The organism is Variovorax sp. GW823-FHT02B07 (assembly GCF_058797695.1).
The window spans coordinates 1-56343 of the sequence record NZ_JBXAJX010000006.1 but is presented as its reverse complement, the minus strand read 5'-3'; the positions used below and the strand labels follow the sequence as shown (position 1 = coordinate 56343).

Sequence of the window (56343 nt, the reverse complement as noted above, 5' to 3'; positions counted from 1 at the left end):
TAGCCGAAGCAGGGTTCGTGCACCTGCTGCTGCACGCGCATGGCCTCGGCGGTGAGGCCGACCTTCCAGCCCGTCTGCCGCTCGCCCCTGGCCAGGCGCCTTTGCAACAAGGCCAGCTGCACTTCATAGCCCTGCTGCAGGGAAAACTTCCCGGCCCATTCCGACGGCATGTGGCGTCCGTCCTCCATGGCTTGCCAAAGGGCGCCCGCAATGTCTTGGGTGTTCATCGCATCCTCATCGTGTGGTTGGGTGGTGTTCCAGGTAGGCGGCCAGGCGGCGAACGCCGTCGTCCAGGCGCGGCGTGCCGCTGGCATAGCACCAGCGCAGGTAGCCTTCGCCCTCGGGGCCGAAGGCCACGCCGGGCGCCAGCCCCAGCCCAGCCTCGGCCACGAGCTGCTTGCAGAACGCGAGGCTGTCCGTCACGCCGTCGACACGGAAGAAGGTGTACATCGCGCCGCGCGCGGGCGCGGCGAGTTCGACCCCCGGCACGCTCCCCAGGCGCGCCGCCAGGTGGTCCCTGCCCTGGCGCAGCCGCTCGACGGTGCGGGCAATGGCCTCCTCCCCGCGCGACAGGGCGACCACCCCCGCCGCCTGGACGAAGGGCGGCGCGCAGGTGCTGCTGTACTCGATCAGCTTGCCGATGTCGCCCAGCATCGCCCGCGGCACGACGATCCAGCCCAGGCGCCATCCGGTCATGCGCCAGGCCTTGGAGAAGGAATTGCAGCTGATGACCCTATCCTCGGGCGTCGCGATGTCCAGGAAGGACGGCGCGCACGGCGCATCGAAGCTGATGCGCTGGTAGACATCGTCGCTGACGATCCAGATGCCCAGGCGCCGGCAGTGCGCGAGGATGGCTTCCTGCGACTCGCGCGAAAGGGTCCAGCCCGTCGGGTTGTTGGGCGCGTTCAACAGCAGCGCGCGGGTGCCCGGCCGAAGCGCTTCCAGAAGGCGCTGCTCGTCGAGCACCCAACCGGCCGCGGTGAACTGCAATGCGACGGTCTCGACGTGCGCGCCCAGCACCTTGGGCATCTCGACCAGGTTGGGCCACAGCGGCGTCACGGCCACGACGCGGTCGCCGGGGTTCAGCAGCGCCTGCAGGGCCAGCATCAGCGCATGCGTGCCCGAACTCGTCACGGCGATCCGTTCAATACCGATCGGGCCATGCCAGCGCGACAGGTACCGAGCGATCTCCTCGCGCAACGCGGGCTCGCCCAGCGTCTGGACGTAGAAGGTGCGCCCGTTCTCGAGGGCGGTGATCGCAGCGCCGCAGATCTCGTCCGGCGTCTCCTCGTCGGGCTCGCCGAACCAGAAAGGCAGGATGTCCTTGCGGTCCATGCCCGCATTGGCGACCTCGCGGATCTTCGAGGACCGCAGGGCCTGGACTTCGGCGCGTGCGACGGTCGATGGCGGGCAGTGGGAGGCGGCGCTCTGCATGTCGTGCTTGTCTCGGTGTTCTATGGCCTGCATGCTCCGACGCCGCACGGTGCGGGACAAGGACCAATTCCGTGCGCCGAGGCGGACCAATCGCGGCGAACCGGTCGACCGCGGTCCGTGCGCCCCCCTGCTGCCACCCCGAGGTCCGCAGACAGCGTGGCCGTGCGACGCCCTGCTTCTTCGCGACGGCCGACCATCTCCGGCGATGCGCTGCTGCACGGCGCTATTCAGCAGAACGGCCGGAGCCAATGGGCTGATTGCCGCCGGGAATTGCCCCTCTGAACACAGTCATTGCCGTCGAAAAGGGGCTCCCGTCAAACGCTTCCCCTGCGCTCAACGGCCAGACGAACAAAGAGGCTGCATTTCCTTGGCAAAACAGCACTTTCCCGGGCACGACCGCCCATGGAGAGAACTCGAAATAAAAAGGGCAAAAAAAAGGCCTGCCTTCGAAAAGGCAGGCCTTCATTGAAACGCTCAAGGAGCCGGTTTCAGAACGGAATGTCGTCGTCCATGTCGTCGAAGCCCGACGACGACTTGGCCGGCGCCTGGCGCGGCGCCGGTGCCGGGGCACGCGGTGCGGCTGCGGGAGCTCGCGGGGCGTAACCGCCACCGCCGCCACCACCACCACCACCTTGCGAATAACCACCGCCACCGCCCCCGCCTTGCGAGTAGCCGCCGTCGTCGTCGCTCGGACCCGACGGACCGCCCTGGCCCTGGCGGCTGCCCAGCATCTGCATCTGGTCGGCGCGGATTTCGGTGGTGTATTTTTCGATGCCGTCCTTGTCGGTCCACTTGCGCGTGCGCAGCGAACCTTCAACGTACACCTGCGAGCCCTTGCGCAGGTACTGGCCGGCGATTTCGGCCAGGCGGCCGTTGAACACGATGCGGTGCCATTCGGTGGCTTCGCGCATCTCACCGCTTTGCTTGTCTTTCCAGCGATCGGTGGTGGCCACGGTGACGTTTGCGACCTGATCGCCGCTCGGGAATGTCCGCATTTCGGGGTCGCGCCCCAGGTTGCCGACGACGATGACTTTATTGACCGATGCCATATGCACTGCCCCTGATAAGTAGATGAAGGAGGAGGTTGAGAGGAACCCTCCATTCTGCCTGAGCCGAAATCGGCCCGGCGCCGGCCAGCCTGGGCGGGGGCGTCCGCCGCCGTCCATCCCCTGGTCATGACAGGCGGAGCCGGCGCCTCTATCATGTCCGGTTGCCCTCGGACGACCGCACCCCTTGAATTCACCCACCACTGAAGACACCCCGGAGCGTGACGCCTACCTTGGCGCCCTGCTCGCCCAGCAGCGCATCAGCATCCGCGGCGCGCGCACCCACAACCTGAAGAACGTCGATCTCGACATCCCGCGCAACAAGCTGGTGGTGATCACCGGCCTGTCGGGCTCGGGCAAGTCGAGCCTGGCGTTCGACACGCTGTATGCCGAGGGGCAGCGGCGCTACGTGGAAAGCCTCTCGGCCTATGCGCGGCAGTTCCTGCAGCTCATGGACAAGCCCGATGTCGATGTGATCGAGGGCCTGTCGCCCGCGATCAGCATCGAGCAGAAGGCCACCAGCCACAACCCGCGCTCCACCGTGGGCACGGTGACCGAGATCCACGACTACCTGCGCCTCTTGTACGCCCGCGCCGGCACGCCCTTCTGCCCCGACCACCACCTGCCGCTGCAGGCGCAGACGGTGTCGCAGATGGTCGACGCGGTGCTGGCCCTGCCCGACGAGCCGCGGCTGATGATCCTGGCGCCCGTGGCCCGCGAGAAAAAAGGCGAGTTCCTCGAGCTCTTCACCGAGATGCAGGCCGCCGGCTACGTGCGCTTTCGCGTCGACGGGCAAACGTACGAATACAACGACCTGCCCAAGCTCAAGAAGACCGAGAAGCACGACATCGACGTGGTCATCGACCGCCTGCGCGCACGCCCCGACATGCAGCAGCGCCTGGCCGAGAGCTTCGAGGCCGCGCTGCGCCTGGCGGAGGGCCGCGCCATTGCGCTGGAGCTGGGTGCAAAGCCGGAAGGCAGCGCCGATGGCGCTGCGGGCGCGCCCGACAAGGAGCACCTGTTCAACGCCAAGTTCGCCTGCCCGATCTGCCACTACTCGCTGTCGGAGCTCGAACCGCGCCTGTTCTCGTTCAATTCGCCCGTGGGTGCCTGCCCGAGCTGCGACGGCCTGGGCCACCGCGAGGTGTTCGACCCGGTGCGCGTGGTGGCGTTTCCGTCGCTGTCGATCGCCAGCGGCGCCATCAAGGGCTGGGACCGCCGCAACGGCTACTACTTCAGCATGGTCGAGAGCGTCGCCAAGCACTACAAGTTCGACGTCGACGCGCCCTTCGAATCGCTGCCGGCCTCGGTGCAGCAGACGCTGCTGCACGGCTCGGGCGGCGAAGAGATCAAGTTCAACTACACCATGGAATCGGGCAACTTCGCGGGCAAGAAGCTCACGAAGAAGCACCCCTTCGAGGGGATCATCCCGAACATGACGCGGCGCTACCGCGAGACCGATTCGGTGATGGTGCGCGAAGACCTCGCGCGCTTTCGCAACCAACAACCCTGCCCCGACTGCGGCGGCTCGCGGCTGCGGCGCGAGGCGCGCAACGTGTTCCTGGTGGACGACGCCGGGCACGTGGGCGCGAACGGTGGCGAGCCGCCGCGCATGGCGATCTTCGAATTGAGCCACCTCACGCTGCGCGACGCCTACGCCTGGTTCAGCACGCTGAAGCTGCGCGGCGCCAAGGCCGACATCGCCGACAAGGTGGTGCGCGAGATCGGCCTGCGCCTGAAATTCCTGAATGACGTGGGCCTGAACTACCTGAGCCTGGACCGCAGCGCCGAGACGCTCTCGGGCGGCGAGGCGCAGCGCATCCGCCTCGCCTCGCAGATCGGTTCGGGCCTCACGGGCGTGATGTACGTGCTCGACGAACCCAGCATCGGCCTGCACCAGCGCGACAACGATCGCCTCATCGGCACGCTCAAACACCTGCGCGACATCGGCAACAGCGTGATCGTGGTCGAGCACGACGAGGACATGATCCACGCCGCCGACCACGTCATCGACATGGGCCCCGGCGCCGGCGTGCACGGCGGACGCGTGATGGCCCAGGGCACGTATGCCCAGGTGTCGGCCAACCCCGAGTCGCTCACCGGCCAGTACCTCTCGGGCGTGAAGAAGATCGAGGTGCCCAAGCACCGCACCGCGTGGCTGCCGGCCGTGAAGAAGCCGGCCTTCAACGAAGGCAAGAAGCCCTCGCGCTTTCCACAAAGCCCCGCGGCCGAACGCCGCGCCGCGCGCGAAGCGGCGCACCTGGCCTCGCAGACCGACCTGCAGGAGATCCGCGTGGTCGGCGCCACCGGCAACAACCTGAAGAACGTGAGCGTGGCCTTCCCCGTGGGCCTCCTGACCTGCGTGACCGGCGTCTCGGGCTCGGGCAAGTCGACGCTGGTGAACGACACGCTCTACACCGCCGTGGCGCGCACGCTGTACCGCGCGCACGAAGAGCCGGCCGCGCACGAATCGGTCGAAGGCATCGAGTATTTCGACAAGGTCATCAACGTCGACCAGTCGCCCATCGGCCGCACGCCGCGCAGCAACCCGGCCACCTACACGGGCCTGTTCACGCCCATCCGCGAGCTGATGGCCGAGACCAACACCGCGCGCGAGCGCGGCTACGGACCGGGCCGCTTCAGCTTCAACGTGGCCGGTGGCCGCTGCGAGGCCTGCCAGGGCGACGGCGTGGTGAAGGTCGAGATGCACTTTTTGCCCGACGTGTACGTGCCCTGCGAGGTCTGCCACGGCCAGCGCTACAACCGCGAGACGCTCGAGGTCCAGTACAAGGGCCGAAACATCGCGCAGATCCTCGAGATGACGGTCGAGACCGCGCACGAGTTCCTGAAGGCCGTGCCGACCATCGAGCGCAAGCTGCGCACGCTGCTGGACGTGGGCCTCAGCTACATCAAGCTCGGCCAATCGGCCACCACGCTGTCGGGCGGCGAGGCGCAACGCGTGAAGCTCGCGCTCGAACTCAGCAAGCGCGACACGGGCCGCACGCTGTACATCCTCGACGAACCGACAACCGGCCTGCACTTCGCCGACATCGAGCTGCTGCTGAAGGTGCTCCACCAGCTGCGCGACGCAGGCAACACGATCGTCGTCATCGAGCACAACCTGGACGTCATCAAGACCGCGGACTGGCTCATCGACATGGGCCCCGAGGGCGGCGCCGGCGGCGGCACGGTGGTGGGCGAAGGCACGCCGGAAGCCATCGCGGCGAACGAGGCGAGCCACACGGGGCGCTACCTGAAGCGCCTGCTGTAGCCGCCCCGCCAGCACGAATGCACGGGCCGCGCCACAATCGCGGCCCATGCCTTCCTTCACGCCGCGCCAGTTCGTTCTTCTCGTGCTCCTCACCCTCGCGTGGGGCTTCAACTGGCCGGTGATGAAACTCGGCGTGGCCGACTACCCGCCGCTGGCCTTCCGCGCGATTTCGATCTGGCTGGGCGTGCCCGTGCTGGCGATCGCGCTGGTGGTGATGAAGGTGCCGTTCCGCGTGCCGCGCAGCGCCTGGCCCGAGCTGGTGTGGCTGGGCGCGACCAACATGTTCGTCTGGCACGCCTGCATCATCCTCGCGGTGAAGGCGCTGTCAGGCGGGCGCGCCGCGATCCTGGGCTACACGATGCCGGTGTTCTCCGCCGTCATCGGCGCGCTGCTGTTCTCGGCCGTGCTCACGCGCCGCGCCTGGACCGGCGTGGGCGCCTGCGCCATCGGCGTCGGGCTGCTGCTGTGGCACGAGCTCACCGACTTCGCGGGCCGCCCCGGCTACGTGGCGCTGGCGCTGGTGGCCGCCGCCACCTGGGCGCTGGGTACGCAGCTGCTGCGCCACACGCGCATCGGCCTGCCCACGCTCACGCTCTCGTTCTGGATGACGGCCATGACGGCCGTGGTGATGACGGTGCTGTCGCTGCTGTTCGAGCGCGACCAGTGGCGTTCGCCGGGCGCCGTGACCTGGGGATCGATCGCCTACAACGCCGTGCTGATCTTCGGCTTCGCGCACGCGGCCTGGTTCTACCTGGCGCGCGGCCTGCCGCCGGTGGCCTCGACCCTGAGCGTGATGTTCATCCCCGTGCTCGGCGTGTTCAGCGGCGCCGTGTGGCTCGGCGAGGTCGTGCACTGGCAGGACTGGGTGGCGGTGGCGCTGATGATGGTCGCCATCGCCTCGGTGCTCTTGCCTTCACGCAGCAGCAGCGCGAAGGCCTGACCTCAGGTCGTCGTCTGCACGTGCAGGCGGCTGGTCTTGCAGCGGTGCAGCGCGCGGTAGTGCTCCAGCGGCCGGCCGTTGGCGCCGTAGGCGATCGACTCGATGCGCAGCAGCGGCTCGGGCTGCGGCAGGTCGAGCAGGCGGCAGGTTTCCGCGTCGGGCAGCACGGCATCGATCCAGCGTTCGGCGCGCACCAGCCGCACGCCGTACTGGCGGCGCAGCACGTCGTACAGCGAGCGGTCGTCCAGCCGCGTGCGGTGCAGGCCCGGTGCGAGGTCGGCCGGCACGGCCGTCTCGACCAGGAGGCGCAGTTCGCCGTCGACGCTGCGCAGGCGCTTGAGGCCGACCACCTGCGCGTCTTCGGTGAGGCCCAGCGCGGCGGCTTCCTGCGCGGTGGCTGCGCGCAGCTCCTGCACGAGGATCTGCGTGCGCACCGAGCGGCCCTTGCGTTCCATCTCGTCGGAAAAGCCCAGCACGGTGGAGACGAAATCTTCGTCGCGCTCGCGCGCCGACACGAAGGCGCCGCGGCCCTTGATCTTGTAGATGAGGTTGTTGCGCACCAGGTCGGCCAGCGCCTCGCGCACCACGATGCGCGAGATGCCGAACTGCTCGCCCAGCTCGGCCTCGGACGGCAGCTTGGCGCCGATGGGCAGCACGCCCTGCAGGATCTGCAGCCGGATGGCGTCGCGGAACTGCGCCCACAGCGGCGATTCGGAGTTGCGGTCGAGCGAGGTCGTCGACACGGTGTCGGGGGCGGTGGAAAGGGTCACGTTAGGTCGGGCCGAGGACGGGGCTGGCCATCAATGATGCATCGAAAGCGGAAGGTGCCGGCTCGTTGGCCGCCACCGGCTGCAGGCGCACACCGTGCCGCTCGCGCAGGGCGGCGGCGCAGGCGCTGAGTTCCTGGTGCGCGCGGGCTGCGTCCCAGCCGAGGGCTTCGGCGGCCACGGCGGCGATCTCGGCGAGCGCGTCGTCGGTGACCAGCCCGCGGATGGCCAGCAGCGTGCGGCGGATCACGAGGTCGTCCAGGTGCACGACGCCGGTCTCCATGCACAGGTACGAGAGCTCGGCCGCCGAGTACTCGGGCGCGTGGCGCAGCGGCGTATCGCCCGAGGCCGCGAGGCGCTGCGCCAGCGGCAGCGCCTTCGAGCCGTAGCGGCGCAGCAGGCCCAGCGCGCGCGCGCGGCCCAGGCCCGAGCCGGCCGTCATCTTGTCGATGAAGCGCTCGGTGGCTGCCGCGTCGGCCGGCAGCTCGGCGCCGCCGCCGATGGGCAGCGACTCGGTCGAGGCGGTGCGCGAGCGGCCCAGGTGGCGCAACACGTGGTCGGTGGCTTCTTCGGCCAGGGCGCGGAAGGTGGTCCACTTGCCGCCCACGAGGCCGACGATGGGCACGTCGCGCGTGGCGCTCGGCGGGTCGACCACCACCGAGTGGTCGCGCGAGATCTGGCCCGGCTTGTCGGCGTCGGAGCGCGCGAGCGGGCGCACGCCGACGTAGGTGTAGATCACGTGCTGGCGGTCGAAGGCCATGTTGGGGAACACCTCGCGCAGCACGTCGATGAGGTAGTCGATCTCGGCCGGTTCGGTGACGATCTGGTCGGGGTCTTCCACCGGGATGTCGGTGGAGCCCACCAGCACGCGATCGAGGAAGGGATAGACGATGCACACGCGCCCGTCCACCGCCTCGAAGTAGGCCATGCGGCCTTCGAGCGCGTCGCGCAGCGCCGGGTGGTCGAGCACGAGGTGCGAGCCCTTGGTGCCCATCACGCGCGGGCCGGCGCCGCCGAGCACGGCCGCGCTGCGGTCGAGCCAGGCGCCGGTGGCGTTCACCACGGTGTCGGCCGTGACGCGCACCAGCGCGCCGGTGATCTCGTCGCGCAGCGTGAGGATGTTGCCCGCGCAGCCCGTCACGCGGCAGTAGTTGGCGGCGGCCGAGCGCGGCTGGTCGCGGCAGGCGTCGCCGATGAGCTCGAGGATCAGCCACTCGGGATGGCTGATCCAGGCGTCGAAGAAGGTGGCGGTCCAGCGGATCGCGGCGCGGAACAGGCGGCGGTCGTTGGTGGGCACGCGGCTGATGCGGTGGCCCGGCATCACGCGCTGGCGGCGGCCCAGCAGGTCGTACAGGCGCAGGCCCGCGGCCACGGCCAGCAGGCCGCGCGTGCGCTGCGGCGGCGTGCGCCCGAAGAACTTGAGCGCGCTGCTCAGCAGCCCGCCGAAGAAGCTCGACAGCGGCACCACGGTCTTCAGCGGCTGCACCAGGTGCGGCGCGTTGCGCAGCAGCAGGTTGCGCTCGCGCGTGGCCTCTGCCACCAGCGAGAAGCTGCCGTTTTCCAGGTAGCGCAGGCCGCCGTGGATCATGCGCGAGGGCGCGCTGCTGGCGCCGGCGCCGAAGTCGCCCTTGTCGACGATGAGGCAATCGACGCGCTGCAGCGACAGGTCGCGGAACACGCCCACGCCGTTGATGCCGGCGCCGACGATCACCGTCGAAAAGTGGCGGCCCTCAAGAGAGGCTGGGCGGACAAAAGGCAGTTGCCACGCGCTCATGACGCACCGCCCGCGAGATGGTTGAAGACAGGAGACATGCGATCGATCAGTTCGTTGAATTCGGCGTTGAAATCGGCATGGGCCCGCGCGTCGCGCGCGTCGGGTTCGATGAGTTCGCAGGGCGCGCGCAGCGGGCTGGCAGGGCCCGCGTCGTCGAGGTCCTGCGACATCGCGGCATAGAGGGCAGCGCCGCGCGCGCCGGTTTCGTCGTCGGCGCAGCGCTCGACCGGATGGCCCAGCAGCGCCGCGAGCAGACGCACGAGGCGTGCATCGCTGGCACCGCCGCCCAGCACGCTGGAGGCCGACACCGGCAGGCCCTGCGACGCCAGGCGCGCGGTGTGGCGCGCATGCAGCGCGGCCACGGCATCGACCACGGCGCGCGCCATGTCGGCCGGCGTGTGGTGGCTCTTGAGCCCGACGAAGCCGGCCGTGATGCCGCCCCCGCCGTTGATGAAAGGCAAATAGCGCAGCCCGTTCGCACCGAGCGGCACACCCATGGCCAGGTCGACCACGGTGCGCGCATCGGGCAGCCCGAGCGCGCCGGCCAGCCACGCGATGTTGGCCATCGACGAGGGGCTGTTCTCCATGTACAGGCGCTCGCGCGTGCGGCCGAAGTTGACGAGCGCGGCGACCTCGGGCTGCGGCGCGATCACCGGGCCGATGACGGCATTGACGCACCACGTGCCCAGCACCGACACGGCGCGGCCGCGGTCTTCGGCGCCGATGGCGGTCATCGAGGCGAGCAGGTCGATGGCGCCCATCGCCACCGGAATGCCCGCCGGCAGGCCGCACAGCGCCGCCTCGGCCGCGCGCAGCCGGCCCATCGTCTGGCCGCTGGGCACCAGCGGGCCGAAGGCGCGCGGCCCGAGACCGTCGATGCCCGCGACCTCGAAGGCGAGGTTCGACCAGTCGCCGGTGGCCAGCGAGAGCAGGCCGGCGGTGCTGGCATCGCTCGCGTCGGTGGCGATCTCGCCGGTCAGCAGGAAGCCGAGGTAGTCCTTGGCGAACAGCAGGCGACGCAGTTCGCCGCGCTGCACGGCGTCGGCGCCGAGCAGCTCGGCCGCGATCACCGTGGGCTGCCCGGGCCAGGGGCGGCAGCCCACGTCGGCGAACAGCCGGTCGCCGTGGCGTGCCGAGAGGGCGAGCGCGCGCGCATCGGCGCGCTGGTCGGTGGAGGCGACGGCGCGGCCGCCCACGAGTTCGTTGTGTGCATCGAGGGCGTACAGGCCCGCGCCGTGGCCGGTGCAGCCGATGGCGCACACGTCCGCCGCGCGCGGGCCGAGCTGGCGCGCCACGTCGCCGAGCACGTGGGTCAGCCCCGCGCGAATCGCCGCCGCGCCCACCTCGCACCCGCCGCCGGGCAGCCGCGCATGCCGCAGGGGCAGGCGCGACACGGCCAGGCTGCGCCCGCTCCCCGCGTCCAGGGCCAGCGCCTTCAGGCTGCTCGAGCCCATGTCGATGCCGATCAGTATTTTGGTCTTCATGTCATAACAGCTTCGGCGGAAAAAAAGGCTGTCACCAGTAGCGTTTCCCCTAGTTATCGGGAGAAACGGCCCGCCATTACATTCTAGCCTGTCATAACAACTGTCGTGACACCACGGTCCACAGGTCCGCCACGCAACGGCGGGCCGAAAGCTCTGCCAGTCAACGTGAGGAGACAAAGAATGAGGCGTAATTTCCTGAAGTCCGCGGCCGCTGCCGGTATCGGCCTGGCCGGTGCGAGCGCGTTCGCGCAACAGCAAGCCGCAGCCCCCGCGGCGGGTGCCGGCCTGCGCGGCAATGCCAGCGACGTCTACGTGATGAACGTGATGGTCTCGGGCGTCGAGTACTGGTTCCCGGTCTACGAAATGATGAAGCAGCTCGGCCGCACGCTGGGCGTTCGCACCCGCTACACCGGCACGCCGGAGTACGACGTGAACAAGCAGCTCGCTTCGTTCGAGCAGGAACTGGCGCGCAAGCCCGCCGGCATCCTGCTGCACCCGATGAACCCCGACCCGTTCATCGAACCCATCAACCGCGCCGCCGCGATGGGCATCCCGGTCGTGACCTTCGCGGCCGATTCGCCCAACTCCAAGCGCACCTCGTTCATCACCTCCGACAACGACCGCGAAGGCAACCAGGCGGCCGACGCCATCGCCGCTTCGCTCAACGGCAAGGGCGAGTACGCCGTGCTCGAGAACCCGGGCCAGGACAACCACGACCGCCGCATCGCCGCGTTCGTGAACCGCATGAAGGCCAAGCACCCCGGCATGAAGCTGGTCGGCCGCGCCGCCAGCAACCAGGACCCGAACAAGGCCTACCAGGCCGTGCTGAGCCTGGCGCAGGCCAACCCGAACCTGGGCGCCCTCTTCATGCCCGAGGCCAATTCGGCGCTCGGCGCGGCGCAGGCCAAGGTCGAGACCAAGAAGAACATCAAGGTGATGTGCTGCGACGTCAACGCCAAGATCCTGGACATGATCAAGTCGGGCGACGTGTTCGGCGCCATCAACCCGAACCAGGGCATGCAGGGCTACATGGGCATGATGATGCTGTTCCTGGCCAAGAACCCCGGCCTCATCGACCCGATGAACGACGCCAAGCGCAACGGCACCAACCCGATGTCGGTGCCCTTCCTGGACAACGGCCTGGCCGTGGTGAGCAAGGCCAACGCCGACGACTTCTACTGGGACAAGTACCTCGCCCGCCGTGGCACCAAGGGAATCGGCGAGTGAGCACCCCTGCCGCATTGCTTGAACTGCGCGGCATCGCGAAGCGCTTCGGCGCTTCGCGCGCGCTCTCGGGCGTGGACTTCTCGCTGCAGGCCGGCGAGATCCACGCCCTGTGCGGCGAGAACGGCGCGGGGAAGTCGACGCTGATGAACATCATCGACGGCATCCACCAGCCCGACGAAGGCGAGATCGTGCTGTGCGGCCAGAAGGTCGTCATCGACGGCCCCGCCCACGCCATGCGCCTGGGCATCGGCCTCGTGCACCAGGAAATCGCCCTGTGCGCCGACGCCACCGTGGCCGAGAACATCTTCATGCCGGAAATCAACGCCGGCAAACAGGCGTGGATGAACTTCTCCGCGCTGAACACGCGCGCCGCGACAGTGCTGGCGCGCCTGGGCCAGGACATCGACCCGGCCGCGCTGGTGCGCGACCTGAGCATTTCGAACCAGCAGCTGGTGGAGATCGCCAAGGCGCTCACGCTGGACTGCAAGGTGCTCATCCTCGACGAGCCCACCGCCGCCCTGACCGACAACGAATCGGCCGCGCTCTTCCGGGTGCTGCACGACCTCAAGGCGCAGGGCATCGGCATCATCTACATCAGCCATCGCATGGCCGAGATCTTCACGCACTGCGACCGCGCCACCGTGCTGCGCGACGGGCGCAACGTGCACAGCGGCCCGCTCGAAGGCATGACGCCCGACGAGTTGGTGCGCCGCATGGTCGGGCGCGACCTGGGCAACTACTACCCGCCCAAGCAAGCCGCCGCCGCTGATGCGAACGCCGGCCCCGTGCTGGAAGTCGATGGCATCGCCGACGACGAGCGCGTGCACGGCATCTCCTTCACGCTGCAGCGTGGCGAGATCCTCGGCATCGCCGGCCTCATGGGCGCCGGACGCAGCGAGCTGGCCGAGACCGTGTGCGGCCTGCGCCCCGCGCGACGCGGCGCCGTGCGGCTCAACGGCAAGACGCTGTCGATCCGCAAGTACAGCGACGCGCTGCGCGAAGGCATCGCCTACTTGAGCGAAGACCGCAAGGCGGCCGGCGTGTTCCTCGACCTGCCGATTGCCCAGAACATCTCGTCGATGGCGCTGCGCCGCGTGAGCTCGGCCCTGGGCCTGCTGCAGCGCGCCACCGAACACCGCCTCGCGGTGCAGCTGGGCGCCAAGCTCAACCTGAAGTCGGACGGCGTGGCGATCGAGGTGTCGAGCCTGTCGGGCGGCAACCAGCAGAAGGTGGCGATCGCCAAGCTGCTGGCCACGCAGCCCGCGGTGCTGCTGATGGACGAGCCCACGCGCGGCGTGGACGTGGGCGCGAAATCCGAGATTCACCACATCCTGCGCGACCTGGCCGACCAGGGCGTGGGCGTGGTGGTGATCTCTTCCGAACTGCCCGAGATCATCGGCCTGTGCGACCGCGCACTGGTGATCCGCGAAGGGCGATTGGCGGGCGAACTGGCCCATGACGAGATGACGGAGGAAGCCCTGCTGCGGCTGGCCTCCGGACTTTGCGAACCCGAAGAGGCAATGGCATGAACTTTCCGACCAGAATCGACGCAGGCGCCGCGGCCACGGCCACGGCCGGCTCCCTGCAACCCCGCCGAACAGGAGACCCCGTGAAGCAGGCCAACAAGCTCACGAGCATGCGCGAGGCCGGGCTGGTGCTCATCATCGTGGCGCTGTGCGTCGCGATGAGCTTCGCATCGCCCTACTTCCTCACCTGGGACAACGTGCGCGCGATGCTGCTGTCCTTCTCCATCGAAGGCATCGTGGTGGTGGGCATGACCATCCTGCTCATCGTCGGCGGCATCGACCTGTCGGTGGGCTCGGTGGTGTGCTTTGCGATGGTGGTGACCGGCAAGCTCTTTCTCATGGGCATGGACCCGTGGCTCGCGAGCCTGGTGGCCATTGGCGCGAGCGGTCTCATCGGCGCCATGATCGGCGGCTGCGTCACGCGCATCGGGCTGAACCACTTCATCGCCTCGCTGGCCTTCATGGTGATCGTGCGCGGCCTGTGCCTGGCGCTCACGCAGGGCACGCCGCAGTCGCTGTTCTCGCTGCCGGCCGAGTTCAAGTTCATCGGCCAGGGCACGCTGTTCGGCGTGCCGGCCGTGATCCTGATCTTCCTGGCCATCGTGATCGTGAGCGACTTCGTGCTGCGCCGCTCCACCCTGCTGCGCCGCGTGTTCTACACCGGCAGCAACGAGAAGGCCGCGCTGTACGCCGGCATCCGCGTGGGCCGCGTGAAGTTCTGGGTCACGGTGCTGTGCTCCGCCTCGGCGGGCCTGGCCGGCGTGATCTACACGGCGCGCTTCGGCGCCGCCACGCCGACCTTCGGCATGGGCATGGAACTCAACGTGATTGCCGCGGCCGTGATCGGCGGCGCCAGCCTCAAGGGCGGCTCGGGCACCGTGCTCGGCGCCGTGCTCGGCCTGGCGCTGCTGTCGGTGGTGACCAGCTCGCTGATCCTGCTCGACGTGTCGCCTTACTGGCAGGACGTGATCAAGGGCTTGATCCTGCTCGCGGCCGTGACCATCGACCACATCCTGAACACGAGAAAGACCAAGCGATGAGCAGCGCAACGCAGATGAAGATGACCACCCTGGGCCCCTCGGGCATCGAAAGCTCGGCCATCGGCCTGGGCACCTGGGCCATGGGCGGATGGATGTGGGGCGGCGGCGACAACGCAGCCGCCGTGATCGCCATCCAGGCCTCGCTCGATGCGGGCGTGAACCTGATCGACACCGCACCGGCCTACGGCCTGGGCCGCTCCGAGAGCATCGTCGGCACCGCGCTCAGGGGCCGTCGCCACGAGGCCGTGATCGCCACCAAGTGCGGCCTGGTGTGGCACACGCAGCAGGGCACGCACTTCTTCGAGGAAGACGGCCACCCGGTGTACCGCTACCTCGGACGCGACTCGATCTTCCACGAATGTGAAGAGAGCCTGAAGCGCCTGCAGACCGACTACATCGACCTGTACATCACGCACTGGCAGGACCACACGACGCCCGTGGCCGAGACCATGGACGCGCTGCTCTCGCTCAAGAAGCAGGGAAAGATCCGCGCCATCGGCGTGAGCAACGCGACGCCCGAAATTCTTTCGGAGTACCTGAAGCACGGCCCGGTCGATGCGGCGCAGGAGCTCTACAGCCTGATCGACCGCGGCATCGAGACCACGCTGGCGCCGCTGTGCGCCGAGCACAACGTGGCGGTGCTGGGCTACTCGTCGCTGGCGCTGGGCCTGCTGGCCGGGCCCATCGACCCCGCGCGCGAGTTCAAGGGCGACGACCAGCGCGCCACCAACCCGCGTTTCAGCGAAGCCAACCGCGCGAAGCTGAAGGCCTTCTTCGACACGCTGGAGCCGCTGCGCACGCACCTGGGCTGCTCCTTCGGCCAGATGATGATCGCCTGGACCGTGGCCCGCGGCACCGTCTCGGTGGCGTTGTGCGGTGCGCGCGTGCGCCAGCAGGCGATCGAGAACGCCGGCGCCGGCGCGGTCGTGCTCGACAGCGAAGCCCTGCAGCTCATCGACGCTGCGGCCAAGCGCCACCTGGACGCGCTCGCCTGAGCGCGCCTTTTTCCTCCCTTCCTTTTTCCTCAACACGGAGTTCTTCCTTCATGTCGAAAGACAAGACCGCGCGGCTCAACCGCCTGCTGCACAACGGCCGCTGCCTGGACATCGCCCTGGACCACGGCGTGTGCAACGAACCCACCTTCCTGGACGGCCTGGAGGACATGCCCGGCGTGATCGACAAGCTCGTGGCTGCCAAGCCCGACGCGATCCAGCTGAACTACGGGCAGTCCGACCTGCTGCAGGACCGGCCCGGGCGCGATCGCCCCGCGCTGGTGATGCGCCTGGACATGGGCAACCCCTACAACGCCGTGCACCACCGCGTGATGTGGGCCGTGCTGCAGAACCAGGACGACCCGGTGCTGCCCGCCGTGCAGAGGGACGCGGCCTGCGTGGTCGTCAACCTGTTCATGCTGCCCGACGAGCCCGACCTGTTCCGCCAGTGCGTGCAGAACATCGCCCGCGTGCGCGCCGACTGCGACCGCTACGGCATGCCGCTCATGATCGAGCCGCTGGTGATGCAGGCACCCACCGCCACCAGCCGCTACATGGTCGATGGCGACGCCGAAAAGATCGTCACGCTCACGCGCCTGGCGCGCGAGATGGGCGCCGACATCGTCAAGGCCGACCCCACCACCGACGCCACCGACTTCCACCGCGTGGTGCAGGCCGCGCGCTGCCCCGTGCTCGTGCGCGGCGGCGGACGCGAAGACCTGCAGCAGGTGTTCGCGCGTTCGCGCGTGCTCCTGGACCAGGGCGCCGTCGGCATGGTGTACGGCCGCAACGTCTACCAGCACGCCAACCCCTCGGCGGTGGTGAGCGCACTGATGGCCATGATCCACGACGGTGCCAGCGCCGAAGCGGCCTGGGCTATCTACGAATCGGGCGGCGTGAAGTAACAGCGCCCAGGCGCCGGTGCCTTCCACGCGGAAGGCGCCGGCGCCAACCAGCGGGAGAGCAAGACAGAAGAAGAAGTGGACGGCGGACAACGCATGCGTTGCCCGCCGGGGGCGCGCCTGCGCGTGCGCTTTCCCTGCAAGCGACCGAGTGACTCGAGAGAACCAAGGACAAGAGGGTTCCCTGCGAACTTCAAACAACCTGGAGGCGACGATGAAGATCCGGTATTTCCTGATGGCGTTCCTGGTGCCGTGCGTCACATTGCTGACGCATGCGGCAATCACCGGGGTCAGTCCGATGACGACCCTCAACAAGATGGCCACGGCGGCTGCCGCTGTCGTGGCCGACCCGCTCCCGCTGCAGGGGCCGGGCCTGGGCAACCTCACCTACACCTCGGCGGAACTGTTCAAGCCGGTGTCGATGATCACCAGCGCCGCGCACCCGCTCGACCCGGCGCACAGCGACGCCTACGAGGCGCGCGACGTGCCCGCCACGTACCCGGGCCGCAAGGACTACGGCATGAACGCCGGCATCATGGTCAACGGCTACTTCCTCACCTCCTTCGCGCCGGACAGCGGCCTCGGCCCGGGCGGCTTCCTGCTGTACGACGTGTCGAACCCGCGCCAGATCAGGCTCGTCAAGAAGATCTACGAGCCCGATGACGCGACAGGCGGCCGCACCAAGGAGTTCCGCGAGACGCATTCCTTCGGCACCGCGAAGATCGGCGGCAAGACCTACGTCGTGCTGCCCAGCATCAACGGCGTCGAGTTCTGGGACTTCACCGACATCAACGACATCAAGCAGGTGAAGAAGCTGGCGCTGCCCGGCGTCAACTCGGGCGACTACGAGAACGTGTCCTGGCAGCTGTGGTGGCAGGCGCCCTACCTGTACGTGGCCTCGGCCGGCCGGGGCATGTTCATCGTCGACGCGACGGACCCCGCGAACGCGGTGGTCGCCAACCGCGGCGCCGGCAAGCCCAACCCGGTGCCCACCGGCGAGCTCGGCGGCTTCCGCCTTGGCCCGATCTTCACGATGGGCAACCACATGGTGCTGACCGCGATGGAAAGCAACGGCGGTTTCGCGAGCCTGGACATCTCCGACCCGCTCAACCCCAAGGTGCTCGATTCCATCGCCGGCGCCACGCCGTTCTATTACGCGACCTGCTTCGACGGCAAGAGCGTGCACGCCTCCGCGCGCGGCAGCGGCGCCAAGATGTACAGCTACGACCTGAGCGACCGCTCGCGCTTCGTGGCCGAGGACAACCGGCTCGTCATCGACGAACAGCTCTACTGCGCCACGCAGGACAACTACGTCATCCAGGGCGCGCAGACCCGCATCCACAAGGTCGACGTGAGCAACCCGCTCAACCACGTGGAAGTGGGCCGCGGCAGCATCCTGCGCGAGGACGACCCGAACTTCTCGCACTCGGACAACGGCCAGGTCGCGATGTTCGGCAACCTCGTCTTCGTGGGCAACGACCACGGCTCGGGCAGCGGCTTCGTCGTGCACGCGGTGGACCCCGACACCACCAAGCCCGAAGTGAAGCAGGTCTCGCCCGCCAACGGTGCGAAGCAGCAGGCCCTCAGCTCGCGCATCGGCCTGGGCATGACCGACAACATCCTGCCGGAGAGCGTGAACAGCAACACCTTCATCGTGCGTCCGGTGGGCGGCAACACGCTGGCGGGCACCTACAGCGTGCAGCTGGGCATCGTCAACTTCCATCCCGCGCAGCCGCTGCTGCCGGGCACCAGCTATGAGGTGTTCCTGCCGGCCAACGGCGTGAAGGACTATGCGGGCAACGCCATCGGCGCCGACTACCGCTCCACCTTCAACACCGGCAACGCCAGCGACATCAACCTGATGCACCACTGGCCGCTGACGGGCAACCTGGGCGACCAGATCGGCGCCAACAACGGCACGCCCGCCACCGGCGATGCGTTCGAGAGCATCGGCCTGAACTTCGCGAACCGCACCGCCGGCGTGCCGCTGAAGAACGACACCGTGGCCAGCGCGCTGGGCGGCACGGCCTCGCTGAGCTTCTACATGAAGACCACGCAGGCCGGCGCCGCCAACTCGTGGACCGCGCCCGGCATCTTCGGTCGCGACCAGTCGGGCGGCACCGACGACGTGTTCTGGGGCTGGCTGGACACCGGCGGGCGCATCAAGCTCTCGGTGGGCAACGACGGCGGCACCACCTCCACCGCGGCCGTGAACGACGGCAACTGGCACCACGTCGTGCTCACGCGCGACGCGGCCTCGGGCGCGCAGGCGGTGTACGTCGACGGCGTGAAGACCACCTCGACCGGGCCGACCGGCACCAAGGGCCTGTCGACCAAGTTCCAGGTCATGGGCCAGATCCAGGGCAACACGGCGCTCTTCAAGGGCACGCTGGCCGAGGTGCGCGTGTACGGCCGCGTGCTCGGCCAGGCCGAGGTGGACACGCTGCGCGGCCAGGCCATCATCGGCGACCCGGGCCTGGGCGGCGGGCCCAAGCTGGTCAACGGCCAGCTGAGCTTCAACCCCGCGACGCTCGGCGCCAGCGGCGTGCAGTTCCGCTGGAACTTCGGCAACGGCACGCAGACGGCGTTCTCGAACCAGCCGAACACGAGCTACACCTACACCACCCCCGGCCACTACACGGTGACCCTGACGGTGAAGGACAGCAGCGGCCGCGAGACCTACTACACCTACAACGTGACCGTGATCGCGCCGGTCACCGCGACCGCGCCCACGCACACGACCAACATCGTGGGCGATGCGAGCCGGGTGTACTCGGTGAACCCCGACAGCGGCACGGTGGCCGCCATCGATGCGCAGACCCTCGCCAAGCTGTGGGAAGTGCGCGTCGGCGACGAGGCCAAGACGCTGGCCGTCGGCCCCGACGGCCGCATCTGGGTCGCGGTGCAGGGCGAGGACAAGCTGGTGGCGCTCAACGCCGCCGACGGCTCGCAGTCGGTGTCGGTGCCGCTGGCCTACGGCAGCGGCCCGTACGGCGTGACCTTCACGCCCAACGGCGCCAAGGGTCTGCTCACGCTGGAAAGCAAGTCGGTGCTCATGAGCTTCGACCCCAGCAACGGCGCCACCACCGGTGCGCTGGCGCTCGAGGGCGGCGTGCGCGGCATCGCCGTGAGCGCCGACTCGCAGGTGGCCTACGTCACGCGCTTCAAGTCGAAGATGACGGGCGGCCAGCTGCACAAGGTGAACCTGCAGTCGCTGACCGCGCTGCAGACCATCCCGCTGCCGGTGGACACCACGACCGTCGACACCGAGAGCCGCGCGCGCGGCGTGGCCAACTACCTGAGCCAGGTGGTGATCTCGCCCGACGGCTCGCGCGCCGTGCTGCCTTCGAAGAAGGACAACATCGTGCGCGGCCGCTTCCGCGACGGCAAGGACCTGCCGCACGACCAGACGGTGCGCTCCATCCTGTCGCAGGTGAACCTGCAAAGCGCCGCCGAGGTGTTCTCCGAGCAGATCGACTTCGACGACCGCGCCCCCGCGCGCGCCGCGCTGTACTCGCCCGCCGGCGACTACCTGTTCGTGGCGCAGATGGAAGGCAACCGCGTCGCCATCGTCGACAGTTACACCCGCGCGATTCGCGGCGAGATCAACGCCAGCAGCGCCCCGCACGGCCTGTACCTGGACGCGGCGCGCAAGCGGTTGTTCGTGAACAACTTCCTGGCGCGCTCGGTGTCGGTGCACGACGTGGCGAAGGTGCTGTCGGCCGAGACCAACGCGGCGATCTTCCTGCAGAACGTGTCCACCGTGGCGCAGGAGCCGATGGCGGCCGCGGCGCTGCGCGGCAAGCAGGTGTTCTACAACGCGGCCGACCGGCGCATGAGCAAGGACAACTACATCTCCTGCGCCAGCTGCCACGCGGACGGCGGCGACGACGGCATGGTGTGGGACTTCACCCAGCGCGGCGAGGGTCTGCGTCGCACCATCAGCCTGCAGGGCCGGCGCGGCACCAGCCACGGCAAGCTGCACTGGACCGCCAACTTCGACGAAGTGCAGGACTTCGAGAACGACATCCGCAACGAGTTCGGCGGCACCGGCTTCCTGAGCAACGCCGACTGGACCGCCACGCAGGCCCCGCTGGGCGCCCCGAAGGCCGGCAAGAGCGCGCAGCTGGACGACCTGGCCGTGTACCTGGGTTCGCTCAACAAGTACATGCGCAGCCCGGCGCGCGCCGCGGACGGCAGCCTGAGCGTGGACGCGGTGCGCGGACAGACCGTGTTCAACACGGCCCAGTGCGCCACCTGCCACACGGGCGCCACCTTCCGCGACGGCCTGCGGCACGACGTGGGCACCATCCAGGCCTCGTCGGGCAAGGGCAGCAACCAGCCGCTGGCGGGCGTGGGCTTCGACACGCCGACCCTGTCGGGCACCTGGAACACCACCGCGTTCTTCCACAACGGCCAGGCGGCCACGCTGCAGGACCTGCTCGCGGGCGGCCACGGCAACGCCTCCAGCCTGCCGGCGAACGACGTGGTGGCGCTGCGCGAGTACGTGCGCTCGCAGGACACCGCCCCGGCGGTGGTCACGCGGCTGCGCTCCGACCTCAACCCGACGATGTGCGTGAACATCAAGGGCGCCTCGACCACCAGCGGCGCGACGGCGGTGCAATGGCCGTGCGGCAACGCGGGCAACGAGAAGTTCACGATGACGCCCGTCACCGGCGGCTACGTGCAGTTCATCGCCGAGCACAGCGGCCTGTGCCTGGCGCAGAACGGCACGGCGACCACGAACGCGGCCGTCGTGCAGGTGGCCTGCTCGGCGGGCAACACGGCGCAGTGGAGCCTGGTGGGCGGCACGGTGCGCAACCGCGCCTCGGGCTCGTGCCTGGACGTGCCGAACGGCTCGACCACGCAGGACACGGCGCTGATCACCTGGACTTGCAACGGCGGCAACAACCAGAACTGGACGCAGCTGCCCTAAGCCCTGCGCTTCGCGCCTGAGCTCAGGCCGGCCGTTTCGACGGCCGGCCTTTTTTTCGTCTGGCGCATGACCTCCCGCGTCATGGATTCGATGCACCCGTTCTGGAACAGTGGGTCCATCGATTCATCAACCAGGAGAAAAAACCATGACCGGCTTCAACATCCTCCCGCTCGCCGTTGCCCTGCTGATCGGCATTGCCGCACTGGGTTCGTGCATCGGCATCGCGCTGGTGGGCCAGAAGTTTCTCGAAGGGACGACGCGCCAGCCCGAGCTGGTCGACACGCTGCAGACCAAGTTCTTCCTGGTCGCGGGCGTGACCGACGGCGCCTTCATCATCGCAACGGGCATCGGCCTCTGGTTCGCGACGGCCAGCCCCTTCGGTTGACGTTTGCGTAACCTTTGGCGAGGGGTCGGCGTGCCGGAAGTCACGGGGTTCACTGGCACCATTCGTGCTAGTACCGTTGACACCGAATTGTTTACGGCTAAAGTATTTAACTATCAACAGTTCAGTTGTCTCAACCCTTCCCTAGCCGGAGAACCCGATGCGCCCCACGTTCCTGAAATCGCCCGCGCTGCCGCGCACCCTGATCTCGCTGCTGCTGTGCGGCGCCGCCCTCGGGGCCTCGGTGTCGGCCGTGGCCGCGCCGGTCAAGGTGGGTTTGGCCCTTGACATCTCGGGGCCTTTCGCAGCCCTGGGCGCCGAGGCGCGTGACGGCTTCGCGCTGGGCATCAAGCAGCTGAACGGCAAGCTCGGCGGGCAGGACGTGGAGTTCGTGCAGGCCGACATGGCCGGCAGCCCCGACCAGGCCAAGCAGCTGGTCGACCGCATGATCCAGCGCGACAAGATCGACATCTTCAGCGGCCCCATCGGCTCCAACGTGGCGCTGGCCGTGGGCCCGACGCTGTTCAACGCCAAGGTGCCGTACCTCTCGGCCAACGCCGGCCCGAGCCAGTTCGCCGGTGCGCAATGCAGCCCCTACTTCTTCGGCACCGCCTACCAGAACGACCAGTTCCACGAGGCCGCCGGCAAGTTCGCGCAGGACCGCGCCTTCAAGAAGATCGTGCTCATCGCCCCCAACTACCCGGCCGGCAAGGATGCGCTGGGCGGCTTCAAGCGCCAGTTCAAGGGCCAGGTGGCCGACGAGCTGTACACCAAGCTGGGCCAGATCGACTACGCCGCCGAACTCGCGCAGCTGCGCGCGGCCAAGCCCGACTCGATCTACTTCTTCCTGCCCGGCGCGATGGGCATCAACTTCATCAAGCAGTTCGTGGGCGCGGGCCTTTCGAAGGACATCACGCTCGTGACCAGCGGCTTCTCGGCCGACGAGGACGTGATCGGCGCCGTGGGCGAGCCGATGCTCGGCCTGTTCAACACCTCGCACTGGGCGCACGACCTGGACAACGCCGCCAACAAGGCCTTCGTGGCCGCCTTCCGCAAGGAATACAACGGCCGCTACCCGTCGGTGTACGCCGCGCAGGCCTACGACGCGATCCTCGCGATGGACGCCGCCGTGAAGCAATCGGGCGGCAACGCGCAGAACCGCGACGCCGTGGTGGCCGCCCTGAAGAAGGCCAACTACGCCTCGACGCGCGGCACCTTCAAGTACGCGAACAACCACTTCCCCATCGAGAACTTCTACCTGCGCGTGATCGGCAAGGACGCGCAAGGCAAGGTGACGAACAAGCTGATCAACACCGTGCTGACAAGCTACGGCGACAGCTACGCCAGCAAGTGCTCCATGAAATAAATAGGCTCTCCCCCAGCCTTCGCGCACTTCGTGTCGCTTCGCCAACCCCCTTCCGGGGGCAACACCTGAGGCCCGGCAAAGCCGGTTCCTCGGTGTTTCCCGAAATGAATACGGGCACTCCTTGAATGCTATGAGCGGAATTCTTGTTCTCGAGCAATTGCTCAACGGCATCGGCTACGGCCTGATGCTCTTTCTTCTGGCGGCGGGCCTCACGCTGGTGTTCGGCATCATGGACGTGCTGAACCTGGCGCACGGCTCGCTGTTCATGGCCGGCGCCTACGTGGCGGCCGAGGCGCACACGCGCACCGGCTCGTTCGCCGCCGCCATCGTCGTCGCGGTGCTCATCACCGTGGTGGTGGCGCTGCTCATCGAGGTGCTGCTGATGCGCCGCCTCTACAAGCGCGACCACCTGGCGCAGGTGCTCGCCACCTTCGGCGTGATCCTGGTGGCCGACGACATCGTCAAGATGATCTGGGGCCCCTCGCCCATCATGGCGCCCACGCCAGCCGCGCTCTCGGGCCCGGTCGAGCTGATGGACGGCCTGCCCTACCCCTCGTACCGCCTCGTGGTGCTCGCGGGCGGCCTGCTGATGGCGCTGGCGCTGTACGTGCTGGTGAACCACACGCGCATCGGCATGCGGGTGCGCGCGGGGGCGTCCGACCGGCCGATGGCCGAGCTGATGGGCGTGCGCGTGGGCCGCATCTTCAACGGCGTGTTCCTGCTCGGCGCGGCGCTGGCCGCACTGGCCGGCGCGCTCATGGGCCCGATCGTCGCGGTGCAGGTGGGCATGGGCGAAGCCATCCTGATCCCGGCGCTGGTGGTGCTGGTGATCGGCGGCATCGGCTCGGTGCGCGGCGCCTTCGTGGCCGCGCTGCTGGTCGGCGTGGTCGACACCATCGGCCGCGCCTTCGTGCCGATGCTGCTGCGCGCCACGCTGCCGCCCGCCACGGCGGCCGACCTGGGGCCGCTGTTCGCCGAAGTGGCGATGTACGCGCTCATGGTCGTCGTCCTGATCTTCCGGCCCTCGGGCCTCTTCTCCGCCCGCGCATGAAACCCTCGTCACGCACCTTCGGCCTCGGGCTGCTCCTCGTGGCGCTCGCGGCCTTTCCGCTGGTCGCGCCGCTGTTCGGGCTCGACTTCTACATCGGCTTCGTGCGGCGCGTGCTCGTCGTCGCACTGGCCGCCGCGAGCCTGAACTTCATCCTCGGCTTCGGCGGCATGGTGGCGCTCGGGCACGCAGGCTTCATCGGCATGGGCGCCTACACGGTGGTGGCGCTCAGCGACGCCGGCGTGATGTCGGCCTGGATCCTGTGGCCGCTGGCCGCGCTGGTGGCGGGCCTCGTGGCCGCGCTGATCGGCACGGTGGCGCTGCGCACGCGCGGCGTGTACTTCATCATGACCACGCTGGCCTTCGCGCAGATGCTGTACTTCGTCGTCGTGTCGCTGCGCAAGTACGGCGGCGACGACGGCTACACGCTCATGTCGCGCCCCACGCTGCTGCCGGGCCTGGACCTGGGCACCGAATCGACCTTCTACTGGGTGGTGCTCGTGGTGGTCGCGCTCGCGCTGTGGTGGCTGCACCGCGCCACGCAGGCGCGCTTCGGCCATGCGCTGATGGGCATCCGCGACAACGAGACGCGCATGCGCGCGCTGGGCTACCCGGTGTTCCGGCTGCAGCTCGTGGCCTTCACCCTCGCCGGCGCGATCGCCGGGCTGGCCGGCGCGCTGCTGGCCGGCGGCAACGGCTTCGTGAGCCCCGCGACCATGCACTGGACGCAGTCGGCCACGCTGGTGGTGATGGTCGTCATCGGCGGCCTGGGCCGCAGCTGGGGCGGCCCGGTGGGCGCCGTGGTCTGGCTGGTGCTCGAGGAAGCGCTCAAGCAGCACACCGAACACTGGCACATGCCGCTGGGCCTGCTGCTGATCGCCGTCGCCCTCTGGGCCCCGCGCGGCCTGGCCGCACTGTCGACGAAACGCCGCACGGTCGCAGCAGCAGCGGCTTCCGCTGCAACGGCCGCAGGGAGCGCCAAGCCATGAGCCTTTTCAGAATCGAAGGGTTGGTCAAGCGCTTCGGCGGCCTGCTGGCGACCGACCATGTGAGCCTCACGGTGGAGCGCGGCGAAGTGCATGCGCTCATCGGCCCCAACGGCGCGGGCAAGACCACGCTGGTGAACCTCATCACCGGCCTGCTGGAGGCCGACGCGGGCCGGCTGATGCTCGACGGGCAGGACATCACGGCCTACAAGGACCACCAGCGCGTCGCCGCCGGCATGTCGCGCTGCTTCCAGGTGACGCGCGTGTTCGCGAAGGAAACCGTGCACGACAACCTGATGCTCGCGGCGCAGGCCCATGCGGGCAGCAGCCTGCGTTTCCTCGCGCCGCGCGCGAACGAACGCGACCTCGTCGACCGCGCCCACGCGCTGGCCGACCGCGTGGGCCTGGGCAGCGAGCGCCACCGCATCGCGGGCACGCTGCCGCACGGCGCGCAGCGCGCGCTCGACGTGGCCCTGGCGCTGGCCGCCGAACCCAAGCTGCTGCTGCTCGACGAGCCGATGGCCGGCATGGGTCCCGACGAGTCGGCGCGCATGGTCGATCTGATCGAATCGCTGCGCGAATCGATGGCCATCCTGCTCATCGAGCACGACATGGACGCCGTGTTCCGCCTCGCCAACCGGCTCACGGTGCTGGTGCAGGGCAAGGTGCTGATGAGCGGCACGGCCGACGAAGTGCGGGGCCACCCCGATGTGCAAGCCGTGTACCTCGGCACCGAAGCGGAAGGACACGCATGAGCACGACGACCACGACATCCACCCTGCTCGAGGCCACCGCCATCGAAGCCGGCTACGGCGCCAGCCAGGTGCTGTTCGGCATCGACGTGCGCGTCGGTGCGGGCGAAGTGATGGCGCTGCTGGGCCGCAACGGCATGGGCAAGAGCACGCTGCTGAAGGTGCTGACCGGCACGATCGCACCGATGCGCGGCGGCGTGCAGTTCTGCGGCGCGGCCATCGGCGGCCACCGGCCCGACGCCATCGCGCGGCGCGGCATGGCCATCGTGCCCGAGGGGCGCCACGTGTTCCCCAACCTCAGCGTGGACGAGCACCTGCGCGCCTTCGCACGGCCCCGGCCCGGCAGCGCGCCGCGCTGGACCGTGGAGGCGCTGTACAAGCTCTTTCCGCGCCTGTCGGAGCGCAAGGCCAACGCGGGCAACCAGCTCTCGGGCGGCGAGCAGCAGATGCTGGCCATTGCGCGCGCGCTGTCGACGCACCCGCGCCTGCTGATCCTGGACGAAGCCACCGAAGGCCTGGCGCCGGTGATCCGCGAGGAGATCTGGCACTGCATCGCCACGCTGAAGTCCGAGGGCGAGGCGATCCTCGTGGTCGACAAGTACGTGCAGCGCCTGCTGCCGCTGGCCGACCGCCACGTGATCCTCGAGCGCGGACGCGTGGTGTGGCAGGGCGACTCGGCCGCGCTCGACGCCGACCGGTCGCTGTGGACGCGCTACCTGGGCGTGTGAGCCGGCGTTCGTCCGCTCGCTGCTAGCGCGGACGGCACGCCAGGAAGTTGGCCCAGGTCACATCGTCGCGGCCGATCCACTGGCTGCCCCATTGCAGGTCAAGGCCCGCCGCCGCCAGCGCGTCGGCGAACGCGTCTTTCGCCCAGTACACGGTCTGGTAGTCGCCGAGGGTCTCGCCTTCGCCGATGCGCATGGCCGCGAGAAAAACCCCGCCGGGCGCGAGCGCATCGAACACCTTGCGCAGCACCGGCGCGATCTGCGCGCGATCGACATGGATCAGCACGCACATCGCAAGGACCGCGTCGTACGGCCCGCCCAGCGCATCCGTGACGACGTTGAGCAGCTCGCCCTTCTTGCCGCGCTCGGCCTGCAGGTCGAGAAACGCCTGGACCGCATCGGTGCGCTTCACGACGCCGCCCAGGGATTCGACGAAGTCGGCGTCCTGCCCCGACCCGGAGCCGATCTCGAGCACGGTGCCGCCGGCGGGCACGCGCTGCATCATGCGGCGCACCGCGTCCTCGATCTCGGGCGGCCGGTGGCCCGCGACGATCGCGTTGTAGTCGCGCGCGGACGCTTCGTAGGACGCAAGGGTGCGGTCCATGTGCTTGTGCACCGGGGTGGGGGCGGTCATGGGCGCCGTTGCCGGGTTCAGACCGAGCGCGTGATGCCGCCGTCCACGCGCAGGTTCTGCCCGGTGATGTAGCCCGCGCCCTCGGAGGCCAGGAAGCCGATGGTGGCGGCGATCTCGGCGCTGCGGCCGTAGCGGCCCATCGGGATGCGTTCGCGGAACACTTCTTTCTCGGGCAGGCTGTCGATGAAGCCGGGCAGCACATTGTTCATGCGCACGTTGTGCTTGGCGTACTGGTCGGCGAAGAGCTTGGTGAAGGCCGCGAGGCCGGCACGGAACACGCCCGAGGTCGGGAACACCGGGTCGGGCTCGAAGGCGGCGAAGGTCGAGATGTTGATGATCGCGCCGCCGCCCTGCTTCACCATGTGCGGCGCCACGAGGCGCGCGGGGCGCACGGCGCTCAGGAAGTAGACGTCCATGCCGCGGTGCCAGTCGTCGTCGCTGATCTCCAGGATCGGCGCGCGCGGGCCGTGGCCGGCGCTGTTCACGAGCACGTCGATGCGGCCCCATTCGGCCATGACCTGGTCCACGAGGCGCTGGATGTCGTCGTTCGACTGGTTGGAGCCGGTGACGCCGATGCCGCCGAGTTCCTGCGCCAGCGCCTCGCCCTTGCCCGACGAGGACAGGATGGCGACGCGAAAGCCGTCGTCCGCGAGCTTGCGCGCCGCCGCGGCGCCCATGCCGCTGCCGCCGGCGGTGACGATGGCTACTTTCTGATCTGACATGGTGGGTTCCTCCTTCGGATGAAACCCCGTAGCCTACCCCTCGATGTCCCAGCGCGCTTTCACGGGGAAAGGCGCGCTGTCCTGCAGGGTGAAGCGCTTCAGGTCTTCCTCGAACCCGGCCTGCGGCATCAGCGAGGGCACCTGCTCGGGCCTGGCGCGCGGGCCCGTCTTGAAAGGCCGCGACACCAGCGGCTGCCGGCTCAGCGCCCGCAGGTAGGCGGCGGTTTCCGTGTCGTCCATGAAAGCCGTGACGGTGGCCACGTCGGCCGCGATGCGCTCGGCCATCTCGGGCTCGGACAGGTCCCAGTCGCCGAGGTAGCTCAGGTCGACAAAGGCTTCCAGGAACTTCGCGCAGACGAAATCGGCGAACGAGCCGTGGCCGACGCTGCTTTCCTCGTCGTCGTGCCACACGAAGGCCACGCCCACAGCGCCGCCGTCCAGCGGCACGAGGCAGTAGGCGTCGCCCGCGCCCGATTGCGCAAAGGGCAGGAAGCGGCGGCCGTCCTGCCACTTGGCGTCGAGCCACTCATCGAGGTCGTTGGCCGCCTGCTCGGCGTCCAGCCACTCGAAGTCGGGAAAGCCGACCAGATCAGGCGGCCCGCTGGCGAGGAGCTGTTGCAGCAGCGGGGGAATTTCGATGCCGGTGCGGCGCGAGAGATCGTCGAACGTCATCGTTCAGGCCGTCGGCAACGTGGCCTGCATCGACGGCCGGTGGTTGAACACGGCGAACCACTTCGCGCTGTTCGGCGCCTGGGCGCGCCAGTCCACCGAGGGAAAGCGGAAGTCCATGTAGCCCAGCGCGCAGCCGAAGGCGATGGTGCCGATGTCGACGCGATCGCCGAACGACGGCGCCGCCGCTTCCAGCCACTCGAGGCCGGTGCGCACCTTGTCGAGCTGGCCATCGGTCCAGTCGCTCCAGCGCAGCGCCTCGGGGCGCAGCATGGTCTCGTAGCGCGCGAGCAGCGCGGCGCCGGTCATGCCGTCGGCCAATGACAGCTCGGTCAGGCGCGCCCAGCGCGCGGGCCCGGCGGCCGGGAACAGACCGCCGGCGTACGCGGTGTCGAGGTACTCGCAGATCACGCGGCTGTCGAACAGCGCCTGGCCGTCGTCGGTGAGGAAGGTCGGCACCTGGCCCAGCGGGTTGGTCGGCAGGATGCGGGCGTCGCGCTTCACCGGGCCGGCCGCGCTGGGCAGCTTCTCGATGCGATCGGCCACGCCCAGCTCGTGGGCCACGACCATGCACTTGCGCACGAAGGGAGACGCGGGAGAGAAGAAGATCTTCATGGCCAGGGTGAACGAGTGGATGTTGAAAAAAGAGGCGGGACTTTCAGCCCGTGATCGGCATGCGCGGCGATCCCGGCTTGCAGATGCGCAGCATGCCCTCTTGCGCCGCCGAGGCCACGAGTCGGCCGTCGCGCGTGTAGAGGCTGCCGCGGCACAGGCCGCGTGCGCCGCCCGCGCTGGGCGAGTCGACCACGTAGAGCAGCCAGTCGTCGAAACGGAAATCGCGGTGGAACCACATCGCGTGGTCCAGGCTGGCGGGACGCACCTGGCCGCTCATGAAGCTCAGGCCGTGCGGCAGCATGGCGGCGCGCAGCAGGCCGTGGTCGGAGGCGTAGGCCAGCAGCGCGCGGTGCACCGTCAGGTCGTCGGGCAGAGGCGCGATGGCGCGCATCCAGATGGCGCTCTGGTTCTCGGTCGGGCGCACCTCGGGCCGCAGCAGGTCTTCGGGGTCGACGCGCCGGTACTCGATGCCGTGCGGCTGGATGGCCTTGGAGCGCCAGGGTTCGGGCAGGCGGTCGCCGAGCGCGATGCGCTGGTCGAGCTCGCTGGTCAGGCCCTCGGGGCCTTCGACGGCGGGCATGGGGAACTGGTGCTCGACGCCCTCGTCCACGGTCTGGAACGAGGCGGACATTTCAAAAATGATGCGGTCCTGCTGGCGCGCCACCACATGGCGCGTGGTGAAGCTGCGGCCGTCGCGCACGCGGTCGACGCTGTACTCGATGGGCGCGTGCTCGCCGGGCAGCAGGAAGTAGGCGTGCATCGAATGCACCGGGCGTTCGGCGCCCACCGTGAGGCTGGCGGCCATGAGCGACTGGCCGAGCACCTGGCCGCCGAAGACGGCGGGCGTGCCGATGTCCTCGCTCTGGGCCAGGAAGCGGTCGCCGCCCAGGGGTTCGAGCTGCATGAGGGCGACGAGGTCGGCAACGAGGCGGGCGGCAAGGACGGGTTCGGGGGTCATCGGGGGGAAGGGATTCGGCGCAGAAAAGCAATCCACGACGATAGCAAAGGCCGGGCCCGCGCGCTGTCGCGGCCCGGTCAGCGGCGCCCGGCGGGCCTACTTGAAGAAGCAGATGTCCAGCATCAGGCGCAGGCTGCAGCCGTGGTCGGTGCCGCCATCCACCATGCGCACCGGCACGCCGCCCAGCAGCATCGCGCCGTCGGCGCCGTACGCCAGCGGCGAACGCGCGGCCTGGCTGAAGGGGCCGCTGAGCGTTTCCTGCTCGACGTACTTCAGGTACTGGCGCCGCGAGAAATCGACCGTGTCGGCCGACTTCAGCGCCACCGCCGCGTAGCGCTTGCCGTAGACCGTACCGAAGTAGCGCAGCACCGGCCCGGTACGGTCGCCGTACTTCACCTCGGCCTTCGCGAAGCCGGTCTGGACGAGGAAGTTGCGGTCTTCGGGGGTCAGGTCGGCGTCGAAGGCCATCAGCACGTACTGGCCTTCGAAGCTCTGGTTGCGCGCCACCTTCAGTTCGCCGATGAGCGCGGGCGTGACCTTGGTGCGGCCGTCCCAGCGCAGCAGCGCGGCCACGGACGGGTCGCCGTCGAACACGTAGTGGTAGTTCTCGCCGGCGATGGCGACCTTGCGGCCGTCCTTGGCCGCCACGAAGCTCAGCACGCGGTCCTTGCCGTGGACGGGGTCGCCCTCGGGGGTGCTGGCGCAGCCCACCTGCAGCAGGCCGAAGGCGGCGCAGGCCAGCGCCAGGAAGAGCCGACGCGCGGGGGTCGACAGCGAAGAAGAAAGAGGCACGGTGTGTCCGGGGTTCGAGTTCATCCAGCCCCGGACTCTAGCGCCGCGCCGCGCTCAACGGTCCAGGTCGACGCCGTCGGCCAGCAGCTTTTTCTGCAGCGCTGCCACGTCGATCGCCGCGAAGCGCCCGCTGCCCAGCGAGGCCGCCGCCGTGCCCGCCGCCTGCCCCATCACAAAGCAGCCGCCGCTGGCGCGCGCGGCCGACTGGCCTTCGTGCGTCATCGAGGCGCAGCGCCCGGCCACCAGCAGGTTGTCGAGCGTCTGCGGCACCAGCATGCGCCACGGCAGGTGGTTGTAGGCGTTGGCTTCGTCGCGCGGGAAGGCCCACTCGATGCGGCCGTCGGCGTGCATTTCCATCGGCCAGGCGTTCAGGCCGATGGTGTCGTCGAAGGTGGCCGAGCCGAGGATGTCTTCGCGGCCCAGCGCGTACAGGCCCTGGATGCGCCGCGTCTCGCGGATGCCGACCTGCGGCGCGATCTCCACGATGGCCGACGGCTCGAAGCCCGGCACCTCGGCCTGCAGGAACTTGAAGTACGCCGCGATCTGGCGCCGGCCTTCGAGCTCGCCGTTGCTGAGCTCGCGCGCATCGACGCCGTTCATCGCGCGGCCTTCGGCGTTGCGGATCTGCGTGACGTTGGCGCGCCACTCGCGCGGGTCCTTGTTGGGCCGCAGGATCGCGCCTTCGCGCGGAAAGCTGTACTTGCCCGGATGCTGCTGCTCGGCGCGCGCCATGAAGCCGTTGATGGCCGAGAACTCGCCCACGGCTTCCAGCGCGGCCGGCGCGTCGACCTGGCCGATGCGGAACATGGTGGTCGGGAACAGCCCGCTGCCGTGGCCGTCGCCCACTTCGAAGGGCACGCCCGCGAAGGCCGCCACGTCGGCGTCGCCGCTGGCATCGATGAAGGCGTTGGCGCGAATGGCTTGGCGGCCCGATTTCGTTTCGACCACCAGCGCAGCAATGCGTGCGCCGTCGTGCAGCACCGCCGCGGCATACGCGTGGAACAGCATCTGCACGCCGGCCGCCTCGAGCAGCTGGTCGGCGGCCAGCTTGTAGGCCGAGGTGTCGTACGAGCGCACGCAGATGCGCCCGCCCATGCCGTTCTGCGGCGCGTTCATGCCGTTGAAGCCGGCGATGCGGTCGATGAGGTCATCGACCACGCCGCGCACCAGCTGCGTCATCTCGCCGCGGCGCTTGCCGTACAGGCCCGCGAAGTTGGTCACGCCGCCCGCGGTGCCCATGCCGCCGAGAAAACCGTAGCGCTCCACCAGCAGCGTGCGCGCGCCGTGGCGCGCGGCGCTCACCGCGGCGGCAATGCCGGCGGGGCCGCCGCCGACCACGACCACGTCGAAGTCGCCGAACACCGGCAGCGCGCGCGCCGGTTCGGTCAGGGTGAGTTGTTGCTGCGTCGTCGCCGTCATCACTGCAGCTTGATCCCGCGCGTGGAAATGATCTTGCTCATGATCGCCGCCTCTTCCTTCACGCGCGTGCGCATTCCGTCGGGCGAGGTGCCCACGGCCTGCCAGCCTTGCTCGAAGAGCTTGCGGCGCACGTCGGGGTCTTTCATGACGATCTCGATCTCGCGGCTGATGCGTGCCTGCGCGGGCTTCGACAGGCTGGCCGGGCCGAGCAGCGCCACCCACACCTCGAGGTTGAAGTCTTTCACGCCGGCTTCGGCCAGCGGGGCGATCTCGGGCACCAGCGCGCTGCGTCCGCCCGTGAGGCCCACGGCCTTGAGCTTGCCGGCGCGGATCTGCGGCATGGCCACGCCCGGCGGGATCAGGCCCATCTGCACCTGGTCGCCCAGCATGCCGGTGACGACCTGCGGGTTGCCCTGGTAGGGCACGTGCTCGGGCTTGAAGCCGTTCACGCGACTCTTGAGCAGCTCCATGCCCAGGTGGCCGACCGAGCCCACGCCCACCGAGCCGTAGTTCCACTTGTCGCCGGCCTGGCGCGCGGCGTCGAAGAAGGCGGTGCCCGAGGGCAGGCTGTTCTGCGCCACGAGCACCAGCGGCGCGGTGGCGATGAGCGAGAGGTACGTGAAGTCTTTCGCGGGGTCGTACGGCAGCTTGGGGTACAGCATCTTCGACGACGTGAGGTTGCCGTTGATGACGATGCCCAGCGTGTGGTCGTCGGTGGCCTTGGCCACCTGGTCGGCCGCGATGTTGCCCGAGGCGCCGGCCTTGTTGTCCACCACGACCGGCTGGCCCAGCGCGCGGGACAGCGGCTCGGCGATGGTGCGCGCCGCGATGTCGGGCGTGGAGCCGCCCGGGAAACCCACCAGCAGGCGGATCGGCTTGGTCGGCCACGCGGGGGTGTCGGCGCTGGCGGACAGCGGCAGCGCCGCGGTGGCGGCCAGGCCGCAGGCGATCAGGAGGGCTCTCTTGGTGGCTTGCATGGAAAAAGACAGTTAAAAGGTAAACAAAAATGCAAAGAGAGCCAGCTTAACTGGCGCGCCGAGCCCTGGGCAAGGCGCACCCTCGTCAGTCGAGGCTGATGTTGCCCCGGCGCACCAGCTCCCCGTACACCTTCGACTTGGCCTCGGCGTTGCGCTCGATCTCCTCGGGCGGCCAGGCCAGCGGCTCGAAGGCGAAGGTGTCGAAGCGGGCGCGGATGTCGGGGTCGGCGATGACCTTGGCCACGTCGGCGTTGATCCTGGCCTTCACGGCCGCCGACACGCCCTTGGGCGCGAGCAGCGACACGAAGGAATTGACCTCCAGCGAAGCCGGGCCGCCGGCCTCGGCCATGGTGGGCACGTCGGGCATCTGCGGGATGCGCTTGGGCGCGGCCACGGCGATGTAGCGCAGCTTGCCGGCCTTGTAGATGCCCTGGCTCGACGGGATGCTCGCGAAGGCCCACGGCACCTCGCCGGTGCCGACGTTGGAGTACAGCTGCGACACCTCGCGGTACGGCGCATGCCGCATGCGGATGCCCGTGAGCGCCTCGAGCTGCTGCGCGCCCAGGTGGCCCGGGCTGCCGACGCCCCACGAGCCGTAGACCACGCCCTCGGGGTTGGCCTTGGCGGCGGCGATCAGGTCGCCCATGGTCTTCCACTTCGACTCGGTGCCCACGGCCACGAAGAAGGGCGTGCGGAACAGCGAGGCGACCGGGTCGAAGTGCTGCAAGGTCACGAAGTTGCGCGACTTGTACAGGTGCGGCAGCGCGGCGATGTGCTCGCTGTCCAGCTGCAGCAGCGTGTAGCCGTCGGGCGCGGCGCGGCGCGCCTGGTCGATGGCGATGAAGCCGCCGCCACCGGGCCGGTTGTCGACCACCACGCGCTGGTTCCACAGACGCGAGAGCTTGTCGGACACGAGCCGCAGCACCGCGTCGGGGCCGCTGCCGGCCGCGAACGGGGTGATCAGCGTCACCGGCTTGCTCGGGTAGTCGCTGCCCTGCGCCCAGGCGCCGGAGGCGGCGGTCAGGGCCAGGACGGCGGTCGTCAGCAATGCGCGCGGAAAGTTCATGGGTTGTCTCCTGGGCCTTCGGCCTCGTTGGTAGATGATGAAGAGAGAAACGCGGATCAGCGCGGCGCGGGCGCCTCGCCCAGGCAGTGCTCGGGTCGCCAGGCGTACAGCCATTCGACCGCATCGTAGAAGCGTTCGGGCGTGCGCCCGGTCCACAGGCTGTTGCGCACCAGGCGCTCCACGCCCTGGGCGTGGTACAGGCGCCCCATCTCGCGCACCGACAGCACGACGCGCGCGCAGCGTGCGATGCGGGCCTGTTCGTAGCGCTGGAAGGCGGCGGTCATGTCGAAGTCGCAGGCCTTCACGGCCTCGCCGAGCGTCACCGCGTCTTCGAGCGCCATGCAGGCGCCCTGCGCGAGGTACTGCATCATGGGATGCGCCGCGTCGCCCAGCAGCGTGGCCGGGCCGTCGCTCCAGCGTTCGACGGGGTCGCGGTCGGCGGTGCTCCAGCGGCGCCACGAAGTCGGGCGGTCGAGCAGCTGGCGCGGGCGCGCATGCACGCCCTCGAAGTACGACAGCACCTCTTCTTTGCTGCCGTCGGTGACGCCCCACTCTTCGGCGTCGCGGCTGTGGAAGGTGACGACCAGGTTGTACTGCTCGCCGTGGCGCAGCGGGTAGTGCACGAGGTGGCAGTTCGGGCCGGCCCAGACCACGGGCGCGTTCCATTGCAGGTCGGCGGGCATGTCGGCCGCGGGCACGACAGCGCGGTAGACCACGTGGCCCGACACGCGCGGCGCGTCGCCGATGAGCTTGGCGCGCACCACCGACTTCACGCCGTCGCAGCCGACGATGGCATCGGCCTGGAAACGGCGGCCGTCGCGCGTGACGGCCGTGACGCCGTGCGCGCCGATGTCGATCGCCTCGACCTGCGCCGAAGTGTGGAAGCGGATCAGCGGATGCTGCTTCACGGCCTCGTGGATCGCGCCGTGCAGGTCGGCGCGGTGGCTCACGGCATACGGATTGCCGAAGCGCGCGCGGAAGGCCTCGCCGACAGGCACCGAGGCCACTTCGCTGCAGTCGACCGCGTCCATCATCACGAGCCGGTCGGTGAACACCGAGCTGCGGCGCACGGCCTCGCCCACGCCCAGCGCGTCGAGCGCCGCGAAGGCGTTGGGGCCGAGCTGCAGGCCGGCGCCGATCTCGCCGATGACGGCGCTCTGTTCGAGCAGGTCGATGGCCACGCCCAGGCGTGCGAGCGCCAGCGCAGCGGCCATGCCGCCGATGCCGCCGCCGACGAGCAGCACGGAGGGAGGATGCTTCGAGAGGGTCATGCGCGGGCCGGGGCGCTCAGTCGATGCGGACCGTGAGCGAGGGCAGGCGCTCGATGCTGACCTTGATCGTCTGGCCCGGCTTCACCGCGCCCACGCCTTCGGGCGTGCCCGTGAAGATCAGGTCGCCGGGCTGCAGCGCGAACAGCGTCGAGAGGTTGGCGATGACCTCGTTCACCGACCAGATCAGGTGCGTGATGTCGCTGTTCTGGCGCACCTGGCCATCGACCTCGAGCGTGATGGCGCCGGCGTTGATCTCGCCCACGTCGGCCAGCGTGCGCAGCGGCGCGATGGGGGCCGAGAAGTCGAAGGCCTTGCCGATCTCCCAGGGGCGGCCGGCTTCGCGCATCTTCATCTGCAGGTCGCGGCGCGTCATGTCCAGGCCCACGGCGTAGCTGTGGATGTGGCTGGCGGCCTGGTCGACCGGGATGTCCTTGCCACCCTTGCCGATGGCGACCACCAGCTCGGCTTCGTAGTGGTAGTTGCTCGTGAGCGAGGGGTACGGCACGGCGCCGGTGGCGCCTTCGGCCACGGGCACGACCGAGGCGTCGTCGTTCGGCTTGCAGAAGAAGAACGGCGGTTCGCGGTCGGGGTCGAAGCCCATCTCGCGCGCATGGGCCGCGTAGTTGCGGCCGACGCAGTAGACGCGGCGCACGGGGAACTGCTTGTCGGAGCCCACGATGGGCAGGCCGACGATGGAAGGGGGCGTGAAGACGAAGGACATGGAAGCTCCTGCCGCACGGGACGGCACATCAGACAAACAAGAAAAAGAAGGAATGAAGGTCGCCGCGCTTTCAGGCGTCTTCGAGAAAGGCTTCGCGCAGGATGCCCATGGCCTGCTGCACGGGGCGGTCGGAAAAGCTGAAGAGCACGGTGTCTTCGTTCGGCGACGACAGGCGCAGCGGAGCCCACGAGGGCACGACGAAGGTGTCGCGCGGGCCGAAGTCGAAGCGCTGGCCGGCGATCTCTGCCGTACCGTGGCCTTCGACCACGCTGTAGACGGTGCCGTCGGTGGCGCGGTGCGCCTGGCCCGCGAAGCCCTGGGGCAGCAGCTGCAGCTGGGTCGAGATGGTCGGCATCGGCGAGCCACCCGTCAGCGGGTTGATGTAGCGCAGCTTGTGGCCGAGCCAGGCGTCGGGCGCCTCCTGCTTCTGCAATTGCGCCAGCGCCTCGCGGCTGCGCAGGTAGGGGTAGTTGAAGATCGGCGAGGTGGCCAAGGTGTGGTCGTGCCGCACCGGCACCATGTTGTGGCCGAAGCGCGCCAGGCTGTGGCCTTCGGGGCGCGCCACGTGCTGCACCTTGGCGTCGTCGTTCTCGGCGAAGCCGGCGTCGAAGAAGCGCAGCATGGGAATGTCGAGGCCGTCGAGCCACACCACCGGCTCGGTCACGCCTTCGATGCCTTCGTTGCCGTGGTCGTGCCAGGCCCACGAGGGCGTGATGATGAAGTCGCCGGGGTGCATCGTCGTGCGCTCGCCGCCCACGGTGGTGTAGGCGCCCTTGCCGTCCACGATGAAGCGCAGCGCCGACTGCACATGGCGGTGCGACGGTGCCACCTCGCCCGGCATGATGAGCTGCAGGCCGGCGTAGATCGACTGCGTGATCGACGCGTTGCCGGGCAGCGCCGGGTTCTCGAGCACCAGCACGCGGCGCACGGCCTCTTCGGCGGTGATGAGGTCGGCCGACTCCATGAGCAGCGGGCGGATCTCGTCGTAGCGCCACAGCGCGGGCACGCACGGGCTCGCGGGTTCGCGCGGCACCAGCACGTGCAGCGACTCCCACAGCGGCGAGAGGTTCAGCGGGCGGATGCGGGCGTAGTAGTCGCGGCGCTCGGCGGCGTTGGCCGGTGCGCTGGCGGCATGGGAAGAAGCGGGGTTCATGGGGTCGGTGTCTCCGTTGGCGGCATTGTTGACCCGCACCACTATTTCCTCAAGACCGCGTGCCAATACACGGAATTCGAAATTTCGATAATGGTGTCTTTCGCCTTCAGGGCTCCCTCCCGCCTCACCCCATGTCCAAGCTCGATCTCGAATGGCTCGCCGTGTTCGACGAGGTCTACAAGACCGGCAACGTCACCAAGGCCGCCGAGCGCCTGGGCATGGCGCAGGCGGCGGCCAGCACGGCGCTGAACAAGCTGCGCGCGCACTTCGACGACCGCCTGTTCACCCGCACCGCGCAGGGCATGCAGCCCACGCCGCACGCCGAGCGCATTTACCCGAACCTGCGCGAGGCGCTGGCGCAACTGGCGCAGGCGCAGGGCAACCGCAGCAGCTTCGAGCCGGCGCGCGCGCAGCGGCGCTTTCGCATCTGCATGACCGACATCAGCGAGGTGGTGCTGCTGCCCGGCCTGCTCGACCACCTGCGCCATGCGGCGCCGGGCGTGCACATCGAGACCGAGATCATCTCCACCCACAGCGGCCGCCGGTTGCAGGACGGCGACGTCGACCTGGCCGTGGGCTTCATGCCGCAGCTGGACGCGGGCTTCTACCAGCAGGTGCTGTTCATGCAGAACTTCGTCTGCCTGGCGGCGCAGAACCACCCGCGCATCGGCGCCAAGCTCACGCGCAAGCGCTTCGAGGAAGAGGCGCACGCGGTGGTGTCCAGCTCGGGCACGGGACACGCCATCGTCGACACGACCATCGCGCGCCTGGGCCTCAAGCGCAACGTGGTGGTGCGGCTGTCGAGCTTCCTGAGCGTGGCGCGCATCGTGGCCCACACCGAGCTGATCGTGGTGGTGCCGCGCATCCTGGGCAACGTGCTGGCCACGCAGGAGCCGGTGAAGGTGCTGGCGCCGCCCTTCACGCTGCCGGCCTACGCCGTCAAGCAGCACTGGCACGAGCGCTTTCATGCCGACCCGGGCAACGCCTGGCTGCGCCGCACGCTGGCGCAACTGTTCAGCGGCAGCTGAACGGCGCCAAAGGGCGCCCGGGCGCTCGCATAATCGCGGCTCCCCACCCACAGCCCACAGAAAAAAGGCGCCCCATGTCTTCCATCACCCTCCGATTCCTGGCCGAACCCAGCACCGTCAACTTCGGCGGCAAGGTCCACGGCGGCACGGTCATGAAGTGGATCGACGAGGCCGGCTACGCCTGCGCCACCAGCTGGGCCAAGCGCTACTGCGTCACCGCCTTCATCGGCAGCATCCGCTTTCACCGGCCGATCATGATCGGCGACCTGGTCGAGGTCGAGGCCCGCCTGGCCTATACCGGCAAGACCAGCATGAACATCTCGGTCGAGGTGCGCAGCGGCGACATGAAGGGCGGCGTGATGGAAAAGACCACCGAATGCCTGATCGTGTTTGTCTCGGTCGACTCGCACGGCCGGCCGCTGCCGGTGGAGGCCTTCGTGCCCGGCACGCCCGGCGAAATGGCACTGGCCGAGCGCGCCAAGGCGCACCTGGACGCCAGCCGCGCCGCCGGCGGCACGCCCTGATCCGGGGCACGAGGATAGGCGGCGCGCCCTAACCACGGCGCGCCCGGGCGGCTAGAGTCGTGCGATTGCATCCCAAGGAACACACCGCATGGCCACCTCCCGAGACGACGACAGCAACGACAAGACCGACCGCATCAAGGACTCGGCCCAGCAGATCTGGCTGGCCGGCCTCGGCGCCTTCGCCAAGATGCAGCAGGAAGGCAGCAAGGCCTTCGAGGCGCTGGTCAAGGACGGCGCCGGCATGCAGAAGAAGACCCAGCAGGCCGCCGAGGAAACCCTGGCCCAGGCCCAGCAGCGCATGGCCGGCTTCGCCAGCGAGTTCGGCACCAAGGCCGCCGGCCAGTGGGGCAAGCTCGAGAACATCTTCGAAGACCGCGTGGCGCGCGCGCTCGAAAAGCTCGGCGTGCCCTCGGCCGCCGACGTGGCCGCGCTGCAGGCGCGCATCGAGGCGCTCGAGGCCCAGCTCAGGCAGCGCGATGCCAAGACCGCCGCCACGGCGCCCCGCAAGTCCGCCGCGCGCAAGGCGGCGCCCGCCCCCGCCGCCAAGAAGACCCTGCGCCGCACCAAGGCCGGCTGACATCGTTCTGTAATTGCGGCACTGCACAAAAATTCAGCGCCGCAAAACATGTCCCGCACCGTTCATGGTGCAGCGCACATGCGCTAGAGTGCCCCCAAGACCAAGAGAAACCACGGGGGCACCGACATGGCAAAGAAGGCGCCACGCCGCACTGCGCAACGCATCCTCGAAGCTGCATTGGATTTGTTCAACCGCTTCGGGGAACCGAACGTGTCGACCACGCTGGTGGCCGGCGAGCTGAACATCAGCCCCGGCAATCTCTACTACCACTACCCCGCCAAGGAAGAGCTGATCAACAAGCTCTACGAAGGTTACGAAGCCGAGCTCAACGAGCTGCTGCACGCCAGCGAAGGCGTGCACGACGTGGAGGACGCCTGGTTCTTCATGCACAGCCTGTTCGAGCTGATCTGGCGCTACCGCTTCCTGTACCGCGACCTCAACGACCTGCTGAGCAAGAACCGGCACCTGGAGACCCAGTTCCAGCTCGTGCTCAAGAACAAGGCGCGCGCCATCCGCCAGCTGATCGCCGGCCTGAGCCGCGCCGGCCACCTGGACATCGACGCGCACGAGGTCGACACGCTGGCCCAGAGCATGGTCGTCGTGCTGACCTACTGGCTCAGCTACGAGTACGTGCGCAACCCGCGCCAGGCGCTGGAGCCCGCGCACGCGCAGGGCGCGCTGATGCGCGGCGGCCACCACACGCTGCACCTGCTCGCGCCCTACCTCGCACGCGACCAGCGCCGCCACCTGCTGGCGCTGAGCAATGCCTACAACGGCGAAAGCGCCGCCAGCAACCCCAGCCCCGTGCCACCGACTGTCGATATGGCGGCCTAGAACATCCATGCCCCACTCCGATTTCAAACCGCTCTCGCTGCTGTCCGCCGGCCCTGCCGCGGCCACGGCCACCGCCGGCACCGAACCCTGGACGCCCCTTCCCTACCCCGACGTGCCCCGCTACGACGCGCGCAGCCTGCTCGCGCACTGGCAGCGCCTGCACGCCGGCCACGCACTGCCGCCGCCCGCGCCCGACGCGCCGCTGGCCGAAGGCTGGGCGCTGTACCACAGCGGCGAGTTCGAACGCGCCGCCGCCCTCGGCTTGCGCCACGGCCCCGACGGCCTGGCGCTCGCCAACCAGGCGACCGCCATCTACGCCAACTACCTGGAGCCGCGCGAGGCCGTGCGGCTCGCCATGTTCCGCCAGGTGATCGAACGCGCCGGCGCGCAGGTCGCGGCCGAGCCCGACAATTGCCAAGCCCTCTACTGGCAGGCCTACGCGCTGGGCCGCTACAGCCAGGGCATCAGCGTGGCGCGCGCCCTGGCGCAGGGCCTGGGCACCAAGCTCAAGGGCGCGCTGGAGCACGTGATCGAACTGCAGCCGGAACACGGTGACGCGCACCTCGCGCTGGCCGCCTTCCACGCCGAAGTGATCGACAAGGTCGGCGCGCTGGTCGGGCGCATGACTTACGGCGTGCGCGCCGAGACCTCGATCGAACTGTTCGAGCGCGGGCTGGCGCTGCATCCGCAATCGGCGGCCGGGATGATGGAGTACGCGCGTGCGCTGCTGATGCTGCACGGCGAGTCGCGCCTCGGCGAGGCGAACGGGCTGTATGAGAAGGCGGCGGCGCTGACGCCGGCGGATGCGCGCGAGCGGTTGGACGTGGAGTTGGCGCGCGCCGGCCTGACGGACTGAAGGGCCTGCAAGCTCACGATTGGTACCACTTGGTACCAATCCATTTAAGATGCGCGCTTTCTGACCTTCTTCCCGACTGCCATGTCCGACCTCAACGCCCAATTCGAAGCCGCCCAGGCCAACTCCAAGCTGCTGGCCGAGCGCCCCGACAACCCGACGCTGCTGAAGATCTACGCCCTGTTCAAGCAGGCGACCGAAGGCGACAACACCGCCAAGAAGCCCAGCTTCAGCGACATCGTCGCGCGCGCCAAGTGGGATGCGTGGACCGCCCAGAAGGGCGCCACGGCCGACGAGGCCAAGCAGAAGTACATCGACCTGATCGAATCCCTGCGCGCCTGACCGGCCGCGTCGATCAACCGACGATCCCGCGTTCCTGCAACGCGGCGATCTGCCCGGCGCTCAACCCGATCTCCTCCAGCACCGCCTGCGTGTCCGCCCCCAGCGCCGGCGCATTGCGCCGGTGGCCGGCCGGCGTGAGCGACAGCTTGGGCACGAAGCCGGGCACCGCGAGCGCGCTGCCGTCCGGCATCTTCACCTGCTGCAGCATGCCGCGCGCGGCGTAGTGCGGGTCGGCCGCGATGTCGGCGATGGTGTAGATGCGCCCGGCCGGCACGTGCGCCGCGTCGAGCGCCGCCAGCACCTCGGTCACCGTGCGCTGCGCGGCCCAGTCGCCGATGGCGGCGTCGAGCATCCCGACCTGCGCCACGCGCCCCGTGTTGCCGGCCAGCGCCGGGTCGGCCGCGAGGTCCGGCCGGCCGATGCAGGCCATGAGCCGCTTGAAGATGCTGTCGCCGTTGCCCGCGACGATGGCGTAGCCGCCGTCCGCGCAGCGGTAGGCGTTGGTGGGCGCAATGCCCGGCAGCGCGCTGCCGGCGGCCTCGCGCACCGCGCCGAATTCGGCGTACTCGGGCAGCAGGCTTTCCATGCAGTTGAAGACCGCCTCGTACAGTGCGACGTCGACCACCTGGCCCCGGCCCTTCGGGAATTCGGCGCTCACGGTGGCATGGCGGTGCTGCATGGCCATCAGCACGCCGATCACGCCGTGCAACGAGGCCAGCGTGTCGCCGATCGACACGCCCACGCGCACCGGCACGCGGCCCGGTTCGCCCGTGAGGTGGCGCAGCCCGCCCATGGCTTCGGCCACCACGCCGAAGCCGGGGCGGTCGCGGTAGGGGCCGGTCTGGCCGTAGCCGCTGATGCGCAGCATCACGAGCGCGGGGTTGGCGGCCAGCAGCGCGTCGGGCCCGAGGCCCCAGCCTTCCATCGCGCCGGGGCGGAAGTTCTCGACCAGCACGTCGGCCTCGGCCGCGAGCTGGCGCACGATGGCCTGCGCCTCGGGCTGGCGCAGGTCCAGCGCCAGCGAGCGCTTGTTGCGCGACTGCACCTGCCACCAGACGGAGGTGCCGTCCTTCAGCAGCCGCCAGGTGCGCAGCGGATCGCCCGCGCCGGGCGGCTCGATCTTGACCACGTCGGCGCCGAAGTCGGCCAGCGTGCGCGCCGCGAAGGGGCCGGCGATCAGTTGCCCGAGTTCGACGACCTTGAGGCCGGCCAGCGGACCCGCGGTCGGAGGGGAAAGAGAGCTTTGCGTCATGGCTTGGGAGTGTGCCGTGCCGCCCCGGATGCCGGGTCGGGCCGGGAAAACACCTATGAAATCTTGACACGGCGCGAAGCGACTCTTTTGCACCGCAGCAATTGCGCTCCGGCATGCGCCACGCCCCGAGGAGAAAGGGGTTTGCTGCAGCGCAGCGCGTCGTCGCGCCCTTCACTACCAGGCAGGACCGCGACTCAAAAAAGTATCAGTTGCGCACCCCAACGCTGGTTGTTGGCATCCGGAGCGATTCGTACAGTCCGCCTCACCCCCAACCCGGGGGCCATACACAGAGGAAAGACCGCCGGCCATGCAACCCGATCTGGAAATCGTCGAAGTCCAAGGTGACGAATCGTTCACCGCCTGGGCGCACGGCTATCCGTATCGCACGGTGCGCTGGCACTTCCACCCCGAGTACGAGATCCAGCTGATCGTCGAGACCCAGGGCGTGTACTTCGTGGGCGACCACGTCGGCCACTTCGAGCCGGGCAACCTCGTGTTCATGGGCCCCGACCTGCCGCACAACTGGATCAGCGACGTGCCCGCTGGCCAGAGCGTCGAGCGCCGCGGCATCGTGATCCAGTTTCCGGCCGCGCTGGTGCGCAACATGGCGGCCACCTTCCCCGAATTCCGCCGCATCGAGCCGCTGCTGGCCGAGTCGGCCTCCGGCCTGCTCTTCTCGGCCGCCACCGCCGCCGCGGCCAAGCCGATCATGGAAGCGCTGCTCGAGGCCCGCGGGCTGCGCCGCGTGGTGCTGCTGCTGTCGCTGTTCGAGCTGCTGGTGGCCAGCGACGACCGCCAGCGGCTGGCCAGCCCGGCGTTCACGCCCGACCCCAAGGCCTTCATGTCGCACGCGATCAACAACGTGCTGGCCCACATCGCCGCCAACCTGGGCGACGAGCTGCGCGAGCCGATGCTGGCCGAGCTGGTGGGCCAGAGCCCGAGTGCGTTCTCGCGGTCGTTTCGCAAGCACACGGGGCAGTCGTTCGTGCGCTACGTGAACCGGCTGCGCATCGGCCGCGCCTGCGAGCTGCTCGCCAACAGCGACAAGCCCGTGCTCGACGTCTGCATGGACGTGGGCTTCAACAACGTGTCGAACTTCAACCGGCAGTTCCTGCTGCACAAGCGCATGCCGCCGACCAAGTTCCGCCATTTCCATCGCATGCAGCTCGCTGCATCGCGCGCCGCCAACAGCCCGCCGTAGCGCGCCCCCCGTGTTCCCCGCGTCGTTCCTGGCGCGGCGCCTTGCGCGCCGCGCGGGGCGGCCCTTTGCCTGCGTTTTTTTGCCGACCGTCACACCACCCACTCAAGGAGACAACCCAATGAAGAGCCTTCTCAAAGCCACCGCCCTCGTCGCCGCCCTGGCCTGCGGCACCACCGCCGCGCTGGCACAGGCGCCCAAGCAGCCGCTGCGCATCGGCATGACCTTCCAGGAACTGAACAACCCCTACTTCGTGACGATGAAGCAGGCCCTGGAAGAAGCCGCCGCCAGCATCGGCGCCACCGTGGTCACCACCGACGCGCGCCATGACGTGGCCAAGCAGATCGGCGACGTGGAAGACATGATCCAGAAGAAGATCGACATCCTGCTGCTGAACCCGACCGACTCGGCCGGCGTGCAGTCGGCGGTGCGCTCGGCCAAGAAGGCCGGCGTGATCGTGGTGGCGGTCGATGCCAACGCACAGGGCCCGGTCGATTCCTTCGTGGGCTCCAAGAACCTCGACGCCGGCCGCCTGGCCTGCGAGTACCTGGCGAAGAACATCGGCGAGAAGGGCGACGTGGCCATCCTCGACGGCATCCCGGTCGTGCCGATCCTGGAGCGCGTGAAGGGCTGCCGCGAAGCGCTGGCCAAGTACCCCGGCATCAAGGTCGTGAGCACGCAGAACGGCAAGCAGGAACGCGCCACCGCGCTCACCGTGACCGAGAACATCCTGCAGGCCAACAAGAACCTCAAGGGCGTGTTCAGCGTGAACGACGGCGGCTCGATGGGCGCGCTCGCCGCCATCGAGGCCAGCGGCAAGGACGTGAAGCTCACCAGCGTGGACGGCGCACCCGAGGCCATCAAGGCGATGCAGAAGGCGGGCTCGAAGTTCATCGCCACCACCGCGCAGTACCCGCGCGACCAGATCCGCCTGGCCATCGGCATCGCGCTGGCGAAGAAGTGGGGCGCCAACGTGCCCGCGGCCGTGCCGGTCGACGTGAAGCTCATCGACGCCGAAGGCGCCAAGACCTTCAGCTGGTAAACCGCCGGACGCGCCGCCCGTGACCACCACGAACGAATCACGCCAGGAGATGCTCCGGCTCGAGGGCGTGTCCAAGCGCTTTCCGGGCGTGAAGGCCTTGTCGAACATCGACCTCTCGGTGCGCCAGGGCGAGGTGCACGCGCTGCTCGGCGAGAACGGCGCGGGCAAGTCGACACTGATGAAGATCCTCGGCGGCATCCACCAGGCCGACGAGGGCCGCATCGTCATCGACGGCACCGAGTGCCACTTCGCCGGCTACGGCGACGCCATCGCGGCGGGCATCGGCATCATCTTCCAGGAGTTCAGCCTGGTGCCGTACCTGAACGCGGTGGAGAACATCTTCCTGGGCCGCTACCTCACGAACCGCTTCGGCCTCATGGACCAGGCGGCGATGCAGCGCGAAGCCCGCGCGGTGTTCGACGAACTGGGCGTGCAGATCGACCTCGGCGTGCCGATCTGCCAGCTCTCGGTGGCGCAGCAGCAGTTCGTCGAGATCGGCAAGGCGCTGTCGCTGAAGGCACGGCTGCTGGTGCTCGACGAACCCACCGCCACGCTCACGCCCAACGAAGCCGAGCACCTGTTCAAGGTGATGCGCGCGCTGCGCGCCAAGGGCGTGGCGATGATCTTCATCTCGCACCACCTCGATGAAATCTTCGAGGTCTGCGACCGCATCAGCGTGCTGCGCGACGGCGCCAACGCCGGGCATGCCGACGTGGCCGCCACGACCGTGGACGCGCTGGTCGAGATGATGGTGGGCCGGCGCATCGAACAGAGCTTTCCACCCAAGCCGCAGCCCGCGCCGAACGGCCGCAAGGTGCTCGAGGTGCCCGAGATCCAGCTCGTGAAGGACGGCCCGGTCAACCGCTTCGACCTGCACGCGGGCGAGATCCTCGGCTTCGCGGGGCTGGTGGGCTCGGGGCGCACCGAACTCGCGCTGGGCATGATGGGCGCCGACCGCGCGCACCGCAAGACGGTGCTGCGCAACGGCCAGCCCGTGCGCCTGGACGACCCGACGCAGGCGCTCGCGCACGGCATCGGCCTGCTGCCCGAAAGCCGCAAGGTCGAAGGACTGATCACCGACTTCACGATCCGCTTCAACATCTCGTTGAACAACCTCGGGCGGCACCGCCGCGCGGGCGTGGTCGACACGGCCTCTGAAAAGCGCGCAGCCGGCGAGCTCTCGCGCCGCGTGGGCGTGAAGGCGCCGGGCATCGACACCCGCGTCGCCACGCTGTCGGGCGGCAACCAGCAGAAGGTGGTGATCGCGCGCTGGCTCGGCCACGATTGCGAGGTGCTGATCTTCGACGAGCCCACGCGTGGCATCGACGTGGGGGCCAAGGCCGAGATCTACCAGCTGATGCGCGAACTCACGCGCCAGGGCAAATCGATCCTGATGATCTCCAGCGAGCTGCCCGAGATCGTCGGCCTGTGCGACCGCGTCGCCGTGTTCTCGGGCGGCGCCATCGTGGCCACGCTCTCGGGCGACGCGATCAACGCGGGCGAAATCATGCGCCACGCGACGTCTTCTTCTCCCTCCCTTCCCTCTTCCTCCGGGAGCCCCCCATGACTGCCACCGCCACCCATCCCACGCCGCCGGCACCCGCGGGCGGGTTCTTCACGCAGCTGCGCCGCTCGACGGCCTTCCTGCCGCTGGTCGGCCTTATTGCCATCTCGGTCTTCATGATCGTGGCGACCGACAACTTCCTCTCGGTGAGCAACCTGCAGAACATCGCGCTGCAGTCGTCCATCAACGCGATCATCGCGGTGGGCATGACGGCCGCCATCCTCACGGGCGGCATCGACCTCTCGGTGGGCGCGGTGGTGGCGCTGTCGGGCACGCTGGCCTCGGGGCTGATGGTGCACTTCGGCCTGCCGCCCGTGCTCGCCGTGCCGCTCGGGCTCGGCGTGGGTGCGGTGATCGGCCTGTTCAACGGCTACTGCGTGGCCTACCTGCGAATGCCGCCGATCATCGTGACGCTGGCCACCATGGGCATCGCGCGCGGCATCGCCCTGATCTACACCGGCGGCTACCCCATCGACGGCCTGCCCGAGTCGTTCGCCTTCCTCGGCAGCGGCACGCTCGCGGGCCTGAAGGTGCCGATCCTCATCATGCTGGCCACCTACCTCGTGGCCTACGTGCTGCTCAACATGGCACCCTTCGGCCGCTACGTGTACGCCATCGGCGGCAACGAGGAAGCCACGCGGCTGTCGGGCGTGCGCGTGTCGCGCTACAAGCTGCTGGTGTACGTGCTCAGCGGCCTCACGGCCGCCATCGCGGGCATCGTGCAGGCCGCGCGCGTCACCAGTGGCCAGCCCGGCGTGGGCGTGGGCTTCGAGCTCGACGCCATCGCGGCGGTGGTGATGGGCGGCACGTCCATCGCGGGCGGCCGCGGCGCCATCGTGGGCACGCTGGTCGGCGCGCTGCTGCTGGCCGTGCTCAACAACGGTCTCAACATGATCGGCGTGTCGCCGTATCTGCAACTGATCATCAAGGGCGGCATCGTCTTGCTCGCCATCTTCATCAGCCGCGAGGCCCGCCGCTGATCTCTTCCCCGCTTCTTCGTACCTCCCTCGACTCAAGGAATCCATGTCGTATCAAAAGCTCCAGCCCGGCGCCACGGGCGCCATCGGCGAACTCGCCGCCATGCAAGCCGTCGTGTGCCACGGCCCGAAGGACTACCGCCTCGAAACCGTCGCGATGCCCACCATCGGCCCGAACGAACTGCTCATTTCCATCGCGGCCTGCGGCATCTGCGCCTCCGACTGCAAGTGCCACTCGGGCGCGAAGATGTTCTGGGGCGGCGACGGCCAGCCTTCGTGGGTCAAGGCGCCGGTCATTCCCGGCCACGAGTTCTTCGGCTACGTCGAAGCGCTGGGCGAAGGCGCGGCGGAACACTTCGGCGTGGAGAAAGGCGACCGCGTGATCGCCGAGCAGATCGTGCCCTGCGGCAAGTGCCGCTTCTGCACCTCGGGCAAGTACTGGATGTGCGAGGTACACCACATCTTCGGCTTCCAGCGCGTCGTGGCCGACGGTGGCATGGCCGACTACATGCGCCTGCCGCCGACCTCGCGCGTGCACAAGATCCCCGACGGCATCTCACTGGAAGACGCGGCCATCATCGAGCCGCTGGCGTGCGCGATCCACACGGTGAACCGCGGCGAACTCCAGCTCGACGACGTGGTGGTGATCGCCGGCGCCGGCCCGCTGGGACTGATGATGACGCAGGTGGCAGCACTCAAGACACCGAAGAAGCTCATCGTGATCGACCTCGTGCCCGAGCGCCTCGCACTCGCGAAGCAGTACGGCGCCGACGTCGTCATCAACCCGAAGACCGAGAACGCCGATGCCATCGTCAAGGGCCTCACCGAAGGCTACGGCTGCGACGTGTACATCGAGACCACCGGAGCGCCCATCGGCGTGACGCAGGGCCTGGACATGATCCGCAAGCTCGGCCGCTTCGTCGAGTTCAGCGTGTTCGGTTCGGAGACGAGCGCCGACTGGTCGATCATCGGCGACCGCAAGGAACTCGACGTGCGCGGCGCGCACCTGGGCCCGTACTGCTACCCGGTCGCCATCGACCTGCTGGCACGCGGGCTCGTCACGTCGAAGGGCATCGTGACGCACGACTTTCCGCTGACCGAATGGGAGCGCGCCTTCGCGCTGGCCAACTCGCTCGATTCGATCAAGGTGCTGCTCAAGCCGCAGCCCCGCGCAGTGTCATGAAGTACGTCGTCGGCGTCGACATCGGCACGCAGAGCACCAAGTGCCTGCTGGTCGGCATCGACGGCAAGGTGCACGCGCAGGCCAGCGTGGCCTACCAGCCCGAGACGCCAAAGCCGCTGTGGGCGCAGCAGGACTGCGAGGTCTGGTTCGACGCCGTGTGCGAGAGCGTGCGCGCCTGCGTGGCGCAAGGCGGCATCGCGGCCACCGACATCGCTGCGATGTGCGTGAGTAGCCTCTACGGCGGCGCGGGCATCCCGGTCGACGAGGCCATGCGCCCGCTGCACCCCTGCCTCATCTGGATGGACCGCCGCGCCACCGCCGAGGTCGATGCGGTGAACGCCACGGTCGACGTGGCGCGGCTGCAGGCCATCACGGGCAACGGCGTCGACAGCTACTACGGCTTCACCAAGATGCTGTGGCTGCGCGAGCACCGCCCCGAGGTGTGGGCGAAGACGCACCACTTCCTGCCGCCCAACAGCTACATCAACTGGCGGCTGACCGGCCAGCTCGCGGTCGACCACAGCTCGGCCGGCAACATCGGCGGCGTTTACGACGCGGCGCGGCGGCGCTGGTCGGCGCAGGCGCTCGACATGCTCGGCATTCCGGCGCGCATGATGCCGCCGCGGCTCGTCGAATCGAGCGAGGTGGTGGGCCACCTGAGCGCCGAGTGGGCCGCGCAGCTGGGCCTGCGCGAAGGCATGCCGCTGATGGCCGGTGGCGTCGATGCGGCGGTGGCCACCTTCTGCGCGGGCGTCACCGGCAGCGGCGACCACGTCGCGATGATCGGCACCAGCATGTGCTGGGGCTTCGTGAGCCCGACGGTGGACGCGCGCCACCAGCTCATCACGATGCCGCACGTGTACCGCGGCGCGGACCGCAGCTACGTGTTCGGCGGCGCGATCACGGCCGGCGCGGCCGTCACCTGGTTCCGCGAAGCCTTCTGCCAGGCCGAAGTGGCCGAGGCCGCGCGCACCGGCGAAGACGCGCACGCCCTCATCGAACGCCGCGCGGTCGACGTGCCGCCCGGCGCCGACGGCCTGGTCTTCCTGCCCTACCTGATGGGCGAGCGCAGCCCGATCTGGGACGCGCAGGCCAAGGGCGCCTTCCTCGGCCTCTCGCTCGCGCACAGCCGCGCCCACCTGTACCGCGCCGTGCTCGAAGGCGTGAGCTTCGCGCTGCAGCACAACATCGAAGCCGGCCGGCGCAGCGGCCAGCCGCTGGACGACCGCCTGATCGTGGTCGGCGGCGCCGCGCATTCCGACCTGTGGATGCAGATCGTGGCGGACGTCACGGGCTACCGCGTGTTCACGATCGAGGAAGAGGTCGAGGCCGCCCTCGGCGCGGCGATGCTCGCGGCGCTCGGTGCCGGGCTGGTCGATGCAGCTACCGCCGAACGCGGCTGGGTCACGCTGGTGGAACGCGCGCGGCCCGAGCCTGCGGCGCAGGCGGTCTACCGGGAGCGCTTCGAGATCTACACCTCGCTGTACCCGGCGCTGCGTGACGCGATGCATCGGTTGGGATGAGGCTATGCGCGGTTCAGGGCGACGCTCCCGCCGACGCGGTACCTTGCTCCGCGAATGTCCCCCGGCCTGCGGCCTCCTCCTTGATTTCGCTGCGCAAGCCACCGCATCGACGTGAGCGCTGGGCAGTGCGGTTGTTGATCGAACAGCACCACGACCGCGCTCGGTGTGCGCAGGACACTGGGTGCTTCCCGCAGCGAAATCAAGGAGGAGGGGCGAAGCCCCGGGGGACATTCGCGGAGGGAAGTACCCGGTGGCCTGTGCACACGCCCTGAACCACAACCTTTGATGAGCAGAACACCATGACCCCCACCTTCGACTTCTCAGGCAAGCGCGCCCTCGTGACCGGTGCCAGCAGCGGCATCGGCCGTGCAGTCGCAGCGCAGCTCGCCCACTCAGGCGCACAAGTCACCGCCGTGGGCCGCAACGCCGACGCACTGGAAGCATTGCAGGCCGAGTCCGGCTGCCTGCCTTTGGCACTCGACGTGGCCGACGTCCCCGCACTGGAAAAGGCACTCGCCCCGCTGCCCGCCTTCGACCTCGTGGTGAACTGCGCCGGCACCACGCGCATCGAGCGCGCCATCGACCTGCAGGCCGGGAGCTTCGACGCCGTGATGGCCGTCAATGCACGTGCCGCCGCGCTCGTGGCCGCGCGCTGCGGCCGGGCCATGATCGCGGCCGGCGTGCGCGGCAGCATCGTCAACGTGTCGAGCCAGGCTTCGCTGGTCGCGCTCGATGCCCACCTTTGCTACAGCGCCTCGAAGGCGGCCATGGACGCCGTCACGCGTGCGCTGTGCCTCGAATTCGGGCCGCACGGCATCCGCGTGAACAGCGTGAACCCGACCGTCACGCTCACGCCCATGGCCGAGCAGGCGTGGTCCGATCCGGCCAAGAGCGCGGCAGCGCTCCAGAACATTCCGTTGGGACGTTTCGCGCAGGTCGAGGAAGTGGTCGCGCCGATCCTGTTCCTGCTGTCCGACGGCGCGGCGATGGTCAGCGGCGTGGCGCTGCCGGTCGATGGCGGCTACACCATCGCCTGAAGAAGAAAATTCCCCGCCTCAGGCGAAGCGAGTGCCGCCCCGCGGCGCGTCGAGCAGCGCATCGAGGTTGCGCGAAATCTTCTGCTCGATCTGGTCGCTGAAGCTGCTGAACAGGAAACCCAGCGTCGCCTCGAGCCGGAAGGTGTCGGCCGTGACCTCCACCGTGCCGTCGATGCCCGCGCGGCTGAACTGGGCCCGGTCGCAGTCGGTGCCCTCGGTGTAGGTGCATTCGAGACCGTAGTCCTGCTCGACCTGATGCACCCATTGGCGCGCGACTTCGCGGGCGCCGGCAATGCCCAGCGTGTGGTTGCGTTCGATTTGGATGTCAGGCACCGTCGTCTCCGTTGTTGTCGTGTATGCGGCCGTGGCGCGCATGGGTGTGCAGGATACCCGTGGCGGCCTGCAGGGCGCTGCGGCGCTCCTCCGTCGTGGCCAGCGCGGCAATGCGCCGCACCGCAGTGTAAAAGCGCGGCCAGTCGCGGCCCTCGCGCTCGAACAGCGCTTCGAAACCCGGCACCAGGTCGTCGTAGGCGCCCTGCGCACCGAAGGCCGCGTTGTTGGCGCGCGCCACCCAGCCGTCGTAGGCGTTCTGGCGCGGGCCGGTCCATGCCGCCTTCAGCGCGGTGTAGCGCTCGCGGAAGTCGGCCATGGCGGCCTGCTTCTGCGCTTCGACCTTCGCCCAGTCTTTCGCCTTGGCTTCGGGCGATTCGTACACCTGCGTGAGCGTGCGGCGCGTGTTGAGCGCCAGCGCACGGAAGTCCTGCCGCTGTGCATTGAACTGCGCGTACTCGGCGCGCGCCGCCTCGCCGGCTTCGCGCTGCAGCCACATCGCGCCGCCGATGCGCTCCACGGCCGTGGCGTACGACTCGTTGAACACCGTGTCGCCCGGCACATAGAGCACCTGGTGCGCCAGCTCGTGGAACACGAGGCGCGCCAGCTCGCCCTCGGGGTAGCCGATGAAGGTGGACAGCAGCGGATCGCCGCCGGCCCAGTTCATCCAGCCCAGCGTGGAGTAGGCCGGCACGGGGTACACGGCCACTTCGAGGCCATTCGTCTTCTGCGCCTCGGCCTCGGTTTTCGCGGCGGCCTCGTCGTAGTAGCCGCGATAACCCACGCAGCCCGCGACCGGGAAGCACCAGCTCTTGAGCGTGAGCGAGTACGGCGGCGCGGCCACCACGTTCCACACGGCCGCGGGGCGGTGCAGGTCGGCATACGAGGTGTAGCTCGCGTTGTCGGGCAGGCCGAGTTCGCTCGATGCGAAACGGCGGATGCGCTGCGCGAGTTCGAGCTTGGCCTTGAGCGGCGCCCCCACGGCCGGGTCGGCCAGCCATTCGGGCACGGGCTTGGCCGCGCGCAGGATGTCGAGGTGGCCGTTGGCCGATTGCCAGTAGTAGCCGAGGTCGGCGCAGCCCGTCAGGAAAAGCGCGCCGGCCAGTGCCAGCGCGGGCGCGCGCAGCCGTCGCATCACGCCTTTTCGACCTGCACCAGGCAGTCGTAGAAGGTCGGGCCCCGACCGATGTCGGTCAGGCGCTGGCTGGTCAGTTCGTTGACGTTGGTGCCGTCCATGCCGAGCTTGCGCCACCAGATGCCCATGCCGTGCACCACGCCCTGGCGCGCGCGGCGCGACACCTCGGCGCGGCAGCGGTGCTCGCCGCGCTGGTTGAACACGCGCACCGTCGCGCCGTCCTCGATGCCGCGCGCGGCGGCATCGTCGGCGTGGATCTCGAGCAGCGGCTCGACCTCGATGGCGCGCAGGCTGGTCACGTTGACGAAGGTCGAATTGAGGAAGTTGCGCGCCGGCGGCGAGATCATGGCCAGCGGGAACTCGGTCGAGCTGCCGGCGGGCTCCCAGTTGGGCACGTGGTCGGGCAGGCCGTCCATGCCCATGGCCTGCAGGCGCTCGCTGAAGAACTCGCAGCGGCCCGAAGGCGTGGGGAACGTGCCTTCGGCGAACGGCGCCTCGGCCAGCTTCAGGCTGGTGAAGCCTTGGGCGCGCAGCTGCTCGAAATCGATCGCCTTCTCGGCGAAGGCGGTGCGGCACAGCGACTCGTCGCTCTCCGAAAAGCAGAGCTCGTCGAAGCCCAGGCGGCGCGCCAGTTCGCGGAACACCCAGGCGTTGCTGCGGGCCTCGCCGCGCGGCGCGACGGCCGGGCGGTTCAGCAGCACGTCGGTGTGGCCGTAGCTGCAGTGGATGTCCCAGTGCTCGAGCTGCGTGGTAGCGGGCAGCAGGTAGTCGGCGTAGTCGGCGGTGTCGGTGCGGAACTGCTCGAGCACCACGGTGAAGAGGTCTTCGCGCGCAAAGCCCGCCACCACCTTGGCCGACTCGGGCGCCACCGCCACCGGGTTGCTGTTGTAGACCACGAGGGCCTTCACCGGCCTGGCGGTGTCGAGCAGCGCGTCGCCGATGGTGCTCATGTTGATGGTCCGCGGCTTGCGCCCGGCCAGCAGGTCGGGGCGCTGCAGCGCGGCGCGGTCGACCGGGTAGTGGCCCGAGCTGCTAAGCAGCAGGCCGCCCGCGCGGTCGCGCCAGGCGCCGACCAGCGACGGCAGGCAGGCGATGGCGCGCGCCGCGTTGCCGCCGCCGCGCACGCGCTGCATGCCGTAGTTCAGGCGGATCGCGGCCGGCTTGGTCGTGCCGTAAGCCTGGGCCAGCGCCACGATCTGTGCTTCGGGAATGCCGCAGACCTCGGCCGCGCGCGACGGCGGCCATTGCAGCGCGCGCTCGCGCAGCTGTTCCCAGCCCAGCGTGTGGTTCGCGATGTAGTCGTGGTCGAGCCAGTCGTGCACGATGAGTTCGTGCATGAGCGCCAAGGCCAGCGCGGCATCGGTGCCGGGCAGCAGCGCGATGTGCTCGTCGCACTTGTCGGCGGTTTCGGTCTTGCGCGGGTCGATGCACACCAGCCGTGCGCCGGCGCGCTTGGCGGCCTGGGCGTGGCGCCAGAAGTGCAGATTGCTGGCGATGGAGTTGCTGCCCCAGATGAGGATGAGCTTGGCCTCGGCGAAGAACTCGATGCGCATGCCAACCTTGGCGCCCAGCGTATAGACCATGGCTTCGCCGCCCGCCATGGAGCAGATGGTGCGGTCCAGCAGCGAGGCGCCCAGCTTGTGGAAGAAGCGCCGGTCCATCGATTCGCCCTGCACCAGGCCCATGGTGCCCGCATAGCTGTAGGGGAGAATTGCTTCCGGTTCCGACTGCAATCCCCGAAGATGCGCGGCGATGTCGTCCAATGCCGTCTCCCACGAGACGGGCTCGAAGCGGCCGCTGCCCTTGGGACCGACCCGTTTCAGGGGCTGCACGAGCCGCTCGGCATGGTCATTGCGTTCGATGTACCGGGACACCTTGGTGCACAGCACGCCGCCGGTGTGCGAGTGGGCGGGGTTGCCTTGCAGCTTCACCGCCACGCCATCCTTGACGGTGGTGACGAGCGCGCAGGTGTCGGGGCAATCGTGCGGGCAGGCGCCCAGCACCGTGGAGGGTGCGGTGGCGTCGGGCGTGTCGAGGAGGGAATCCGTTGCGTGGGCCATCGGACAAGTCTAATTTGAGTATCAACACACAGGGCAGAGGGAGGATTTCACCATGACGATGCAATTGAATCGCAGGCATTTTTCGATCGCCACGGCGGCCGCCGCCACGCTGGGCGGCTTCGGCATCGCCCGGGCGCAGGGCGACACGCCGCTGGTGCTGGGCCAGTCGGCGCCGTTCACGGGGCCGGCCGCGCAGCTGGGCATCCAGTTCCACCAGGGCACCAAGCTGTTCCTGGACCAGTACAACGCGCAGCCGGGCCAGCGCGACGTGGTCATCAAGAACCTGGACGACGGCTACGAGCCCGACCGCTGCGCGGCCAACACGCAGAAGCTGATCGGCGAGGACGTGTTCGCGCTGTTCGGCTACATCGGCACGCCGACCAGCCTGGCCGCGCTGCCGCTGGCGGTGAAGGACAAGGTGCCGTTCATCGCGCCGTTCACGGGCGCGATGTCGCTGCGCGAGCCTTTTCACCGCAACGTGTTCCATCTGCGCGCTTCGTACAACGACGAGACGGCATTGATGGTGAAACAGCTCACCCACCTGGGCATGAAGAAGATCGCGGTCTTCTACCAGAACGACGCCTACGGCAAGGCGGGCCTCGACGGCGTGACGCTGGCGCTGGCCCAGCAGGAACTCAAGCCCGTGGCGCTGGCCACGGTGGAGCGCAACTCGGCCGACGTGGCCGCCGCGGTGAAGACGATCATGGCGAGCCAGCCGGCGGCGGTGGTGCAGGTCGGTGCCTACAAGGCCTGCGCGGCGTTCATCCGCGAGATGCGCAAGGCGGGCTACGGCGGTGTGTTCTTCAACCTCTCGTTCGTGGGCACGCAGGCGCTGGCGGACGAGCTGGGCAAGGAAGCCGCGGGCGTGATGGTCACGCAGGTGGTGCCCTCGCCCTACAACCAGGCGAATGCGCTGGCCCGCGAGTTCACCGAAGCGGTGCGCAAGGCGGGCGGCGGCGCGAGCGCCAATTTCTCGAGCATGGAAGGCTACCTGGCCGCCAAGGTGCTGACCGAGGGCCTGCGCCGCGCACCGGGCGGCAAGGGCACGCGCGACGGGCTGATCGCGGGCCTGGAAAGCATCGAGCGGCAGCAGTTCGGCGGCTTCGAGGTGTCGTTCTCTTCGAAGAGCCATGTGGCTTCGAAGTTTGTCGAGCTGTCGATGCTGACGGCTGACGGGCGGGTGCGGACGTAGTTTTTTCGCGCTCTGGTTCGGGGCGCGTGCACAGGCCACCGGGTACTTCCCTCCGCGAATGTCCCCCGGCCTGCGGCCTCCTCCTTGATTTCGCTGC

At 69.1% G+C, this 56343-nt stretch carries 50 protein-coding genes (1 of these 50 only partly in view); 28 read left to right on the top strand and 22 right to left on the bottom strand.

What is annotated here, in order from left to right; genetic code table 11:
• From AC1RGU_RS25345 to ssb, 3 genes are all read right to left on the bottom strand, one after another.
• Positions 1–227, bottom strand: partial view of a 2-keto-4-pentenoate hydratase gene (locus tag AC1RGU_RS25345; RefSeq protein WP_492698920.1) — the 5' portion only. 544 nt of this gene lie to the left of the window's left edge; the window shows 227 of its 771 coding nt (coding positions 1–227); the start codon lies at positions 225–227; the stop codon falls past the left edge of the window.
• Between the two features lie 7 nt (positions 228–234).
• Positions 235–1434, bottom strand: coding sequence for a pyridoxal phosphate-dependent aminotransferase (locus tag AC1RGU_RS25340; RefSeq protein ID WP_492698918.1), 1200 nt, complete (start codon positions 1432–1434; stop codon positions 235–237).
• 488 nt (positions 1435–1922) lie between these two features.
• Positions 1923–2483: a single-stranded DNA-binding protein gene (ssb, locus tag AC1RGU_RS25335; RefSeq protein ID WP_390347168.1), complete on the bottom strand. Its 561-nt coding sequence runs from the start codon at positions 2481–2483 to the stop codon at positions 1923–1925.
• A 184-nt stretch (positions 2484–2667) separates the two neighbouring features.
• Here ssb and uvrA point away from each other — a divergent pair, with 184 nt between their 5' ends.
• Entirely contained in the window at positions 2668–5751 is a 3084-nt protein-coding gene (uvrA, locus tag AC1RGU_RS25330; RefSeq protein WP_492698916.1) for an excinuclease ABC subunit UvrA, read from the top strand.
• Positions 5752–5797: 46 nt separating this feature from the next.
• Complete coding sequence (locus AC1RGU_RS25325) at positions 5798–6691, top strand: DMT family transporter (protein ID WP_369630973.1); 894 nt, start codon at positions 5798–5800, stop codon at positions 6689–6691.
• A 2-nt stretch (positions 6692–6693) separates the two neighbouring features.
• Here AC1RGU_RS25325 and AC1RGU_RS25320 read toward each other — a convergent pair whose 3' ends face one another.
• Genes AC1RGU_RS25320 through AC1RGU_RS25310 form a run of 3 tightly spaced genes read right to left on the bottom strand, consistent with a single transcriptional unit; the run spans position 6694 to position 10716 of the window.
• Complete coding sequence (locus AC1RGU_RS25320; RefSeq protein WP_172438465.1) at positions 6694–7461, bottom strand: GntR family transcriptional regulator; 768 nt, start codon at positions 7459–7461, stop codon at positions 6694–6696.
• Between the two features lies 1 nt (position 7462).
• Positions 7463–9232 (bottom strand): glycerol-3-phosphate dehydrogenase/oxidase, encoded by a 1770-nt coding sequence (locus AC1RGU_RS25315; RefSeq protein ID WP_492698914.1) that lies wholly within the window; start codon positions 9230–9232, stop codon positions 7463–7465.
• Complete coding sequence (locus AC1RGU_RS25310) at positions 9229–10716, bottom strand: FGGY family carbohydrate kinase (protein ID WP_492698912.1); 1488 nt, start codon at positions 10714–10716, stop codon at positions 9229–9231. The genes AC1RGU_RS25315 and AC1RGU_RS25310 overlap by 4 nt, the downstream gene beginning before the upstream one ends.
• A 180-nt stretch (positions 10717–10896) precedes the next feature.
• On the opposite strand from AC1RGU_RS25310, the gene AC1RGU_RS25305 reads away from it, so the two are divergent.
• The 12 genes from AC1RGU_RS25305 (at position 10897) to AC1RGU_RS25250 (ending at position 26601) form a co-directional block, all read left to right on the top strand.
• Positions 10897–11943 carry a substrate-binding domain-containing protein gene (locus tag AC1RGU_RS25305; RefSeq protein ID WP_056584185.1) on the top strand — a complete coding sequence of 349 codons (1047 nt, stop codon included), beginning with the start codon at positions 10897–10899 and terminating at the stop codon, positions 11941–11943.
• Positions 11940–13472: a sugar ABC transporter ATP-binding protein gene (locus AC1RGU_RS25300; RefSeq protein WP_492698910.1), complete on the top strand. Its 1533-nt coding sequence runs from the start codon at positions 11940–11942 to the stop codon at positions 13470–13472. Before AC1RGU_RS25305 ends, AC1RGU_RS25300 begins: the two co-directional genes overlap by 4 nt.
• Positions 13469–14509 carry an ABC transporter permease gene (locus tag AC1RGU_RS25295; RefSeq protein ID WP_070063424.1) on the top strand — a complete coding sequence of 347 codons (1041 nt, stop codon included), beginning with the start codon at positions 13469–13471 and terminating at the stop codon, positions 14507–14509. The genes AC1RGU_RS25300 and AC1RGU_RS25295 overlap by 4 nt, the downstream gene beginning before the upstream one ends.
• Positions 14506–15504: an aldo/keto reductase gene (locus tag AC1RGU_RS25290; protein ID WP_492698908.1), complete on the top strand. Its 999-nt coding sequence runs from the start codon at positions 14506–14508 to the stop codon at positions 15502–15504. The genes AC1RGU_RS25295 and AC1RGU_RS25290 overlap by 4 nt, the downstream gene beginning before the upstream one ends.
• Before the next feature lie 50 nt (positions 15505–15554).
• On the top strand, positions 15555–16406 hold the full coding sequence (locus AC1RGU_RS25285) for a class I fructose-bisphosphate aldolase (RefSeq protein ID WP_095950695.1): 852 nt from the start codon (positions 15555–15557) through the stop codon (positions 16404–16406).
• Positions 16407–16617: 211 nt separating this feature from the next.
• Positions 16618–21339, top strand: coding sequence for an Ig-like domain-containing protein (locus AC1RGU_RS25280; protein ID WP_492698906.1), 4722 nt, complete (start codon positions 16618–16620; stop codon positions 21337–21339).
• Between the two features lie 145 nt (positions 21340–21484).
• Complete coding sequence (gene atpE / locus AC1RGU_RS25275) at positions 21485–21724, top strand: F0F1 ATP synthase subunit C (RefSeq protein WP_062476044.1); 240 nt, start codon at positions 21485–21487, stop codon at positions 21722–21724.
• 157 nt (positions 21725–21881) lie between these two features.
• A complete protein-coding gene (locus AC1RGU_RS25270) occupies positions 21882–23087 on the top strand; it encodes an ABC transporter substrate-binding protein (protein ID WP_492698904.1) in 1206 nt (401 codons plus the stop codon).
• 130 nt (positions 23088–23217) lie between these two features.
• On the top strand, positions 23218–24138 hold the full coding sequence (locus AC1RGU_RS25265) for a branched-chain amino acid ABC transporter permease (RefSeq protein ID WP_492698902.1): 921 nt from the start codon (positions 23218–23220) through the stop codon (positions 24136–24138).
• Positions 24135–25124 carry a branched-chain amino acid ABC transporter permease gene (locus AC1RGU_RS25260; RefSeq protein WP_492698900.1) on the top strand — a complete coding sequence of 330 codons (990 nt, stop codon included), beginning with the start codon at positions 24135–24137 and terminating at the stop codon, positions 25122–25124. Before AC1RGU_RS25265 ends, AC1RGU_RS25260 begins: the two co-directional genes overlap by 4 nt.
• The gene (locus AC1RGU_RS25255; RefSeq protein WP_062476055.1) at positions 25121–25876 is read left to right on the top strand and encodes an ABC transporter ATP-binding protein; all 756 of its coding nucleotides are present in this window, start codon (positions 25121–25123) and stop codon (positions 25874–25876) included. The genes AC1RGU_RS25260 and AC1RGU_RS25255 overlap by 4 nt, the downstream gene beginning before the upstream one ends.
• Positions 25873–26601: an ABC transporter ATP-binding protein gene (locus AC1RGU_RS25250; protein ID WP_062476058.1), complete on the top strand. Its 729-nt coding sequence runs from the start codon at positions 25873–25875 to the stop codon at positions 26599–26601. Before AC1RGU_RS25255 ends, AC1RGU_RS25250 begins: the two co-directional genes overlap by 4 nt.
• A gap of 22 nt (positions 26602–26623) precedes the next feature.
• Here the strand turns inward: AC1RGU_RS25250 and AC1RGU_RS25245 are convergent, their stop codons facing one another.
• From AC1RGU_RS25245 to gtdA, 12 genes are all read right to left on the bottom strand, one after another.
• Positions 26624–27232 carry a class I SAM-dependent methyltransferase gene (locus AC1RGU_RS25245; protein WP_492698898.1) on the bottom strand — a complete coding sequence of 203 codons (609 nt, stop codon included), beginning with the start codon at positions 27230–27232 and terminating at the stop codon, positions 26624–26626.
• 17 nt (positions 27233–27249) lie between these two features.
• Complete coding sequence (locus tag AC1RGU_RS25240) at positions 27250–27954, bottom strand: SDR family oxidoreductase (protein WP_492698896.1); 705 nt, start codon at positions 27952–27954, stop codon at positions 27250–27252.
• Between the two features lie 33 nt (positions 27955–27987).
• The gene (locus tag AC1RGU_RS25235; RefSeq protein ID WP_492698894.1) at positions 27988–28626 is read right to left on the bottom strand and encodes an SMI1/KNR4 family protein; all 639 of its coding nucleotides are present in this window, start codon (positions 28624–28626) and stop codon (positions 27988–27990) included.
• Between the two features lie 3 nt (positions 28627–28629).
• Complete coding sequence (locus AC1RGU_RS25230) at positions 28630–29238, bottom strand: glutathione S-transferase (protein ID WP_095950702.1); 609 nt, start codon at positions 29236–29238, stop codon at positions 28630–28632.
• A 43-nt stretch (positions 29239–29281) separates the two neighbouring features.
• On the bottom strand, positions 29282–30196 hold the full coding sequence (locus AC1RGU_RS25225) for an acyl-CoA thioesterase (RefSeq protein WP_492698892.1): 915 nt from the start codon (positions 30194–30196) through the stop codon (positions 29282–29284).
• 96 nt (positions 30197–30292) lie between these two features.
• The gene (locus AC1RGU_RS25220) at positions 30293–30988 is read right to left on the bottom strand and encodes a hypothetical protein (RefSeq protein ID WP_492698890.1); all 696 of its coding nucleotides are present in this window, start codon (positions 30986–30988) and stop codon (positions 30293–30295) included.
• A gap of 54 nt (positions 30989–31042) precedes the next feature.
• Complete coding sequence (locus AC1RGU_RS25215; protein ID WP_492698888.1) at positions 31043–32407, bottom strand: FAD-dependent oxidoreductase; 1365 nt, start codon at positions 32405–32407, stop codon at positions 31043–31045.
• A complete protein-coding gene (locus AC1RGU_RS25210; RefSeq protein WP_095743265.1) occupies positions 32407–33384 on the bottom strand; it encodes a Bug family tripartite tricarboxylate transporter substrate binding protein in 978 nt (325 codons plus the stop codon). The genes AC1RGU_RS25215 and AC1RGU_RS25210 overlap by 1 nt, the downstream gene beginning before the upstream one ends.
• A gap of 85 nt (positions 33385–33469) precedes the next feature.
• Positions 33470–34450, bottom strand: a complete 981-nt coding sequence (locus tag AC1RGU_RS25205) for a Bug family tripartite tricarboxylate transporter substrate binding protein (protein WP_492698886.1) — start codon at positions 34448–34450, stop codon at positions 33470–33472.
• Positions 34451–34506: 56 nt separating this feature from the next.
• On the bottom strand, positions 34507–35721 hold the full coding sequence (locus AC1RGU_RS25200) for a 3-hydroxybenzoate 6-monooxygenase (RefSeq protein WP_095743263.1): 1215 nt from the start codon (positions 35719–35721) through the stop codon (positions 34507–34509).
• 16 nt (positions 35722–35737) lie between these two features.
• Complete coding sequence (locus AC1RGU_RS25195; RefSeq protein WP_099794668.1) at positions 35738–36442, bottom strand: fumarylacetoacetate hydrolase family protein; 705 nt, start codon at positions 36440–36442, stop codon at positions 35738–35740.
• Positions 36443–36512: 70 nt separating this feature from the next.
• Positions 36513–37595, bottom strand: a complete 1083-nt coding sequence (gene gtdA / locus AC1RGU_RS25190) for a gentisate 1,2-dioxygenase (protein ID WP_492698883.1) — start codon at positions 37593–37595, stop codon at positions 36513–36515.
• Positions 37596–37726: 131 nt separating this feature from the next.
• Here gtdA and AC1RGU_RS25185 point away from each other — a divergent pair, with 131 nt between their 5' ends.
• From AC1RGU_RS25185 to AC1RGU_RS25160, 6 genes are all read left to right on the top strand, one after another.
• Complete coding sequence (locus AC1RGU_RS25185) at positions 37727–38623, top strand: LysR family transcriptional regulator (protein ID WP_062476092.1); 897 nt, start codon at positions 37727–37729, stop codon at positions 38621–38623.
• A gap of 74 nt (positions 38624–38697) precedes the next feature.
• On the top strand, positions 38698–39147 hold the full coding sequence (locus AC1RGU_RS25180) for an acyl-CoA thioesterase (protein ID WP_062476095.1): 450 nt from the start codon (positions 38698–38700) through the stop codon (positions 39145–39147).
• Positions 39148–39235: 88 nt separating this feature from the next.
• Positions 39236–39724, top strand: a complete 489-nt coding sequence (locus AC1RGU_RS25175; RefSeq protein ID WP_492698881.1) for a phasin family protein — start codon at positions 39236–39238, stop codon at positions 39722–39724.
• 126 nt (positions 39725–39850) lie between these two features.
• Positions 39851–40558 carry a TetR/AcrR family transcriptional regulator gene (locus AC1RGU_RS25170; RefSeq protein ID WP_070063441.1) on the top strand — a complete coding sequence of 236 codons (708 nt, stop codon included), beginning with the start codon at positions 39851–39853 and terminating at the stop codon, positions 40556–40558.
• Between the two features lie 7 nt (positions 40559–40565).
• Positions 40566–41414, top strand: a complete 849-nt coding sequence (locus AC1RGU_RS25165; protein WP_172438466.1) for a tetratricopeptide repeat protein — start codon at positions 40566–40568, stop codon at positions 41412–41414.
• 81 nt (positions 41415–41495) lie between these two features.
• A complete protein-coding gene (locus tag AC1RGU_RS25160; protein ID WP_070063442.1) occupies positions 41496–41753 on the top strand; it encodes an acyl-CoA-binding protein in 258 nt (85 codons plus the stop codon).
• Between the two features lie 13 nt (positions 41754–41766).
• Here the strand turns inward: AC1RGU_RS25160 and AC1RGU_RS25155 are convergent, their stop codons facing one another.
• Complete coding sequence (locus AC1RGU_RS25155; protein WP_492698879.1) at positions 41767–43005, bottom strand: CaiB/BaiF CoA transferase family protein; 1239 nt, start codon at positions 43003–43005, stop codon at positions 41767–41769.
• Between the two features lie 307 nt (positions 43006–43312).
• Here AC1RGU_RS25155 and AC1RGU_RS25150 point away from each other — a divergent pair, with 307 nt between their 5' ends.
• From AC1RGU_RS25150 to AC1RGU_RS25120, 7 genes are all read left to right on the top strand, one after another.
• On the top strand, positions 43313–44206 hold the full coding sequence (locus AC1RGU_RS25150; protein WP_062476111.1) for a helix-turn-helix domain-containing protein: 894 nt from the start codon (positions 43313–43315) through the stop codon (positions 44204–44206).
• A gap of 118 nt (positions 44207–44324) precedes the next feature.
• Entirely contained in the window at positions 44325–45245 is a 921-nt protein-coding gene (locus tag AC1RGU_RS25145) for an ABC transporter substrate-binding protein (RefSeq protein WP_062476114.1), read from the top strand.
• A gap of 49 nt (positions 45246–45294) precedes the next feature.
• Entirely contained in the window at positions 45295–46812 is a 1518-nt protein-coding gene (locus AC1RGU_RS25140; RefSeq protein WP_492699080.1) for a sugar ABC transporter ATP-binding protein, read from the top strand.
• Positions 46809–47789, top strand: a complete 981-nt coding sequence (locus AC1RGU_RS25135; protein WP_354345382.1) for an ABC transporter permease — start codon at positions 46809–46811, stop codon at positions 47787–47789. Before AC1RGU_RS25140 ends, AC1RGU_RS25135 begins: the two co-directional genes overlap by 4 nt.
• Before the next feature lie 43 nt (positions 47790–47832).
• Entirely contained in the window at positions 47833–48969 is a 1137-nt protein-coding gene (locus AC1RGU_RS25130) for an alcohol dehydrogenase catalytic domain-containing protein (protein ID WP_492698877.1), read from the top strand.
• Positions 48966–50492, top strand: a complete 1527-nt coding sequence (locus AC1RGU_RS25125; protein WP_487848809.1) for an FGGY-family carbohydrate kinase — start codon at positions 48966–48968, stop codon at positions 50490–50492. The genes AC1RGU_RS25130 and AC1RGU_RS25125 overlap by 4 nt, the downstream gene beginning before the upstream one ends.
• A gap of 299 nt (positions 50493–50791) precedes the next feature.
• The gene (locus tag AC1RGU_RS25120) at positions 50792–51529 is read left to right on the top strand and encodes an SDR family oxidoreductase (protein ID WP_492700404.1); all 738 of its coding nucleotides are present in this window, start codon (positions 50792–50794) and stop codon (positions 51527–51529) included.
• A gap of 18 nt (positions 51530–51547) precedes the next feature.
• Here the strand turns inward: AC1RGU_RS25120 and AC1RGU_RS25115 are convergent, their stop codons facing one another.
• The 3 genes from AC1RGU_RS25115 to AC1RGU_RS25105 are packed head-to-tail and all read right to left on the bottom strand — an operon-like array spanning position 51548 to position 55054.
• A complete protein-coding gene (locus AC1RGU_RS25115) occupies positions 51548–51862 on the bottom strand; it encodes a polyhydroxyalkanoic acid system family protein (protein ID WP_492700406.1) in 315 nt (104 codons plus the stop codon).
• Positions 51855–52994: an aminopeptidase gene (locus AC1RGU_RS25110; protein WP_492700408.1), complete on the bottom strand. Its 1140-nt coding sequence runs from the start codon at positions 52992–52994 to the stop codon at positions 51855–51857. Before AC1RGU_RS25110 ends, AC1RGU_RS25115 begins: the two co-directional genes overlap by 8 nt.
• Positions 52994–55054 carry a molybdopterin-containing oxidoreductase family protein gene (locus AC1RGU_RS25105; RefSeq protein ID WP_492700410.1) on the bottom strand — a complete coding sequence of 687 codons (2061 nt, stop codon included), beginning with the start codon at positions 55052–55054 and terminating at the stop codon, positions 52994–52996. The genes AC1RGU_RS25110 and AC1RGU_RS25105 overlap by 1 nt, the downstream gene beginning before the upstream one ends.
• 58 nt (positions 55055–55112) lie before the next feature.
• On the opposite strand from AC1RGU_RS25105, the gene AC1RGU_RS25100 reads away from it, so the two are divergent.
• Positions 55113–56246 carry an ABC transporter substrate-binding protein gene (locus tag AC1RGU_RS25100; RefSeq protein WP_492700412.1) on the top strand — a complete coding sequence of 378 codons (1134 nt, stop codon included), beginning with the start codon at positions 55113–55115 and terminating at the stop codon, positions 56244–56246.
• The last annotated feature ends 97 nt before the right edge of the window (positions 56247–56343 follow it).

What these genes read in the sequence shown, in the direction of transcription:
- AC1RGU_RS25340 (WP_492698918.1), bottom strand. Translation starts at nt 1,434, where the DNA reads ATGCAGAGCGCCGCCTCCCACTGCCCGCCATCGACCGTCGCACGCGCC.
- ssb (WP_390347168.1), bottom strand. Translation starts at nt 2,483, where the DNA reads ATGGCATCGGTCAATAAAGTCATCGTCGTCGGCAACCTGGGGCGCGAC.
- AC1RGU_RS25325 (WP_369630973.1), top strand. Translation starts at nt 5,798, where the DNA reads ATGCCTTCCTTCACGCCGCGCCAGTTCGTTCTTCTCGTGCTCCTCACC.
- AC1RGU_RS25315 (WP_492698914.1), bottom strand. Translation starts at nt 9,232, where the DNA reads ATGAGCGCGTGGCAACTGCCTTTTGTCCGCCCAGCCTCTCTTGAGGGC.
- AC1RGU_RS25310 (WP_492698912.1), bottom strand. Translation starts at nt 10,716, where the DNA reads ATGAAGACCAAAATACTGATCGGCATCGACATGGGCTCGAGCAGCCTG.
- AC1RGU_RS25305 (WP_056584185.1), top strand. Translation starts at nt 10,897, where the DNA reads ATGAGGCGTAATTTCCTGAAGTCCGCGGCCGCTGCCGGTATCGGCCTG.
- AC1RGU_RS25295 (WP_070063424.1), top strand. Translation starts at nt 13,469, where the DNA reads ATGAACTTTCCGACCAGAATCGACGCAGGCGCCGCGGCCACGGCCACG.
- AC1RGU_RS25290 (WP_492698908.1), top strand. Translation starts at nt 14,506, where the DNA reads ATGAGCAGCGCAACGCAGATGAAGATGACCACCCTGGGCCCCTCGGGC.
- AC1RGU_RS25285 (WP_095950695.1), top strand. Translation starts at nt 15,555, where the DNA reads ATGTCGAAAGACAAGACCGCGCGGCTCAACCGCCTGCTGCACAACGGC.
- AC1RGU_RS25280 (WP_492698906.1), top strand. Translation starts at nt 16,618, where the DNA reads ATGAAGATCCGGTATTTCCTGATGGCGTTCCTGGTGCCGTGCGTCACA.
- atpE (WP_062476044.1), top strand. Translation starts at nt 21,485, where the DNA reads ATGACCGGCTTCAACATCCTCCCGCTCGCCGTTGCCCTGCTGATCGGC.
- AC1RGU_RS25270 (WP_492698904.1), top strand. Translation starts at nt 21,882, where the DNA reads ATGCGCCCCACGTTCCTGAAATCGCCCGCGCTGCCGCGCACCCTGATC.
- AC1RGU_RS25265 (WP_492698902.1), top strand. Translation starts at nt 23,218, where the DNA reads ATGAGCGGAATTCTTGTTCTCGAGCAATTGCTCAACGGCATCGGCTAC.
- AC1RGU_RS25260 (WP_492698900.1), top strand. Translation starts at nt 24,135, where the DNA reads ATGAAACCCTCGTCACGCACCTTCGGCCTCGGGCTGCTCCTCGTGGCG.
- AC1RGU_RS25255 (WP_062476055.1), top strand. Translation starts at nt 25,121, where the DNA reads ATGAGCCTTTTCAGAATCGAAGGGTTGGTCAAGCGCTTCGGCGGCCTG.
- AC1RGU_RS25250 (WP_062476058.1), top strand. Translation starts at nt 25,873, where the DNA reads ATGAGCACGACGACCACGACATCCACCCTGCTCGAGGCCACCGCCATC.
- AC1RGU_RS25245 (WP_492698898.1), bottom strand. Translation starts at nt 27,232, where the DNA reads ATGACCGCCCCCACCCCGGTGCACAAGCACATGGACCGCACCCTTGCG.
- AC1RGU_RS25240 (WP_492698896.1), bottom strand. Translation starts at nt 27,954, where the DNA reads ATGTCAGATCAGAAAGTAGCCATCGTCACCGCCGGCGGCAGCGGCATG.
- AC1RGU_RS25235 (WP_492698894.1), bottom strand. Translation starts at nt 28,626, where the DNA reads ATGACGTTCGACGATCTCTCGCGCCGCACCGGCATCGAAATTCCCCCG.
- AC1RGU_RS25230 (WP_095950702.1), bottom strand. Translation starts at nt 29,238, where the DNA reads ATGAAGATCTTCTTCTCTCCCGCGTCTCCCTTCGTGCGCAAGTGCATG.
- AC1RGU_RS25225 (WP_492698892.1), bottom strand. Translation starts at nt 30,196, where the DNA reads ATGACCCCCGAACCCGTCCTTGCCGCCCGCCTCGTTGCCGACCTCGTC.
- AC1RGU_RS25215 (WP_492698888.1), bottom strand. Translation starts at nt 32,407, where the DNA reads ATGACGGCGACGACGCAGCAACAACTCACCCTGACCGAACCGGCGCGC.
- AC1RGU_RS25210 (WP_095743265.1), bottom strand. Translation starts at nt 33,384, where the DNA reads ATGCAAGCCACCAAGAGAGCCCTCCTGATCGCCTGCGGCCTGGCCGCC.
- AC1RGU_RS25205 (WP_492698886.1), bottom strand. Translation starts at nt 34,450, where the DNA reads ATGAACTTTCCGCGCGCATTGCTGACGACCGCCGTCCTGGCCCTGACC.
- AC1RGU_RS25200 (WP_095743263.1), bottom strand. Translation starts at nt 35,721, where the DNA reads ATGACCCTCTCGAAGCATCCTCCCTCCGTGCTGCTCGTCGGCGGCGGC.
- AC1RGU_RS25195 (WP_099794668.1), bottom strand. Translation starts at nt 36,442, where the DNA reads ATGTCCTTCGTCTTCACGCCCCCTTCCATCGTCGGCCTGCCCATCGTG.
- gtdA (WP_492698883.1), bottom strand. Translation starts at nt 37,595, where the DNA reads ATGAACCCCGCTTCTTCCCATGCCGCCAGCGCACCGGCCAACGCCGCC.
- AC1RGU_RS25185 (WP_062476092.1), top strand. Translation starts at nt 37,727, where the DNA reads ATGTCCAAGCTCGATCTCGAATGGCTCGCCGTGTTCGACGAGGTCTAC.
- AC1RGU_RS25180 (WP_062476095.1), top strand. Translation starts at nt 38,698, where the DNA reads ATGTCTTCCATCACCCTCCGATTCCTGGCCGAACCCAGCACCGTCAAC.
- AC1RGU_RS25175 (WP_492698881.1), top strand. Translation starts at nt 39,236, where the DNA reads ATGGCCACCTCCCGAGACGACGACAGCAACGACAAGACCGACCGCATC.
- AC1RGU_RS25170 (WP_070063441.1), top strand. Translation starts at nt 39,851, where the DNA reads ATGGCAAAGAAGGCGCCACGCCGCACTGCGCAACGCATCCTCGAAGCT.
- AC1RGU_RS25165 (WP_172438466.1), top strand. Translation starts at nt 40,566, where the DNA reads ATGCCCCACTCCGATTTCAAACCGCTCTCGCTGCTGTCCGCCGGCCCT.
- AC1RGU_RS25160 (WP_070063442.1), top strand. Translation starts at nt 41,496, where the DNA reads ATGTCCGACCTCAACGCCCAATTCGAAGCCGCCCAGGCCAACTCCAAG.
- AC1RGU_RS25155 (WP_492698879.1), bottom strand. Translation starts at nt 43,005, where the DNA reads ATGACGCAAAGCTCTCTTTCCCCTCCGACCGCGGGTCCGCTGGCCGGC.
- AC1RGU_RS25150 (WP_062476111.1), top strand. Translation starts at nt 43,313, where the DNA reads ATGCAACCCGATCTGGAAATCGTCGAAGTCCAAGGTGACGAATCGTTC.
- AC1RGU_RS25145 (WP_062476114.1), top strand. Translation starts at nt 44,325, where the DNA reads ATGAAGAGCCTTCTCAAAGCCACCGCCCTCGTCGCCGCCCTGGCCTGC.
- AC1RGU_RS25140 (WP_492699080.1), top strand. Translation starts at nt 45,295, where the DNA reads ATGCTCCGGCTCGAGGGCGTGTCCAAGCGCTTTCCGGGCGTGAAGGCC.
- AC1RGU_RS25135 (WP_354345382.1), top strand. Translation starts at nt 46,809, where the DNA reads ATGACTGCCACCGCCACCCATCCCACGCCGCCGGCACCCGCGGGCGGG.
- AC1RGU_RS25130 (WP_492698877.1), top strand. Translation starts at nt 47,833, where the DNA reads ATGTCGTATCAAAAGCTCCAGCCCGGCGCCACGGGCGCCATCGGCGAA.
- AC1RGU_RS25125 (WP_487848809.1), top strand. Translation starts at nt 48,966, where the DNA reads ATGAAGTACGTCGTCGGCGTCGACATCGGCACGCAGAGCACCAAGTGC.
- AC1RGU_RS25120 (WP_492700404.1), top strand. Translation starts at nt 50,792, where the DNA reads ATGACCCCCACCTTCGACTTCTCAGGCAAGCGCGCCCTCGTGACCGGT.
- AC1RGU_RS25110 (WP_492700408.1), bottom strand. Translation starts at nt 52,994, where the DNA reads ATGCGACGGCTGCGCGCGCCCGCGCTGGCACTGGCCGGCGCGCTTTTC.
- AC1RGU_RS25105 (WP_492700410.1), bottom strand. Translation starts at nt 55,054, where the DNA reads ATGGCCCACGCAACGGATTCCCTCCTCGACACGCCCGACGCCACCGCA.
- AC1RGU_RS25100 (WP_492700412.1), top strand. Translation starts at nt 55,113, where the DNA reads ATGCAATTGAATCGCAGGCATTTTTCGATCGCCACGGCGGCCGCCGCC.